At 70.7% G+C, this 55560-nt stretch carries 58 protein-coding genes and 1 tRNA gene (1 of these 59 only partly in view); 41 read left to right on the top strand and 18 right to left on the bottom strand.

Going from position 1 to position 55560, the window contains the following annotated elements; all coding sequences use genetic code 11:
- Positions 1-546, top strand: the 3' portion of a protein-coding gene (locus tag A4X16_RS02840) for a sulfurtransferase (RefSeq protein WP_067116019.1). It extends 291 nt beyond the left edge of the window; the window shows 546 of its 837 coding nt (coding positions 292-837); its start codon lies beyond the left edge, outside the window; it ends in the stop codon at positions 544-546.
- A 27-nt stretch (positions 547-573) separates the two neighbouring features.
- On the opposite strand, the gene A4X16_RS02835 is transcribed toward A4X16_RS02840, so the two are convergent.
- The gene (locus tag A4X16_RS02835; protein ID WP_067116016.1) at positions 574-1482 is read right to left on the bottom strand and encodes a hypothetical protein; all 909 of its coding nucleotides are present in this window, start codon (positions 1480-1482) and stop codon (positions 574-576) included.
- A 304-nt stretch (positions 1483-1786) separates the two neighbouring features.
- On the opposite strand from A4X16_RS02835, the gene A4X16_RS02830 reads away from it, so the two are divergent.
- From A4X16_RS02830 to A4X16_RS02820, 3 genes are read left to right on the top strand one after another with little or no spacing between them, the layout of a single operon-like run.
- On the top strand, positions 1787-2428 hold the full coding sequence (locus A4X16_RS02830) for an acyl-CoA synthetase (protein WP_067116013.1): 642 nt from the start codon (positions 1787-1789) through the stop codon (positions 2426-2428).
- Positions 2425-2781 carry a hypothetical protein gene (locus tag A4X16_RS02825; RefSeq protein WP_067116009.1) on the top strand — a complete coding sequence of 119 codons (357 nt, stop codon included), beginning with the start codon at positions 2425-2427 and terminating at the stop codon, positions 2779-2781. The genes A4X16_RS02830 and A4X16_RS02825 overlap by 4 nt, the downstream gene beginning before the upstream one ends.
- 60 nt (positions 2782-2841) lie before the next feature.
- Positions 2842-4278, top strand: coding sequence for an MFS transporter (locus tag A4X16_RS02820; protein ID WP_067116006.1), 1437 nt, complete (start codon positions 2842-2844; stop codon positions 4276-4278).
- Positions 4279-4330: 52 nt separating this feature from the next.
- On the opposite strand, the gene purB is transcribed toward A4X16_RS02820, so the two are convergent.
- Positions 4331-5713, bottom strand: coding sequence for an adenylosuccinate lyase (purB, locus tag A4X16_RS02815; RefSeq protein ID WP_067116001.1), 1383 nt, complete (start codon positions 5711-5713; stop codon positions 4331-4333).
- Between the two features lie 14 nt (positions 5714-5727).
- Complete coding sequence (locus A4X16_RS02810) at positions 5728-6249, bottom strand: low molecular weight protein-tyrosine-phosphatase (RefSeq protein WP_197491751.1); 522 nt, start codon at positions 6247-6249, stop codon at positions 5728-5730.
- Between the two features lie 164 nt (positions 6250-6413).
- Here A4X16_RS02810 and A4X16_RS02805 point away from each other — a divergent pair, with 164 nt between their 5' ends.
- Together A4X16_RS02805 and A4X16_RS02800 are read left to right on the top strand one after the other, a co-directional pair.
- Complete coding sequence (locus tag A4X16_RS02805; protein WP_157559927.1) at positions 6414-6677, top strand: hypothetical protein; 264 nt, start codon at positions 6414-6416, stop codon at positions 6675-6677.
- Positions 6674-7957: a hypothetical protein gene (locus A4X16_RS02800; protein WP_067115994.1), complete on the top strand. Its 1284-nt coding sequence runs from the start codon at positions 6674-6676 to the stop codon at positions 7955-7957. The genes A4X16_RS02805 and A4X16_RS02800 overlap by 4 nt, the downstream gene beginning before the upstream one ends.
- 6 nt (positions 7958-7963) lie before the next feature.
- Here A4X16_RS02800 and A4X16_RS02795 read toward each other — a convergent pair whose 3' ends face one another.
- Positions 7964-8368: a phage holin family protein gene (locus A4X16_RS02795; protein WP_067115991.1), complete on the bottom strand. Its 405-nt coding sequence runs from the start codon at positions 8366-8368 to the stop codon at positions 7964-7966.
- A gap of 113 nt (positions 8369-8481) precedes the next feature.
- Between A4X16_RS02795 and A4X16_RS02790 the strand changes: the two genes are divergently transcribed.
- From A4X16_RS02790 to A4X16_RS02775, 4 genes are all read left to right on the top strand, one after another.
- A complete protein-coding gene (locus tag A4X16_RS02790) occupies positions 8482-9549 on the top strand; it encodes a histidinol-phosphate transaminase (RefSeq protein ID WP_067115988.1) in 1068 nt (355 codons plus the stop codon).
- A 106-nt stretch (positions 9550-9655) separates the two neighbouring features.
- Complete coding sequence (locus A4X16_RS02785; protein ID WP_067115985.1) at positions 9656-10783, top strand: thiamine pyrophosphate-dependent dehydrogenase E1 component subunit alpha; 1128 nt, start codon at positions 9656-9658, stop codon at positions 10781-10783.
- A gap of 11 nt (positions 10784-10794) precedes the next feature.
- Positions 10795-11760: an alpha-ketoacid dehydrogenase subunit beta gene (locus A4X16_RS02780; RefSeq protein WP_067116161.1), complete on the top strand. Its 966-nt coding sequence runs from the start codon at positions 10795-10797 to the stop codon at positions 11758-11760.
- A gap of 43 nt (positions 11761-11803) precedes the next feature.
- Positions 11804-13168, top strand: coding sequence for a dihydrolipoamide acetyltransferase family protein (locus A4X16_RS02775; protein ID WP_067115982.1), 1365 nt, complete (start codon positions 11804-11806; stop codon positions 13166-13168).
- A gap of 74 nt (positions 13169-13242) precedes the next feature.
- On the opposite strand, the gene A4X16_RS02770 is transcribed toward A4X16_RS02775, so the two are convergent.
- Together A4X16_RS02770 and A4X16_RS02765 are read right to left on the bottom strand one after the other, a co-directional pair.
- Positions 13243-13779, bottom strand: a complete 537-nt coding sequence (locus A4X16_RS02770; protein WP_067115979.1) for a 2'-5' RNA ligase family protein — start codon at positions 13777-13779, stop codon at positions 13243-13245.
- A 102-nt stretch (positions 13780-13881) separates the two neighbouring features.
- The gene (locus A4X16_RS02765) at positions 13882-15102 is read right to left on the bottom strand and encodes an ROK family protein (RefSeq protein ID WP_067115976.1); all 1221 of its coding nucleotides are present in this window, start codon (positions 15100-15102) and stop codon (positions 13882-13884) included.
- A gap of 98 nt (positions 15103-15200) precedes the next feature.
- On the opposite strand from A4X16_RS02765, the gene A4X16_RS02760 reads away from it, so the two are divergent.
- From A4X16_RS02760 to A4X16_RS02705, 12 genes are all read left to right on the top strand, one after another.
- The gene (locus tag A4X16_RS02760) at positions 15201-16529 is read left to right on the top strand and encodes an ABC transporter substrate-binding protein (protein WP_157559926.1); all 1329 of its coding nucleotides are present in this window, start codon (positions 15201-15203) and stop codon (positions 16527-16529) included.
- Positions 16526-17482 (top strand): carbohydrate ABC transporter permease, encoded by a 957-nt coding sequence (locus A4X16_RS02755; RefSeq protein WP_082914233.1) that lies wholly within the window; start codon positions 16526-16528, stop codon positions 17480-17482. Before A4X16_RS02760 ends, A4X16_RS02755 begins: the two co-directional genes overlap by 4 nt.
- Positions 17482-18360 carry a carbohydrate ABC transporter permease gene (locus A4X16_RS02750; RefSeq protein ID WP_067115973.1) on the top strand — a complete coding sequence of 293 codons (879 nt, stop codon included), beginning with the start codon at positions 17482-17484 and terminating at the stop codon, positions 18358-18360. Before A4X16_RS02755 ends, A4X16_RS02750 begins: the two co-directional genes overlap by 1 nt.
- A gap of 80 nt (positions 18361-18440) precedes the next feature.
- Positions 18441-20123, top strand: coding sequence for a glycoside hydrolase family 13 protein (locus A4X16_RS02745; RefSeq protein WP_067115970.1), 1683 nt, complete (start codon positions 18441-18443; stop codon positions 20121-20123).
- Between the two features lie 225 nt (positions 20124-20348).
- The gene (locus tag A4X16_RS02740) at positions 20349-21347 is read left to right on the top strand and encodes a metal ABC transporter solute-binding protein, Zn/Mn family (RefSeq protein WP_067115967.1); all 999 of its coding nucleotides are present in this window, start codon (positions 20349-20351) and stop codon (positions 21345-21347) included.
- Positions 21344-22192 carry a metal ABC transporter ATP-binding protein gene (locus tag A4X16_RS02735; RefSeq protein WP_067115964.1) on the top strand — a complete coding sequence of 283 codons (849 nt, stop codon included), beginning with the start codon at positions 21344-21346 and terminating at the stop codon, positions 22190-22192. Before A4X16_RS02740 ends, A4X16_RS02735 begins: the two co-directional genes overlap by 4 nt.
- Entirely contained in the window at positions 22189-23067 is an 879-nt protein-coding gene (locus tag A4X16_RS02730) for a metal ABC transporter permease (RefSeq protein ID WP_231880243.1), read from the top strand. Before A4X16_RS02735 ends, A4X16_RS02730 begins: the two co-directional genes overlap by 4 nt.
- Before the next feature lie 42 nt (positions 23068-23109).
- A complete protein-coding gene (locus A4X16_RS02725) occupies positions 23110-23526 on the top strand; it encodes a Fur family transcriptional regulator (RefSeq protein WP_067115961.1) in 417 nt (138 codons plus the stop codon).
- The gene (locus A4X16_RS02720; protein ID WP_067115958.1) at positions 23523-24557 is read left to right on the top strand and encodes a permease; all 1035 of its coding nucleotides are present in this window, start codon (positions 23523-23525) and stop codon (positions 24555-24557) included. Before A4X16_RS02725 ends, A4X16_RS02720 begins: the two co-directional genes overlap by 4 nt.
- Complete coding sequence (locus tag A4X16_RS02715; protein ID WP_082914232.1) at positions 24550-25368, top strand: TIGR03943 family putative permease subunit; 819 nt, start codon at positions 24550-24552, stop codon at positions 25366-25368. Before A4X16_RS02720 ends, A4X16_RS02715 begins: the two co-directional genes overlap by 8 nt.
- The gene (locus A4X16_RS02710; protein ID WP_231880242.1) at positions 25358-26950 is read left to right on the top strand and encodes an Ig-like domain-containing protein; all 1593 of its coding nucleotides are present in this window, start codon (positions 25358-25360) and stop codon (positions 26948-26950) included. Before A4X16_RS02715 ends, A4X16_RS02710 begins: the two co-directional genes overlap by 11 nt.
- 6 nt (positions 26951-26956) lie before the next feature.
- Entirely contained in the window at positions 26957-27673 is a 717-nt protein-coding gene (locus A4X16_RS02705; RefSeq protein ID WP_067115955.1) for a DNA-3-methyladenine glycosylase, read from the top strand.
- A 9-nt stretch (positions 27674-27682) separates the two neighbouring features.
- Here the strand turns inward: A4X16_RS02705 and A4X16_RS02700 are convergent, their stop codons facing one another.
- The gene (locus A4X16_RS02700; protein WP_067115952.1) at positions 27683-28693 is read right to left on the bottom strand and encodes a LacI family DNA-binding transcriptional regulator; all 1011 of its coding nucleotides are present in this window, start codon (positions 28691-28693) and stop codon (positions 27683-27685) included.
- 140 nt (positions 28694-28833) lie between these two features.
- On the opposite strand from A4X16_RS02700, the gene A4X16_RS02695 reads away from it, so the two are divergent.
- The 8 genes from A4X16_RS02695 (at position 28834) to A4X16_RS17995 (ending at position 36210) form a co-directional block, all read left to right on the top strand.
- Positions 28834-30849, top strand: coding sequence for a beta-galactosidase (locus A4X16_RS02695; protein ID WP_067115949.1), 2016 nt, complete (start codon positions 28834-28836; stop codon positions 30847-30849).
- Entirely contained in the window at positions 30846-31775 is a 930-nt protein-coding gene (locus tag A4X16_RS02690; RefSeq protein WP_067115947.1) for a carbohydrate ABC transporter permease, read from the top strand. Before A4X16_RS02695 ends, A4X16_RS02690 begins: the two co-directional genes overlap by 4 nt.
- Entirely contained in the window at positions 31772-32677 is a 906-nt protein-coding gene (locus A4X16_RS02685; protein ID WP_197491750.1) for a carbohydrate ABC transporter permease, read from the top strand. Before A4X16_RS02690 ends, A4X16_RS02685 begins: the two co-directional genes overlap by 4 nt.
- A gap of 90 nt (positions 32678-32767) precedes the next feature.
- The gene (locus tag A4X16_RS02680; RefSeq protein ID WP_067115944.1) at positions 32768-34102 is read left to right on the top strand and encodes an ABC transporter substrate-binding protein; all 1335 of its coding nucleotides are present in this window, start codon (positions 32768-32770) and stop codon (positions 34100-34102) included.
- Positions 34103-34320: 218 nt separating this feature from the next.
- Positions 34321-34557, top strand: a complete 237-nt coding sequence (gene rpmB, locus A4X16_RS02675) for a 50S ribosomal protein L28 (protein WP_025102729.1) — start codon at positions 34321-34323, stop codon at positions 34555-34557.
- A complete protein-coding gene (gene rpmG, locus A4X16_RS02670) occupies positions 34557-34727 on the top strand; it encodes a 50S ribosomal protein L33 (protein ID WP_017203558.1) in 171 nt (56 codons plus the stop codon). Before rpmB ends, rpmG begins: the two co-directional genes overlap by 1 nt.
- Before the next feature lie 3 nt (positions 34728-34730).
- Positions 34731-35036, top strand: a complete 306-nt coding sequence (gene rpsN, locus A4X16_RS02665) for a 30S ribosomal protein S14 (protein WP_017829734.1) — start codon at positions 34731-34733, stop codon at positions 35034-35036.
- A gap of 349 nt (positions 35037-35385) precedes the next feature.
- The gene (locus tag A4X16_RS17995) at positions 35386-36210 is read left to right on the top strand and encodes a type IV toxin-antitoxin system AbiEi family antitoxin domain-containing protein (RefSeq protein ID WP_067115941.1); all 825 of its coding nucleotides are present in this window, start codon (positions 35386-35388) and stop codon (positions 36208-36210) included.
- A gap of 51 nt (positions 36211-36261) precedes the next feature.
- On the opposite strand, the gene A4X16_RS02655 is transcribed toward A4X16_RS17995, so the two are convergent.
- The gene (locus tag A4X16_RS02655) at positions 36262-36516 is read right to left on the bottom strand and encodes an esterase/lipase family protein (RefSeq protein ID WP_067115938.1); all 255 of its coding nucleotides are present in this window, start codon (positions 36514-36516) and stop codon (positions 36262-36264) included.
- A gap of 150 nt (positions 36517-36666) precedes the next feature.
- Here A4X16_RS02655 and A4X16_RS02650 point away from each other — a divergent pair, with 150 nt between their 5' ends.
- The 3 genes from A4X16_RS02650 (at position 36667) to A4X16_RS02640 (ending at position 39930) form a co-directional block, all read left to right on the top strand.
- Positions 36667-37260: a TetR/AcrR family transcriptional regulator gene (locus A4X16_RS02650; protein ID WP_067115933.1), complete on the top strand. Its 594-nt coding sequence runs from the start codon at positions 36667-36669 to the stop codon at positions 37258-37260.
- A gap of 235 nt (positions 37261-37495) precedes the next feature.
- Positions 37496-37783, top strand: a complete 288-nt coding sequence (locus tag A4X16_RS02645) for an HU family DNA-binding protein (protein WP_050724056.1) — start codon at positions 37496-37498, stop codon at positions 37781-37783.
- A gap of 125 nt (positions 37784-37908) precedes the next feature.
- Positions 37909-39930 carry a cytochrome c oxidase assembly protein gene (locus tag A4X16_RS02640; RefSeq protein WP_082914231.1) on the top strand — a complete coding sequence of 674 codons (2022 nt, stop codon included), beginning with the start codon at positions 37909-37911 and terminating at the stop codon, positions 39928-39930.
- A 25-nt stretch (positions 39931-39955) separates the two neighbouring features.
- Here the strand turns inward: A4X16_RS02640 and A4X16_RS02635 are convergent, their stop codons facing one another.
- On the bottom strand, positions 39956-41026 hold the full coding sequence (locus A4X16_RS02635; protein ID WP_067115930.1) for a hypothetical protein: 1071 nt from the start codon (positions 41024-41026) through the stop codon (positions 39956-39958).
- Between the two features lie 181 nt (positions 41027-41207).
- Here A4X16_RS02635 and A4X16_RS02630 point away from each other — a divergent pair, with 181 nt between their 5' ends.
- Positions 41208-42602, top strand: coding sequence for an ATP-dependent DNA helicase (locus A4X16_RS02630; RefSeq protein WP_067115927.1), 1395 nt, complete (start codon positions 41208-41210; stop codon positions 42600-42602).
- Positions 42603-42623: 21 nt separating this feature from the next.
- Here the strand turns inward: A4X16_RS02630 and A4X16_RS02625 are convergent, their stop codons facing one another.
- Complete coding sequence (locus A4X16_RS02625; RefSeq protein WP_067115924.1) at positions 42624-43271, bottom strand: biliverdin-producing heme oxygenase; 648 nt, start codon at positions 43269-43271, stop codon at positions 42624-42626.
- Between the two features lie 81 nt (positions 43272-43352).
- The gene (locus A4X16_RS02620; RefSeq protein ID WP_067116136.1) at positions 43353-43676 is read right to left on the bottom strand and encodes a DUF2470 domain-containing protein; all 324 of its coding nucleotides are present in this window, start codon (positions 43674-43676) and stop codon (positions 43353-43355) included.
- Between the two features lie 88 nt (positions 43677-43764).
- On the opposite strand from A4X16_RS02620, the gene A4X16_RS02615 reads away from it, so the two are divergent.
- Positions 43765-45045 (top strand): serine hydrolase domain-containing protein, encoded by a 1281-nt coding sequence (locus A4X16_RS02615; RefSeq protein WP_067115922.1) that lies wholly within the window; start codon positions 43765-43767, stop codon positions 45043-45045.
- A gap of 51 nt (positions 45046-45096) precedes the next feature.
- Positions 45097-46113: a magnesium/cobalt transporter CorA gene (corA, locus tag A4X16_RS02610; RefSeq protein WP_067115920.1), complete on the top strand. Its 1017-nt coding sequence runs from the start codon at positions 45097-45099 to the stop codon at positions 46111-46113.
- 27 nt (positions 46114-46140) lie between these two features.
- On the opposite strand, the gene A4X16_RS02605 is transcribed toward corA, so the two are convergent.
- Entirely contained in the window at positions 46141-46359 is a 219-nt protein-coding gene (locus A4X16_RS02605) for a multidrug transporter (RefSeq protein ID WP_067115917.1), read from the bottom strand.
- Positions 46346-47719 (bottom strand): APC family permease, encoded by a 1374-nt coding sequence (locus A4X16_RS02600; RefSeq protein WP_067115914.1) that lies wholly within the window; start codon positions 47717-47719, stop codon positions 46346-46348. The genes A4X16_RS02605 and A4X16_RS02600 overlap by 14 nt, the downstream gene beginning before the upstream one ends.
- A 135-nt stretch (positions 47720-47854) precedes the next feature.
- Here A4X16_RS02600 and A4X16_RS02595 point away from each other — a divergent pair, with 135 nt between their 5' ends.
- Positions 47855-48526, top strand: a complete 672-nt coding sequence (locus A4X16_RS02595) for a GOLPH3/VPS74 family protein (protein ID WP_067115909.1) — start codon at positions 47855-47857, stop codon at positions 48524-48526.
- A gap of 27 nt (positions 48527-48553) precedes the next feature.
- On the opposite strand, the gene A4X16_RS02590 is transcribed toward A4X16_RS02595, so the two are convergent.
- Entirely contained in the window at positions 48554-49303 is a 750-nt protein-coding gene (locus A4X16_RS02590) for a DeoR/GlpR family DNA-binding transcription regulator (protein WP_067115906.1), read from the bottom strand.
- A gap of 65 nt (positions 49304-49368) precedes the next feature.
- On the opposite strand from A4X16_RS02590, the gene A4X16_RS02585 reads away from it, so the two are divergent.
- On the top strand, positions 49369-49722 hold the full coding sequence (locus tag A4X16_RS02585) for a DUF4406 domain-containing protein (RefSeq protein WP_067115904.1): 354 nt from the start codon (positions 49369-49371) through the stop codon (positions 49720-49722).
- Positions 49723-49725: 3 nt separating this feature from the next.
- On the opposite strand, the gene A4X16_RS02580 is transcribed toward A4X16_RS02585, so the two are convergent.
- A complete protein-coding gene (locus A4X16_RS02580) occupies positions 49726-50628 on the bottom strand; it encodes an SDR family NAD(P)-dependent oxidoreductase (protein WP_082914229.1) in 903 nt (300 codons plus the stop codon).
- 96 nt (positions 50629-50724) lie between these two features.
- Between A4X16_RS02580 and A4X16_RS02575 the strand changes: the two genes are divergently transcribed.
- Complete coding sequence (locus tag A4X16_RS02575; protein WP_067115898.1) at positions 50725-52053, top strand: flavin monoamine oxidase family protein; 1329 nt, start codon at positions 50725-50727, stop codon at positions 52051-52053.
- A gap of 10 nt (positions 52054-52063) precedes the next feature.
- Here A4X16_RS02575 and A4X16_RS02570 read toward each other — a convergent pair whose 3' ends face one another.
- Both A4X16_RS02570 and A4X16_RS02565 read right to left on the bottom strand, forming a co-directional pair.
- Positions 52064-52672, bottom strand: coding sequence for an HD domain-containing protein (locus A4X16_RS02570; protein WP_067115895.1), 609 nt, complete (start codon positions 52670-52672; stop codon positions 52064-52066).
- Positions 52659-53618, bottom strand: coding sequence for a LysR family transcriptional regulator (locus A4X16_RS02565; protein WP_067115893.1), 960 nt, complete (start codon positions 53616-53618; stop codon positions 52659-52661). Before A4X16_RS02565 ends, A4X16_RS02570 begins: the two co-directional genes overlap by 14 nt.
- Before the next feature lie 71 nt (positions 53619-53689).
- Between A4X16_RS02565 and A4X16_RS02560 the strand changes: the two genes are divergently transcribed.
- Positions 53690-54619, top strand: coding sequence for a DMT family transporter (locus tag A4X16_RS02560; protein WP_082914228.1), 930 nt, complete (start codon positions 53690-53692; stop codon positions 54617-54619).
- A 2-nt stretch (positions 54620-54621) separates the two neighbouring features.
- Here the strand turns inward: A4X16_RS02560 and A4X16_RS02555 are convergent.
- Positions 54622-54695 (bottom strand) — tRNA-Gly (locus A4X16_RS02555).
- 93 nt (positions 54696-54788) lie between these two features.
- Here A4X16_RS02555 and dcd point away from each other — a divergent pair.
- The gene (dcd, locus tag A4X16_RS02550; RefSeq protein ID WP_067115890.1) at positions 54789-55394 is read left to right on the top strand and encodes a dCTP deaminase; all 606 of its coding nucleotides are present in this window, start codon (positions 54789-54791) and stop codon (positions 55392-55394) included.
- Positions 55395-55560 lie beyond the last annotated feature (166 nt).

Below are 55560 nucleotides of genomic sequence, written 5' to 3'. Positions count from 1 at the left end.
CTCGGCGCATCGCGGGCGTGGTGGCTGCTGCGGCAGGGCGGCGTGGACGTCCGGGTGCTCGACGGCGGCATCCGCGCCTGGACCGCCGCGGGCCTGCCGGTGGCGACCGACGACGTGCGCCCGGACGAGGGCGACGTCGTGCTCGAGGAGATCGGCGCGGACGCGATCACGATCGACGAGGCGGCGGCGTTCCCCGACGCGGGGGTGCTGCTCGACGTGCGTGCACCCGAGAGGTACCGCGGCGATCACGAACCGCTCGATCCGATCGCCGGGCACATCCCCGGCGCCGTGAACCTGCCGATGGCCGCGCACCTGGACCCCGAGGGCAGGATCCTCGACATGCACACCCTGCAGGCGGGCTTCGCCGCCGTCGGCGTGACGGCGGGGACACCGGTGGCCGCGTACTGCGGTTCCGGGATCACGGCGGCCCATACGGCGCTGGTGCTCGACGAGGCGGGCATCACGGCGAAGGTCTTCCCCGGCTCATGGAGTCAGTGGTCGAACACGCCGGGCCGACCCGTCGCGCGCGGCGAGCAGCCCGGCTGACCGGAGGCCGTCGCGGGCGGCGCCGGGTCAGCGTCCGTCGTCGAAGCTCCAGCTGAGACCGAGAGCGCCGGGGCCGAACGCCCGTCGCACCTGGTGCACCGACGTCCGCCCCTCGAGGAACAGCTCGGTCGTCGTCAGCCCCCTCGGCGTCTCGACGCGCTCCTCGAGTCGGTCCGGCAGGGCGTCGGGGTGGAAGCGCGTCCACACGAGCAGCTCCCGGCACTGCCGGGCGAGGGCATGGCCGGTCTCCCGCTGCGGCGGGAACCCGGTCGGATACTCGACCGACCACTCCACGATCGAGGTCTCGGGGGCCGTGAGCGGCACGTCGAGTTCGAACAGCACGCCGTGCACCTCCCCGTTCGGATGCGAGTAGTGGGCGGCGATCCGTCCGCCGGACACGGCCGTGAAGACCGGAGGCGGGGTGCTCATGCCGGGGTTGAGCTCCAGGAGGGGGAGCGACGAGACGGTCCCCACGGTGGACTGCAGGATGCTGCGGGTCATCGAGAAGGCGATGTTGCCGTCGGCACCCACGTCGGTGACCGAGTGGGTGGTGAGCTCGCGCGAGGTGTCGGGGTACTCGGCGCCGAGGGCCGCGAACGCGTCCTTCACCGCCTCCTCGAGCTCCCGCTCGTCGAGGGGGAACTGGTTGGGCCCGAGCGGCCCTGTGCGGTTGGTCGTGCCGAGCAGGGCGGTGAGCGCGCCCGGCTCGAGGTTGAGCAGCTCCTCGATGTCGCCGAGCGCCGCCATCGACTGCGCTCCCTCGGGGCGCCGTGCGCCCGACCGCCAGTAGCTGAGGGTCGCCATCGACACCCGATTGCCGCGGACCTTGAGCTGCTCATGCAGGCGGGCGAGAGTGAGGCCGCGCTCGTTGATCGCGTCGCGGAAGGAACCGGCGAACCCCTCGGCCGCCTTCCGGATCCCGCTTTCCATACTCATCACAGCACCCCTCCGGTATGTGAAGACCCGCGCCCTAGAGTGAGCTTACGACCACTCAGGCATCGCGTAGGGGACGAGGTGCTGTTTCTGGGGTCACAAGGCTGTTCCGTCGCAAGCAGGGTGCCCGACCTTGCGAGGGGGAGCCTGACGCAGTGTCGCCCCCGTCGCTGCGTGTTGTCGCGGGGTCTGACGTCCGATCTGGGGAGGTCCGTCGGACCCCGCGAACATCCTCGCCCGGGGCGTCCGCACCCCTCCGCGCCCCCGCGTAGACTGGGGGGAACACCCCGGAGGACCCTGGATCGTCATGTCTGCCCCTGCTCGCGCGTTCACCGTGCGCCATGTCCACCTGCTGCGCGCGCTCTTCGCCGCCGCCGCCGCCGTGATGATCACGTTCTCGCCCGACCACTCCGCGGCCGTCGGCCTCTCGGTCTTCAGCGGCTTCGTGCTGACGACCGGCCTGGTGCTGATCCTCGCCGCGTGGCTCGTCTTCCCGGCGGGTCAGCGCTGGTCGTCGATCGTGCTCGCCCTGCTCGGCTTCGTCGCGGGGATGACCGCGGGAGTGCCGGCCTGGCGCACGGACGACCTGTTCTTCATCGTGCTGATCGGGTGGTCCGCGGCCACGGGCCTCGTCGAGCTGATCGTCGGTCTCCGCGGACGCCGCTCCGGTGACGCCACCGCCCGCGACTCCCTCACCGTCGGCGCCTTCGGCCTGCTTCTCGCGGTCGTGCTGATCGCCATCCCGGCCGGCTTCGTGCAGCCCTACGCCATCGAGGGTGCGGGCGAGTTCGTGCTGACGGGCATCATCCTCGGCGTGGGCATGTTCGGCGGCTACGCCGCGATCGTCGCGGTCTTCCTCGCGATCGCCGGCCTCACCCCGAAGCGGGCGGATGCCGTCGAGGTCGCCGCCGACGAGCCGGCTCCCATCGATCACGGAGGAGAACGATGAGCGACGAGAAGCCCACCCGGCGCGACATCCTGCGCCCGCTGCATCTGCTCGGCATCGCGCTCGCGTGCGGCGTGTTCGCCGCCGTCGTGACGCTCGTCTCGACCGGAGCGTTCACCGCCCGCGTCAACACGGCCATCGCCAACGGCAGCTACGAGGGACTGACCCCGATCGGACTCGGTCTGGTCGTCGGGGGTGCGGCGTTCATCGTCACGCTGCTCATCCTCGCGATGCTGATCCTCGTCGTCGACCCCGCCGACGTCACCAAGACGGTCGATCGTCCCGTCCTGTACGACGACGCGGCCGCCGACGAGCCCGACGCCGACGCCCCGGGACGCTCCGCCTCCTCCTCGTGACCACGCCGGCATCCGGCATCCGCTCGGAATAGTCGCGATGCGCGACGGCTTGTCCTCAGAGTGACTGCCTCCATCGACCGCGCCTCCATCGGACTCCGGTCGGAACGAGGACCCGTGCTCGGGGCGCTCATGCTCGCCACCGGACTCATCGCCATCGACGCGACCATCCTCGCCACGGCCGTCCCGAGCATCGTGCGCGATCTGGGCAGCTACCAGCAGTTCCCGTGGCTCTTCTCCGTCTACCTGCTGGCCCAGGCGGTGAGCGTGCCGATCTACTCGAAGTTCGCCGACACCGTGGGTCGCAAGCCGATCATCCTCCTCGGGATCGGCCTGTTCCTGCTCGGCTCCCTGCTCTCGGGCTTCGCCTGGAGCATGACCGCGCTCATCGTGTTCCGCATCGTGCAGGGGCTCGGCGCCGGTGCCGTCGCCCCGATGTCCATGACGATCGTCGGCGACATCTACACCGTCGCCGAGCGCGCCAAGGTGCAGGGGTACATCGCCTCGGTGTGGGCCGTGTCGTCGGTGGTCGGCCCCGCGCTCGGCGGCATCTTCGCCCAGCTCGACGCCTGGCGCTGGATCTTCTGGGTGAACATCCCGCTGTGCCTGATCGCCGGGTGGATGCTGCTGAGGAAGTACGTCGAGGAGAAGCAGACCCAACGGCACCGCATCGACTTCGCGGGCGCGGTGCTGCTGACGGTGGGGCTCACCGGCCTGATCCTCGGGATGCTCGAGGGCGGCAACGCGTGGGACTGGATCTCGGTTCCGAGCGCGGTGTGCTTCGGTCTCGGCGTCGCGGCGCTGGTGGTGTTCGGCGTCGTCGAACGGCGCGCGGCCGAGCCCATCGTCGATCTGCGCCTGGCCGCACGGCCGCTCATCCTCACCACGACCATCGTGTCGCTCGGCATCGGCGCCCTGATGACGGGTGTCACGAGCTTCGCGCCCGCGTATCTCGAAGGATCCATCGGCATCGCCCCGCTGCTGTCGGGTCTCGCCGTCGCCGCGCTCACCCTGGGCTGGCCGCTCGCGGCGGCCAACGCGGGTCGGCTGTACCTGCGCATCGGCTTCCGTCGCACGGCGCTCACCGGCATGGCGATCACCACGGTCGCGGCCATCGCGCTCGCCGTCGTGTCACCCTGGCCGAATCCGTTCTCCGTGGCGGCGGTCGCCTTCGTCCTGGGCTTCGGTCTCGGGTGGAGCGCCGCGCCGACCCTGATCGCCGCCCAGGCATCCGTCGGCTGGGGAGAGCGCGGCGCCGTGACCGGCATGAACGCCTTCGCCCGGTCGGCGGGCAGCGCGCTCGGCGTCGCCGTGTTCGGGGCGATCTCGAACGCGGTGATCGCGCAGGGCGCGGGCCCCGACGATCCGGACACCATCGTCTCGGCATCCGTGTGGATCTTCATCGCCGCCGCGGTCGTGGCCGTGCTGACCCTCGTCGCGGCCGCGTTCATGCCCCGCGACTCCGCGGGTGCGCACTCCGGCGAGCCCGGCGCGGCCTAGCCGGTCCTCCCCGCACGGCGCACGGCGGACGGGGAGAGGCCAGGTGCCCGGATCACTTCGCGAGCTGCTCCGCGATGCCGGTGTAGGTCGCGGGCGTGAGCGCGAGGAGGCGCTGCTTGGCGGCATCCCCGATCTCGAGGCCCTCGACGAACGCGGCGAGGTCCTCGGCGCCGACGCGGTGACCGCGGGTCAGCTCCTTGAGCAGCGCGTACGGGTCGCTGATCGACGAGCGGCCGGCGACGACCTCGGCGCGGATGACCGTCTGGATCGCCTCGGCGAGCACCTCCCAGTTCACGTCGAGGTCGGCGAGCAGCACGTCGCGCGACAGCGAGATCGCGTTCAGGCCGCGACGCAGGTTGTCGAGCGCGAGCAGCGAGTGCCCGAACGCGACGCCGATGTTGCGCTGCGTGGTCGAGTCGGTGAGGTCGCGCTGGAGGCGGCTCGTGACCAGCGTCTGCCCGAGCGAGGCGAGCAGGGCGCCCGAGATCTCGAGGTTCGCCTCGGCGTTCTCGAAGCGGATCGGGTTGATCTTGTGCGGCATCGTCGACGACCCGGTCGCGCCGGCGACGGGGATCTGCGCGAAGTACCCGAGCGAGATGTACGTCCAGATGTCGGTCGCGAGGTTGTGCAGGATGCCGCCCGCGTGACGCACGCGGTCGTAGAGCTCGACCTGCCAGTCGTGCGACTCGATCTGGGTCGTCAGCAGGTTGAAGCCCAGGCCCAGGCGCTCGATGTACTCGCGGGCGATGGTCGGCCAGTCGGCGTCGGGGTCGGCCGCGAGATGCGCCGACCAGGTGCCGGTCGCGCCCGAGAACTTGGCGAGGTAGTCGGATGCCGCGATCTGCCCTCGCACGCGCTCGAGACGCCACGCGAAGACGGCGATCTCCTTGCCCATGGTCGACGGCGTGGCCGGCTGCCCGTGCGTGCGCGAGAGCATCGGCGCGTCGGCGTGCTCGGCGGCCAGCTCGCGCAGCTTCGCGATCACGGTGTCGAGCGCGGGGAGCCAGACCTCTTCGACGGCGCGCTTGACGGTCAGCGCGTAGGAGGCGGAGTTGATGTCCTCGCTGGTGCAGGCGAAGTGCGTCAGCTCGGCGATGGCGTCGAGGCCCAGGCTGCTGAGGCGGTCGCGCACGAGGTACTCGATGGCCTTCACGTCGTGCTGCGTGACGGCCTCCTTCTCGGCGAGCCAGTCGATCTCGGCCTGCCCGAAGTCGCGGTAGAGGGCGCGGAGGCGCTCCTTGTCGGCATCCGACAGCGGCGACGTCTCGAACAGCGAGCGGTCGGTGAGGGCGATCAGCCACTCGACCTCGACCTCGACCCGCGCGCGGTTGAGGCCGGCCTCGGAGAGGAAGTCGGCGAGTCCGGTGACGGCGGCGCGGTACCGACCGTCGAGGGGGCTCAGGGGCTGCGGCGGGAGCGAGGGCTGGAAAGTCAGGGGAGTCCTCCTGATCAGGCCCCGAGGGTGCGGGGCGTGTGGGGCTGGCGGAGAGCCGGCTCGAGCTGGCGGAACAGCCCGCGCGTCGCCGCCTCAATCATACCGAGCACCGAATCGAACATCTCGGGGCCGGCGTAGTAGGGGTCCGGCACGTCCTGCGACGTCGCGCCGGGGTCGAAGGCGAGCAGCAGCGTGACCTTGCCCTCCTCGTCCTCGTCTCTGGCCCACTCCCGCAGGATGCGCTCGTGGGTGCGGTCGAGCGCGACGACGAGGTCGTGCTCGGCGAACGACGCGAAGGTGAACTGCTTCGCGCGGTGCTGGGATCCGTCGTATCCGCGGCGGGCGAGGGCGTCGATCGTGCGGTGGTCGGCGCGCTCGCCGAGGTGCCAGTCGCCGGTGCCGGCGCTGCGCGAGACGATGCGCGAGCCGAGTCCCTGGCGGTCCGCGAGATCGCGGAAGACGACCTCCGCCATCGGAGAGCGGCAGATGTTCCCCGTGCACACGAAGATCACGCGGAAGGGATCCGGGGATGTCACCGCTCCATTCTGCCGGTCGGGGGCGGATCGCGCGACGTCGGGTATCGCCGGTCGGTCCCGACCTCTCCTGCACGGATGCCGCGCACCGGCGACCTGCTCACCACGACCGGTCGGGAGCGATGCCCGGCGCGCGCGGGGACGGCCGCATCGCGGAGGGTGGGCGCATGCACTCCATAGCACCCTGGGAAACAGAGACCGTGGTCACCGCGTGGGCGAAGTCCGCCGCCCGCCGGCATCTGCGCGAGGCGATCGACGCGCTCGACGACGCACGTGTGAGGCTGATCGGCCTCGCCGAGGACACCGAATGGCACTCCGACGGAGTGCGGGCGATGCACGAGAAGCTGTCGGATCTGCAGCGCCGCACGGCGGCCGTCGCCGGCTCCGTGCGCTTCCGGCAGAGCGAGATCGAGGGGGTGCCGATCCCATGAGCGGGCTGTCCATCGACCATGGCGGCGCGATCTCCGTCGACCCCGACGCGCTGCGTGTGGCCGCCCGGCGGATGGATGCCGTGGCCTCGCGCCTCGACGAGGCGGCGGCGGCCGTGAGGGAGGCCCATCGCGTCGTCGTCGACACTCCCGGCTTCAGCGCGTACGTCGACACCGTCGCGCTGTGGACCGCCGGGGACGGCGTGACGCGACTGCTCGACGAATGCCGTGAGACGGCGGAGAGCACGATGCTCATGGCCGACGCGTACGAGTACGTGGAGCTCGCGACGCGGGCGGAGGCGCTGGCCCTCACCGACGAGGCCGCCGCGCAGGAGCTGCGTCGGCGCATGGAGAGCATGGTCCTCGCCGATCCCCGCGTGGCGGAGACGGCGGCGGAGCTCCTGCGGACGTGGAGGGCGCACCGATTCGACGGGCTCGAGCCCGCGTACCCCGCGGACCTCGTGTTCGGACCGCTCGTCTGGGCAGCGGCCGGGCTGGGGCTGACCGCCCTGGGCACCGTCCGCCCCGGCGCCGCGCTGTCGGGCGCGAGCGATCCCGTGCGCGTCGCGCCCGTCGCGACGTCGACGCCGACGGCCCCGCCGACGAGCATCGCGACGTCGCTCACCCGCATGCCGACCGCGCCCGGCGCGCAGGTCGCGGTGGAGAAGTACTCCTTCGCCGACGGGAGGACGAAGTTCGTCGCGTATCTCGCCGGCACCCGCAGCATCGCGGTCGGCGGTTCCGAGCCGTGGGACATGAAGTCCAACGTCGAGATGTACTCGGGCTCGATGTCGGCCTCCTACCAGGCCACGGTCGACGCGCTCACCGCGGCGGGCGCCGAACCGGGCGACGAGGTCGACGTCGTCGCCTACTCCCAGGCCGGGATGATCTCGTCGTACCTGTCCACCGGGAGCGAGTTCGACGTGCAGATGCAGATCACCGCCGGGAGTCCCACCCAGGCCATGCCCGATGAGGACCAGACGGTGATCCGTCTCGCGCACACCGACGACCCGGTCGCCGGGCTGTCCGGGGGTGGCACGGCCGGGGGCGTCGGATCGTCCCTGAGCTTCAGCGCCACTCGCGAGGGCGACGCGGGTCCCGGCGGCGGCCTCTGGCCCCTCGGTGCTCACTCCCTCGAGAGCTACATCGAGACCGCCGAGATGCTCGAGGCGTCCGGCGATCCCCGCGTCGAGGCGGTCGGGACGTTCTGGGACGACCTCGCCCGCGCCGAGACGATCGAGCGGACGGAGTACCGCGCGGAGCGGATCGAGGATCCGCGGTGACCGCGGTCAGTCGCGGCGCGACCTCTTGCGCTGCGGTCGCAGGATGAAGCCGAAGACGCCGTTGATCAGCGAGATGATGAGCGCCGCGAGCACACCCCACCAGAAGTCGCCGACGGTCAGCCCCCAGCCGAAGCCGCTCGTGATCCACGCGGTCAGCCACAGCAGGAAGCCGTTGATCACGAAGCCGATGAGACCGAGGGTCAGGATGTACAGGGGGAAGGCGACGATCTTCACGACCGTGCCGATGATCGTGTTCACGAGGGCGAAGATGGCGGCCACCGCGAGCAGGGTCAGCACGAGCTGGAGCGTCTCGCCCGGAGCGAACGCGACGATCTGCACCTGCAGAGCGGGGATCAGCGTGACGACCCACAGGGCGAACGCGTTGACGACGACTCGGATGATGAAGCGCATGGTGAGGCCAGTCTCCCATGAGCGGATGAGGATGTCAGCGCGATCCTGCGGTCGCGCCGGGCGATGGTCGGCCGCCTTCGTCGAACCGGATCCCGGTATCTAGACTCATGTCTGTGACCGACCCGATCCTCCCGCGCATCCGTCCCGCCATCGCCGCTCTCGCGCCGTACCGCCAGGGGAAGCAGGCGGGTCCCGACGCCTTCAAGCTCTCCAGCAACGAGAACCCGTTCGAGCCGCTGCCGTCCGTGGTCGCCGCGCTGCAGGACATCACGCCGGTCAACCGCTATCCCGACGCGACCGCGGGCCGGCTGCGCGCCCGTCTCGGAGAGCGGTTCGGGGTCGAGCCCGACCAGGTGCACGTCGCCGCGGGCAGCGTCTCGATCCTCCACCAGCTGGTCCTCGCCGTGGCATCCGTGGGCGACGAGGTCGTCTACGCGTGGCGCTCGTTCGAGGCGTACCCCAGCCTCCCGCTCGTCGCCGGCGCGACCGGTGTCCAGGTGCCGCTGACCGCCGATTCACGCCACGACCTCGACGCGATGGCCGCCGCCGTGACCGACCGCACCCGCGCGATCATCCTGTGCACGCCGAACAACCCGACCGGCCCGATCATCACGAGCGACGAGTTCGCGACGTTCATCGAGCGGGTCCCTGCCGACGTGCTCGTCATCCTCGACGAGGCCTACGCCGAGTTCGTGACCGCGCCGACCGCCGTGAACGGTCTCGACGAGCGCGTGTACGAGCGGCATCCGAACGTCGTCGTGCTGCGCACCTTCTCGAAGGCCTACGGTCTCGCGGGCCTCCGCGTCGGCTATGCGATCGGCAATGAGAAGGTCCTCGACGCCGCGCGCACCACCGGCATCCCGCTCTCCGTGACGTCCGCCGCCGAGAACGCCGCCATCGCGAGCCTCGACGCCGAAGCCGAGCTCATGCAGCGCGTCGCCTCGATCGTCGAGCGGCGCACCCGACTGCTCGAGGGGCTCCGTGCGCAGGGGTGGGACGTGCCGGACAGCCAGGCGAACTTCATCTGGCTGCCGACCGGCGAGCGCACCGACGAGGCGGCGGCCGTGTTCGCGCGCGAGGACCTCGTGGTCCGCCCGTTCTCCGGCGACGGCATCCGCATCTCGGTGGGCGAGGAGGAGTCGATCGGCCGCGTCCTCGACGTCGCCGCGACCCTGCTCTGACGCGCTTCCGCGCCGCTCGGTGCGGCCCGTCGTCGCCCTTCCCGGCAGTTATGAGGACGTCCTAGGTATACGCGACCGCGCATGCGCACGGCGGTAGCGTGGCACCGTGACCTCGTCAGAGACTGAACTCGTCCGCGTCCTGGAGAAGGACGGCCGCTTCGCGCCGAGTCCGGCTGCCGAGCAGTATCTGCCTTTGATCGAGGCGATCAGCGATGCCGAGCTCGAGCAGTTCTACCGCGACATGGTGATCATCCGCGCGATCGACACCCAGGCGACGAACCTGCAGCGACAGGGCCAGCTCGCGCTGTGGCCGCCGAGCCGCGGGCAGGAGGCGGCGCAGGTCGGCTCCGCGCGCGCGGCCCGTCCGCAGGACACGATCTTCCCGTCCTACCGCGAGCACGCCGTCACCCGCATCCGCGGCGTCGACCCGCTCGACATCATCAAGCTCATGCGCGGCGTCTCGCACGGCGGCTGGGACCCGACCGACCCGAAGAACGGCAACACCCGGCTCTACACCCTCGTGCTCGGCTCGCAGACGCTGCATGCCGCGGGCTACGCCATGGGGCTGACCTTCGACGGCCGCACCGGCACCGGCGATCCCGACCGCGACGAGGCCGTCGTCGTCTACTACGGCGACGGGGCTTCCAGCCAGGGCGACGTGCACGAGGCGATGGTGTTCGCGGCGAGCTACCAGGCGCCGACCGTGTTCTTCCTGCAGAACAACCACTGGGCGATCTCCGTGCCGGTGACGACGCAGTCGCGCGTCCCGCTCGTCGAGCGCAGCGCGGGCTACGGCATCCCCAGCACCCGGGTCGACGGCAACGACGTCCTCGCCAGCTACGCGGTGTCGCGGGTGGCGCTCGACGAAGCCCGCGCCGGCGGGGGGCCGCGGGCGATCGAGGCCGTCACCTATCGGCTCGGAGCGCACACGACGAGCGACGACCCCACCAAGTACCGCGGCTCCGACGAGGAGCTGTCGTGGGCCGAGCGCGACCCGATCGTTCGCATGCGCGCGTTCCTCGAGAACAGGGGAGCAGGCGAGCGGTTCTTCACCGAGACGGATGCCGAGGCGGCGGAGGCCGCCGAGGACCTGCGCTCGCGATCGGTCGAGCTCGGGCCTCCGCCCGCCGACCGGATGTTCGACCACGTCTACAGCGAGCCCCACCCCGTGATCGCCGAGCAGAAGGCGTGGCGCGACCGGTACGAGGCGTCGTTCGAAGGAGAAGGCCAGTGACCCTGGAGACGATGCCGCTCAGCAAGGCGCTCAACGCCGGACTCCGTGCCGCCATGGAGGCCGACGCCAAGGTCCTCCTCATGGGTGAGGACATCGGCAAGCTCGGCGGCGTCTTCCGCGTGACCGAGCACCTGCAGCGCGACTTCGGCGATCGACGCGTGCTCGACACCCCGCTCGCGGAGTCCGGGATCGTCGGCACCGCGATCGGACTCGCCATGACCGGGTTCCGTCCGGTCATCGAGATCCAGTTCGACGGGTTCGTCTTCCCCGCGTTCGACCAGATCACCACGCAGCTCGCGAAGCTCACCAACCGGCACGAGGGAGCGCTCAGCCTTCCGATCGTGATCCGCATCCCGTACGGCGGCCACATCGGCGCCGTCGAGCACCACCAGGAGAGCCCGGAGGCGTACTTCGCGCACACCCCCGGTCTGCGCGTGGTCTCGCCGTCGACGCCGAACGACGCGTACTGGATGATCCAGGAGGCCATCGCGTCGAACGATCCCGTGATCTTCATGGAGCCCAAGAGCCGGTACTGGGTCAAGGGCGAGGTCGAGCTCGACGCCTCGGCCGCGCCGCTGCACTCCTCGCGGGTCGTGCGCACGGGTTCGGATGTGACCCTCGTCGGCCACGGCGCCATGGTGACGACGCTGCTGCAGGCAGCGGCGCTCGCCGAGGCCGAGGGCACGAGTTGCGAGGTCGTCGACGTGCGGTCGCTGTCGCCCATCGACTACGAGCCGATCCTCGGGTCGGTGCGCAAGACCGGTCGCATGGTCTACGCGCAGGAGGCGCAGGGCTTCACGAGCGTCGGCAGCGAGGTCGCGGCCACCGTCATGGAGCGCGCGTTCTACGCCCTCGAGGCGCCGGTGCTGCGCGTCTCGGGGTACGACACTCCGTTCCCGCCCGCGAAGCTCGAGGGCGCGTACCTGCCGGATGCCGACCGCATCCTCGAGGCCGTCGACCGCTCGCTGGCCTACTGAATCTCCGGAGTTATCACCACGGCATCCGCCGAAAGGACTCGACATGAGCACGCAGAACTTCAACCTCCCCGACGTGGGCGAGGGCCTGACCGAGGCCGAGATCGTCGCCTGGAAGGTCGCTCCCGGTGACACGGTCGCCATCAACGACGTCATCTGCGAGATCGAGACGGCCAAGTCGCTCGTCGAGCTGCCGTCGCCGCACGCCGGAGTCGTCGGCGAGCTGCTCGCGGCCGAGGGCACGACCGTCGAGGTCGGCTCGCCGATCATCACGTTCGTGACGGATGCCCGCGACGACGCCGGACCCGGAGTGATCGCGACCGCCGAGGCGCCCGCTCCCGAGGAGGGCGGCGGCTCCGTGCTCGTCGGCTACGGCTCGGGCGGCGGAGCGACGTCGCGGCGCAAGCGTCCCGCGGAGCGTCCGGTGCGGTCGTCTGTGGGAGTCATCGCGAAGCCGCCCATCCGCAAGCTCGCGCGCGACCTGGGCGTCGACCTGACCGCCGTCACCCCGTCGGGCGCCGACGGCGAGGTCACGCGCGACGACGTGGTGACCCACGCGCAGCAGGCCAGCGTCTTCCGCAACATCGAGACGCCCGAGTGGGGCCAGGTGCGCGAGGAGACCGTGCCCGCCCCGCAGACGGCGCAGGTCGGCCTCGCCCGGGGCCTGTCTCCCGCACCGGCATCCGCCTCTCGCGCCGGCGACGACGCCGGTCGCACGGAGTCCATCCCGGTCAAGGGCGTGCGCAAGGCGACGTCGTCGGCCATGGTGCAGAGTGCGTACTCCGCTCCTCACGTGACCGTGTGGAAGGAGATCGACGCGAGCCGCACGATGGAGCTGGTCAAGCGGCTCAAGGCGTCGCCGGACTACGCCGACATCCGCGTCTCGCCGCTGCTGATCATGGCACGGGCCGTGATCTGGGCCGCTCGCCGCACCCCGATGGTCAACGCGGCCTGGATCGAGACCGAGAGCGGCGCCGAGATCGCCGTGCGCCACTACGTGAACCTGGGCATCGCCGCAGCCACCCCGCGCGGCCTCCTCGTGCCGAACATCAAGGACGCGCAGGACCTGAGCATGAAGGATCTGGCCCGCGCGCTGAACCGTCTGACCCTGACGGCGCGGGAGGGCAAGACCAGCCCCGCCGATCAGCAGGGCGGCACGATCACGATCACCAACATCGGCGTGTTCGGGATGGATGCCGGCACTCCGATCATCAATCCGGGCGAGGCCGGGATAGTGGCCATGGGCACGATCAGCCAGAAGCCCTGGGTCGTCGACGGCGAGGTGCGCCCGCGCTGGGTCACCACCGTCGCCGGATCCTTCGACCACCGTGTGATCGACGGCGACGGCATGAGCCGCTTCATCGCCGACGTCGCCTCGGTGCTGGAGGAGCCCGCACTGCTCGTCGAGTGAGCAGGCAGATGCGCGAGGACAGGCATCCCGGGCGGCAGGATGCCTGTCGTCGCGCGATCGCCTGTTCTCGGTGACTACGTCCGCAGGACCGCGAGAGTGGTGGTGACGGCGGCATCGGCATCCCAGTGCCGCACGCTCGCCGCGTGACCGCGGATGTCGCCGCCGAGGAGATCGAGCGCCGCTGCGATATCGGCGACCCGCAGGCGACGGGCGAGGGCGACGTGCGGCATCCACTCGCCCGGCGCGGTGTGAGGCGCATCCTCGCCCGGGCCGGCAGCGGCGCGCACGGACGCGCGGAGCTCGAGCAGCTCTGCGGAGGGCAGGATGCTGCGCGCCAGCACGCGGCGCTCGCCGGCGCCGAACAGCAGCGGAGCGCCCAGGGTGATCGGGAACGAGGATGCTCCGGCGAGAGCGTCCGCGTCGAGCAGGGGCAGCCCGATGCGCGCCATCAGCGTGATGTGGGGGCGGTTGCTCGCCGATGTGTGCCCGGCCAGGCTCGACATGCCGCGGGCGGCGAGAGCATCCCACTCGGCGCGGATCGCCGCATCGGCGACCGGGTCGACGAGCAGCTCGATCGCTGAAGGGGAGCGCTGCGGCTCTGCGTCTCGCACGGATCGATTATCCCGCCGCACCGGACCAGGCGTTCACGCGAGGACAGGCCTTTTCCGATCGGGTTTGCCTGTTCTGGCGCGATCGCCTGTTCCGGCGATGATCTAGCCGGCCGCGCTGAGCCGGCGCTCGGCGAGCATCGGCACTGCGCGCTCGCGCGCCGCGCGCCGGGCGGTCGTCACCGCTCCCACCGACACGACCTCGGCACCCAGCGTCGAGGCGAGGATCTGCGGAGCGGGGAGGTGCAGCTGCTCGGGCAGGACCTTCCGCGCTGCGGCGAGCACCGGCTCGATGCTCTCGGCGACGGCGCCGCACACGATGACCCGCGCGGGGTCGTACATGCTGCCGAGGACGCCCACGATCCGCGCGAGCGTCTCTCCGACGCGCGCGCTCACGAGCAGAGCATCCGCGTCGCCCGCGGCGGCGGCGGTCAGGACGGTGCGCGGGTCGATGTGCGCCGAGCGGGCGAGTCGCCCCATGGCGCTCTCCGGGTCGATCTCCCCGGCATCCGCGGCCGAGCGCACCTGCTCGGGCAGCGCGTAGGTGAGGCCGAACGCCGATCCGACGCCGATGATGTGGTCGAAGACGATGCCCTCGCCGACGCCGCCGTGGGCGCCGTGGAGCACGTGGCCGTCCACGACGACCCCACCGCCGAAGCGCTCGCCGGAGACCAGGGCGACGTAGTCGCGGCATCCGATCGCGGCGCCGTGCGATCCTTCGGCGACGGCGGCGAGCTGCGCGTCGTTCTTGACCTCGACGATCGGCGCCCAGCCGTGCAGAGCCTCGGCGAGATCGGGGTTCGTGCGCTCCCAGAACCCGTCGGGATGCGGAGGCGAGATGCCGTCCCGGTTCACGGGGGCGGCGACCCCGGCGCATACCGCGAGCACGTCCTCGGGGGCGACCTCCGCCTCTCGGAGGGCGGCGGTCATCCGCTCGAGGATGGTGGCCCGGCGCGCGCTCGCGGACTGCGTGGGGTCGAGGTCGGTGCGATGGTGCACGAGCACGCGATCGATCGGGTCGGCGACCGTCACCGCGACGTGCATGTCGCCGGCGTCCACGCCGATCACGACGCCGAGATCGGCGGACAGCACGAAGCGCCGAGCCGGGCGTCCGGATCGGTAGCTGCCGGCGGCGCGGGCGTTGGCGAGCTCGCGCAGCACCTGGGCGCTCACGAGCGTGTCGATCGCATCGATCGCGGTGGACCGGGTGAGGGAGGTGCTCGCCATGACCTCGGATGCCGTGAACTCGCCGGCGGTCCAGGCGAAGTCGAGCACGGCGCCCACGCTCGCGCGCCCGGTGCCGAGACCTGCGGATGCCTCTGTCACGGGTCTTGACCTCCCTCTCGCTCAGATGGGATAGTACCGTTCATCGAAGTTGATTTGCTCACTAGATTTAGTCTGCAGATCTACAGGACGAAAGGACGATGGTGTCTCTGAAACTCCCACGACCGGCGCGGCTCGCCGCGGCTGCAGCCGCGCTCGCCCTGGTCGGAGCAGGTCTCGCCGCATGCTCGCCGTCCGGCGGCGCGGAGACGATCCGCTTCACGTTCAACAAGCGCGAGGCGATCGGCTTCATGACCGATCTCGTCGCGACGTACAACTCCTCGCAGAGCGACGTGCGCGTCGAGATCGACACCTCGGGGCCCGACGTCATCTCCGCGAGCTTCGTGCGGGGCAACCCGCCCGACCTCATCCTCGGCAACTACAACTACGAGATCGCGCGATTCGTGCAGCGCTGCACCCTGAGCGATCTGTCCGACACGGATGCCGCGGCGTCGGTGCGCGACGACCTGCAGCCGCTCATGGACCAGTACGGCTCGTGCGAGGGCCGCACGAGTGCCCTGCCCTACTCGGTGATGGCGGCATCCGTCATCTACAACAAGGAGATCTTCGACGCCCAGGGGCTCGAGGTGCCGCAGACGTGGGACGAGCTGCTCGCGGTGTGCGAGCAGCTGAAGCAGGCGGGGATCGACCCGTTCTACGCGACCTTCAAGGACGACTGGACCGTCGGTCAGGGCTGGTACGACTACTCCGTCGGCGGCACTGTCGACACGATCGACTTCTTCGACGCGATGGCCGAGGAGGGCGCCGAGGTCGGACCCGACTCCGAGGTCTCGTTCGAGAAGGATTTCGCGCAGCCCATGGAGCAGATGATGCAGCTCGCGAACGAGTACACGAACGAGGATGCCGCGAGCCGCGGATACGGCGACGGCAACCTCGCGTTCTCCAAGGGCGAGGCCGCGATGTACCTGCAGGGTCCCTGGGCCTTCAGCGAGATCGCCAAGACCGCCCCCGACCTCGAGCTCGGCACCTTCCCGCTGCCCATGACGAACGACCCCGCCGACCTGGGCGTGCGCGTGAACATGGACCTCGGCGCGATGATCCCGGAGGGGTCGCAGCACCAGGAGGCCGCCCGCGACTTCCTCGAGTACCTGTACCTGCCCGAGAACATCGAGGCGTACAACGCCTCGCAGCTCGGGTTCACCCCGACGAAGGATGCCGCGGCTCCCGACGACCCGCGCATCGAGGGGATGATCGAGTACTACGAGAACGGCCAGATCTACCAGGGCCCCTCCGTGCTCGTGCCCCGCACCATCCCGGTGATGAACTACGCGCAGGCGATGGCGCTCGGCGCCTCGACGACGTCGACGCTGCGCACCATGGACGCGGACTGGGCTCGCATCGCCTTCCGCGCACCCATCCCGAAGACCGACGATGCGGCATCCGGCGAGACAGAGGAGTCCGCACCGTGAGCACCACCGCGACCTCGAACACCACGAGACCGAACAGCCCCACGACCGACACGACGTCGATCGTCACGGGGCAGGGGCGCAGGCTCCGCAAGCGCGGCCACCGGGTCGAGCCGATCTACTACTTCTTCCTCGTGCCGACGCTCATCATCTTCACGCTGGCGATCACCGTGCCCGCCGTGATGGGCATCTTCTTCAGCTTCACCGACTCGATCGGCATCGGCGAGTGGAGCTTCAACGGGCTCACCAACTACATCGCGATGTTCAGCGACCCGGCGATCCTGCAGAGCTACCTCTTCACGTTCGGCTTCTCGATCGCCACGGTGATCGTGGTCAACGTGATCGCCTTCCTGCTGGCGGTGGGGCTGACCTCCCGCATCCGCTTCAAGACCGGCCTGCGCACGATCTTCGTGATCCCGATGGTCATCTCGGGCATCATCATCGCCTACGTCTTCAACTTCCTGTTCTCGAACTCGGTCCCCGCGGCCGGCGCCGCGACCGGCATCCCGTGGCTCGAGACCAGCCTGCTCGCGAACCCGGACCTCGCTTGGATCGCGATCGTGATCGTGACCGCGTGGCAGGCGGTCCCCGGTGCGCTGCTCATCTACATCGCCGGCCTCCTGTCGGTGCCCGGCGAGGTGTACGAGGCGGCGAGCATCGACGGGGCGAGCAAGACCCAGCAGCTGACGCGCATCACGATCCCGCTGGTCGCCGGCTACGTGGTGATCAACGTGATCCTCGGGTTCAAGGGCTTCCTGAACGCCTACGACATCATCGTCGGCCTCACCAACGGCGGACCCGGCACGTCGACCCGCAGCGTCGCGATGACGATCATCGCGGGCTTCAACGCCGGCGACTACGCCTACCAGATGGCCAACGCGACGATCTTCTTCATCGTCGCGGTGCTCATCTCCCTGCTGCAGCTCTCGCTGACCCGCGGAAGGAACGCACTCTGATGTCGACGGAGACACTCACCACGATGTCCGCCTCGGGCAGGAAGCCCCGCGTCCGCATGGAGCGGGTCAACTGGTCGGGCACGATCATCCTCATCCTCTGCGCGGTGACCGTGCTGCTGCCGCTGTACGTCACCCTCTCGATGGCGTTCAAGACCACGGGGCAGGCCGTCGACGGCAACGCGTTCTCGCTGCCGGCCCCGTTCAGCATCGACGGCTTCGTCGAGGCCTGGAACCTCACGAAGTTCCCCGTCGGCGCCGCGATCTCCCTGTTCGTCACGGCCGGCACGGTGATCGCGACGATAGTGCTCGCCGCGTTCGCGTCGTATGCGATCGTCCGCAACTGGGATCACCGCCTGTTCCGCTGGTCGTTCTTCTACCTGCTGGCGGCGATGTTCATCCCGTTCCCCGTGGTGGCGCTGCCGCAGATCCAGCTCACCGGATACGTCAAGCTGGACAACCCGTTCGGCGTCATCATCCTCGCGACGATGTTCCAGCTCAGCTTCAGCGTGCTGCTGTTCACGGCGTTCCTGCGGTCCATCCCGCTCGAGCTCGAGGAGAGCGCCCGCATCGACGGGGCATCCACCTGGCAGACGTTCTGGCAGCTGATCTTCCCGCTGCTCGCGCCGATGAGCGCCACGGTCGGCATCTTCGCGTTCCTCTACGCATGGAACGACTTCATGATGCCGTCGCTGATCATCTCGGACCCCGCGATGCAGACGCTGCCGGTGCGGCAGAACCTCTTCCAGACGCAGTTCAGCAACAACTACAACGTGTCGTTCGCGTCGTACCTGATGGCGATGGCCCCGGCGATCCTGGCGTACCTGTTCACGCAGCGCTTCGTCATGGAGGGCGTCACGCAGGGAGCCGTGAAGGGCTGACCCCCGGACCGCGACGACCCGCACGACCCGCACGACCGCACGACCCGCACGACCGCAACGAAGAAGGAGCAACACCCCTCATGACCGATGCGCTTCTCACCGAGACCCGCGACGACACGACGGCGGCATGGTGGCGGCAGGCCGCCGTCTACCAGATCTATCCGCGCAGCTTCGCGGACGCGAACGGCGACGGCCTGGGTGACATCCCCGGCATCGTCTCGCGCGCCGACTACCTGCAGGAGCTCGGGATCGACGCCGTCTGGCTGAGCCCCTTCTACCCGTCGGCCCTGGCCGACGGCGGATACGACGTGGCCGACTACCGGGACGTCGATCCGCGGCTGGGCACGCTCGACGACTTCGACGACATGGTCGCGGCCCTGCACGAGCGCGGCATCCGCGTCGTGGTCGACATCGTGCCGAACCACTCGTCGGATCTCCACGAGTGGTTCCAGGAGGCGCTCGCCGCAGGGCGGGGGTCGGCCGCCCGCGAGCGGTACATCTTCCGCGAGGGGTCGGGCCCCGACGGCTCCGAGCCGCCCACCGACTGGACCGCCGCCTTCGGCGGTTCGGCGTGGGAGCGCGTGGAGGACGGCCAGTGGTACCTGCACAGCTTCGCGCCCGAGCAGCCGGACTTCAACTGGGACCACCCGGAGGTGCGCGAGGACTTCCTCACGACACTGCGCTTCTGGTCGGACCGCGGCGTCGACGGGTTCCGCATCGACGTCGCGCACATGCTCACGAAGGACCTCAGCGAGCCGCTGCCCAGCAGCGCGGAGCTCGAGGGGATGCCGCATGACGGCACTCACCCGCTGCACGATCGCGACGACGTGCACGAGATCTACGCCGAGTGGCGGCGCGTGTTCGACGAGTACGACCCGCCGCGCACGGCCGTCGCCGAGGCGTGGGTGTCGACGCCCGAGCGCCGCGCCCGCTATGCCTCGGCCGAGGGCCTCGGGCAGGCGTTCAACTTCGATCTGCTGGTCGCGGACTTCGACGCCGCGCAGTTCCGCACGATCATCGCCGACAACCTGGCGCAGGCGGATGCCACGGGGTCGTCCACCACCTGGGTGCTCTCGAACCACGACGTCACTCGGCACGCGACGCGCTACGGACTCGCGCCGCTGAACGGACGCGAGGGCGTCAAGCAGGGCGTCGAGTGGGTCGCGGCGGGCGGTCCCGCCGACCAGCTCGATCGCGAGACGGGGCTGCGCCGTGCGCACGCCGCGACTCTGCTGCTGCTGGGGCTCCCGGGCAGCACCTACCTCTACCAGGGAGAGGAGCTCGGGCTGCAGGAGGTCGCCGAGATCGCGCCGGAGCAGCGTCAGGACCCGTCGTTCTTCCGCGGCGCGGTGTTCGACGGGCTCGGACGCGACGGATGCCGGGTGCCGCTGCCGTGGACGGCATCCGGTCCCTCGTTCGGATTCGGCGGCATCGAGGCGCACCTCCCGCAGCCGGCGTGGTTCGCCGAGCACGCCGTCGAGGTCGAGGAGGCCGACCCGCAGTCGACGCTCTCGCTGTACCGCGAGGCTCTGCGCCTGCGCCGCCTGCTGCAGACCGACGAGAGCCTCGAGTGGATCGAGACCGGCCGCGCCGACGTGCTGCGCTTCGCCCGTCCGAACGGCTGGCAGATCGTCACGAACTTCGGGTCCGAGCCCTTCGACCTGGGCGCGGATGCCGCGGAGGTCGTGCTCGGTGCAGTGGTCGACGGCGCGGTGCCGGCGGACTCGACGGTCTGGATCGCACCGGCCGGCCTGGTCGGCTGACGCGGCCGGCCGGGTCGGCTGACGCGGTCGGCCGGCGGCCGGCGGCCGGCATCCGACATCCGGTGTCCCGGTCTGCAGGTCGGATGCTCGTGTGCAGGGCGAGAACGCGGTTCTCGCCCTGCACACCGACATCCGGCCTGCACACCGACCTGGGGGAGGGGGTCGGCGACGACAGGGTGCGGCGACGACGTGATAATGGTTCTCATTAGCACGTAGAGTGGAACCATGAAGAAGCCGGTCGCCTCCCTCGCCCTCGCATCCGTCGCCGCGCTCGCGCTCGCCGGATGCTCGTCTCCCGCCGCGGGAGAGGGCGGCGACGGCACGATCCAGGTCGTGGCGAGCACGAACGTGTACGGCTCGCTGGCGGCGCAGATCGGCGGCGATCGCGTCGACGTCACGTCGATCATCACCTCCGCGTCGCAGGACCCGCACTCCTACGAGGCCTCCGCCCGTGATCGGCTCACGCTGCAGAAGGCCGACCTCGTGATCGAGAACGGCGGCGGATACGACGCCTTCATCGACACGCTCCTCGAGGATGCGCAGGACCCGCACGTGATCACGGCGGTCGAGTTCTCGCACGACCACCCCGGCAACGAGGGGCATGCGGACGAGGGCGCCGCCGCCGAAGAAGAGCACGATCACGCCGAGGAGGAGCACGCCGACGGCGAGGACGGGCACGAGGGCCACGACCACATCGAGGGCTTCAACGAGCACGTCTGGTTCGACGTGCACACGATGATCCACGTCGTCGAGGCCGTCGCCGAGGAGCTCACCGAGCTCGACCCCGAGGGCGAGGCGGACTTCACGGCCAACGCGGATGCGATCGTCTCCGACCTCGAGGGCTTCGAGAGCGAGCTGGAGGCGCTGAAGACGGATGCCGCCGGCGCGAACGTGATCATCACCGAGCCGATCCCCGGCTACCTCGCCGCCGCCGCCGGACTCACCGACGTCACTCCCGAGGGCTTCGCCGAAGCGGTGGAGGAGGGCACCGACGTCGCCCCCGCCACCCTGCTCGCCGCGCTGCAGGTCGTCGACGGCGGCGATGTGCGCGCGGTGCTCACCAACGCCCAGACCGGCGGCGCGGAGACGCAGCGCGTCGAGGATGCCGCGGCGGAGGCCGGGATCCCGGTCGTGGCCTTCACGGAGCTGCTCCCCGACGGATCGTCGTACTCTGAGTGGATGAGCGACGCGATCCAGAACCTCGCTGACGCACTCCAGTCGTGACCGGAGCCCGTCGGCCGTCTCAGGGATCTCCGGGAGGAGCCGGCACGCCCGTCCTGGACGTGCACGGGGCGGCCCTCCAGCGCGGAGACCGGGAACTGTGGTCGGGACTCGACCTCACGGTGCAGCCGGGGGAGTTCATCGCCGTCCTCGGTCCGTCCGGATCGGGCAAGACCACTCTGCTGCGCAGCATCCTGGGCCTGCAGCCGCTCTCGGCCGGAGAGATCTCCGTCGCGGGCGAGCCCGTGCGCAAGGGCAACCGCCGCATCGGGTACATCCCGCAGCAGCGTTCGCTCGCCCCCGACACGAGCATGCGCGCCCGCGACCTCGTCGCGCTCGGCGTGCAGGGCAGCCGCTTCGGCCTGCCGGTCCCGCACCGGGGCGACCGCGCGAAGGTCGACCGCCTGCTCGCGGCCGTCGGCGCCGCGCACTACGCCGACCGTCGGGTCGGCCTGCTGTCGGGCGGCGAGCAACAGCGTCTGCGCGTCGGCCAGGCACTCGCCGACGAGCCCTCCCTGCTGCTCTGCGACGAGCCCCTGTCGAACCTCGATCTCGCCAATCAGGTCGCGGTGACCGACATCATCGACCGTCAGCGCCGCGAGCGCGAGGCCGCGGTGCTGTTCGTGACGCACGACATCAACCCGATCCTCGGCCGCGTCGACCGCATCCTCTACATCGCCGGCGGGCGGTTCGTGCTCGGCGCACCCGAAGAGGTGCTCCAGTCCCGGGTGCTCACCGAGCTGTACGGCACCCCCGTGTTCGTGCTGCGCGCGGGCGACCGACTCGTCGTCGTGGGCGTGCCTGACGCCGAGCCGCACCACGAGCACGACCACGGAAGCGCCGCATGAGTGCCCTGACCGCCATCGTGCCCGCCGTCGACTGGAGCGACGTCTTCTCGTTCCAGGACTACGGCGAGCTCGTCGCCCTTCTCGCGAACTCGATCATCGCGGGCGCCGTGCTCGGCATCGTCGGCGGTCTGATCGGCGTGTTCGTCATGCAGCGCGACCTGGCGTTCGCCGTGCACGGCGTCAGCGAGCTGTCCTTCGCGGGTGCGGCGGCGGCGCTGCTGTTCGGCGGCAGCGTGGTCGCAGGCTCCCTCGGCGGAGCGCTCGTCGCGGCGATCCTCATCGGCGTCCTCGGCGCGAAGGCCCGTGACCGCAACTCGATCGTCGGCGTGCTCATGCCGTTCGGGCTCGGCCTCGGCATCCTGTTCCTGTCGCTGTACGACGGCCGCAGCGCCAATCGCTTCAGCCTGCTCACGGGGCAGATCGTCTCGGTGTCGAGCCCCGACCTGGGCTGGCTGCTCGGCATCAGCATCGTCGTGCTCATCGGCCTGCTGCTGATGTGGAACCCGCTGCGCTTCGACTCGCTCGACCCCGAGTCGGCGGCGGCCCGCGGCGTCCCCACCCGCGCGGTGAGTCTGATGTTCATGGTGCTGCTCGGACTCATCGTCGCGGTGAGCGTGCACATCATCGGGGCGCTGCTCGTCATGGCGCTGCTCGTGACGCCCGCGGCCGCCGCGATGCGCGTCACCGCGGGACCCGTGGCGGTCCCCCTGCTCGCGGCGCTGTTCGGCTTCGTGTCGGCCGTCGGCGGCATCCTGCTGGCGCTCGCGGGCACGCTGCCGGTGAGCCCGTACATCACGACCCTGTCGTTCACGATCTACGTCGTGTGCTGGGTGGTCCAGCGCGTGCGCGGCGGCGTGCGGCGGGTGCGCGCCTGACTCCCAGGCCGCCACAAGCGCGGCGCGCCTAGAATCGTCGGTATGGCTCAGCGGAACACCTGGCAGCGCGAACGCGTGCGCGAAGCGCTCGCCGACGCGCGCGGATTCGTGAGCGCTCAGAGCCTGCACGCCTCGCTGCGCGACGACAACACCGGCATCGGCCTCGCGACCGTGTACCGGGCGCTGTCGGGTCTCGCGGCATCCGGCGACGCCGACTCGCTGCAGAGCCCCGAGGGCGAGGCGCTCTACCGAGCGTGCACGACGCAGGGCCACCACCACCACCTGATCTGCCGCAACTGCGGTCTCACGGTCGAGATCGAGGCCAAGGACGTCGAGCAGTGGGCGCACCGCACCGCGGCTCTGCACGGCTTCACGGATGCCGCGCACGTGGTCGACATCTTCGGCCTGTGCGCCTCCTGCACCAACAAGCGCGCGGCCGACGAGGCCGCGACGGCGTGAGGACGACGACCGGTACCCGGCCGGCGCACACGCACCGTCCGACCAGCTCGCCGCGGTCCCCGTGGATCGGGGTGGGCCTGGGCGCCGCCATCATCGCGGCCCTGTTCCTGATCGACCGGTTCCTCCCCGACCTGTTCACCGCGAGCCTCCCCGACCGGGCGCAGGACGGACTCACCCTCGCGATGAGCGTGCTCATCGAGGCGCTGCCCTTCGTGATCCTCGGTGTGCTGCTCTCGATCGTCGTGCAGGTCTGGCTGCCCTCCGACGTCATCCACCGGTGGCTGCCGCAGCGCGCCTGGGCTCGCCGTGCCGTGCTGTCGCTGCTCGGGATGCTGATCCCGGTGTGCGAGTGCGGCAACGTGCCCTTCGCCCGTGGTCTGATGATGCGCGGTCTCGCGCCCGCCGAGGCCATGACCTTCCTCATCGCGGCGCCGATCGTGAACCCGATCGTGATCCTGACGACGCACGCGGCCTTCGGGTTCGACGACGGCATCCTCGTCGCGCGCCTCGTCGGCGGCTACCTCATCGCGAACCTCATCGGCTGGATCTACAGTCGTCACCCCTCGCCCGACGCGATGCTCACCCAGCGCTTCGTCGACACGTGCGAGCGCGTCACGCACGAGCCGGGCACTCCCGTGCGCCGCAGCCTGACGCAGTTCCTCGTCGAGCTGCGCGCCGTGATGCCCGCGCTCGTGATCGGGTCGGCGCTCGCCGGGGCCGTGCAGGTGCTGATCCCGCGCGACGTGCTGCTCGCGATCGGCTCGAACCCCGTGCTGTCGATCGTCGCGATGATGGCCCTCGCGATGACGGTCGCGATCTGCTCGAACGTCGACGCGTTCTTCGCGCTGTCGTTCGCCTCGACGTTCTCGTCGGGAGCGATCGTCGCGTTCCTGCTCGTCGGCCCGCTCGTCGACGTGAAGATGCTCGCGCTGATGCGCACGACCTTCACGACCCGCACGCTCGTCGGCATCGTCGCCGTCGTCGTGTCCGCCGCGTTCGCGATCGGGATCGGGGTGAACGTCTTTGTCTGATCACACCTCGGATGCCGGTGCACGGCGCCGCGCGCTGGGTAGCCGCTGGCTCGGCATCGGGCTCGCCACGGTCGTGGCCGTCGTCACGCTCGGCCTCGGGCTCACGGGTCGCCTCACGCTCTACATCAGCCCCGAATCGATCTGGTTCGCCTGCGCCGCAGCGGTCGTGACCATCGCCGGCGCGATCTGGTCGTGCGCCCTGCCGCTCGGCGCGGAGGGCGACCACGATCACGGGCACGACCACGGACACGCCTCCGCCGCCGACGACACGGCGGGCACGGGCGCGGAGGCCGCACCGTCGTCTCCCCGCCGCGCCCTGGCGACGGCGGGGACCGTGGCCGGCGGCGTGGTCGCCTCCGGCGTCGTCGTCGCGGCCCTGGTGCTGCCGCCCGCATCGCTGTCGGTCGAACTGGCGATGTCGCGCGTGGGAGAGCAGACCGCGCTGTTCGCCGGCGCCGACGACGTGACGCTCGGCGTCGCGGACACCGCCACGTTCGGCGTGGGGGACTGGGCGAGCGTGTTCGCCACCGCGACCAACACCGCCGCCTACGACGGAAAGACCGTGACCCTCACCGGCTTCGTCACCCCGACGGGCGACGACGAGGTGAGCCTCACCCGCCTCGTCATCACGCACTGCGTGATCGACGCGCAGCCCGCCACGGTTCCGGTCACGATCGACGCCGGCGAGTTCGAGACCGGCCAGTGGATCGAGGTCGAGGGCACGGTGAAGGCGGACGCCGACGGCGCGCTCCACGTCGAGCCGACCACCGTGACGGCGATCGACGAGCCCGGGGACCCGTATGAGTACTGACGACGAGCGCCCCGAGGCGCCCGCCGTTCCGCGCACGCGTGCGGAGATGCGCGCCGCCCGCGAGGCGGCGGAGCGCGAGGCGGCGGCACGCGAGGCGGCGGAACGCGAGGCGGCGGCATGCGAGGCCGCGAGCATCCCGGACCCGGTGCCCGCCGCCACCCCGCCGATCACGAAGCCCGCCTTCATCCCGGCTCCGGCCCCCAGGCCGATGCCGCGCAATCGTCGCTTCCTCGTGGCGCTGGGCGCCGTGCTCGGCATCCTGGTCCTGGTCGGCGCCGGCCTCGGGGTCGTGAGCCTGACGCAGGGACCGCGCATCACCGAGGTGCAGGTCGACCCCGCTCAGGCCATCGAGACCTCGGGCAGCCGCGTCATCCTGACGGCGAACCAGTCGCTCGCGGCCGTCGACGAGTCGCAGGTGACCGTCGAGCCGTCGGCGCCGTTCACGCTCGACGCGGCCGGTCGGGGCATCGGCATCCGGTTCACGGTCCCGCTCGACGACGACACGACGTACACGGTGAGCATCGCCGACGCGGTCGGCGCGGGCGGTGGACCGTCGGCCACGCTGACGACGAGTTTCACGACCCCCGCGTCGAGCATCTTCCTGCTGCGCCGCGCTGTCGACGGGAAGGACACGATCTTCCGCACCGACCTGACCGGCGAGAGCGCGGTACCGGTGTTCGAGGCCGAGAAGATCAACGACTTCCGCGCGACGAGCTCGCAGCTCGTGGTGTCTGTCGAGGAGAGCGACGGATCGAGGCTCCTCGTCATGGGCCGCGACGGCTCGGCGCAGCGCGAGCTCGAGCTGCCCGGCGAGGGATACGTCGGCGCCATCCAGGTGTCCGACCGCGGCGGCCTGGTCGGGTACAGGTACTCCGACAAGGAGCTCAGCGACACCGAGGGCCGCGCGAGCGTGCTGGTCACGCAGTCGCTGAGCGGCGACGACGATCCGGTCGTGACCGAGGTCGGCGGCGAAGAGGCGAACATCTTCGTCTGGCAGTTCGTGCCCGACAGCTCGGCCGTGCTGTTCATCGACTTCGACGGCGCGCTGTCGCTCGTCGACCGGTCGTCGGATGCCGGTGTGCAGTCGCTCGGGCTCGCGACGACGATCCAGGGCATCAGCCGCGGCACCTACACTGCGATCGTCGAACGGCTCGACGGCACGGTCGTCGAGCTGAACCTCGCAGACGGCTCGGAGCAGCCTCTCGCGGCATCCGAGCCCGACTACGGCACCGCGACGACGATCACCCCGTTCCCCGGCGGGACTCTCCGGCACGTCGTCGCGCGTGGGGAGACGGGGATCCCGAGCGGGCAGGCGATCGTCAAGGTGAACGACAAGGGCGCCGCCACCCCGCTCGTCGAGGTCGGCCCGACCGACTCGATCCTGCAGGCGTGCGCGTCGCCGAGCGGACAGTACGCCGCCGTCGTCATCGCGCCGGACCTCGCCGACAACCCCTACGACCAGATGCTGCTCCCGCTGCCCGAGACCATGGAGACGCACCTCATCGACCTGCGCTCGGGCGACGAGCTCGTGGCGCTCACCGGGTTCGACGCGTCGTGGTGCCAGACGGCGCCGCAGTTCTGAGGCCCCGTGTCGGACGCCCTCCATCGCGCGACCCGCGCCGAGCTGAGCGCGCTGCCGGTCGAGGTCGCCCCGCGGCTGCTCGGCGGCGAGCTGCGCACGGTGGTCGCGGGGTCCGAGGTGCGCCTGCGCCTCACCGAGGTCGAAGCGTACCACGGTCAGGGCACGGGAACTCTGCCCGACCCGGGGTCGCACGCGCGCATGGGTCCCACCGCCCGGAACGCCACCATGTGGGGCGAGCCCGGTCATCTCTACGTGTACCTGAGCCACGGGATCCACTCGTGCGTCAACGTCGTGTCCGGCCCCGAGGGTCAGGCGGGCGGGATCCTGCTGCGGGCCGGCGAGATCGTCTCCGGCGCGGATGCCGCTGCCGTGCGACGCCGAGCCGTTCCGCCGCTCACGGCGACGGCGCGGCGCGACCTCGCCAGGGGGCCCGGCCGGTTCGGTCAGGCGGCGGGTCTGCGGCACCCGATCCACGACGGCATCGACGCGATCACGGGCGTGGAGCGTGAGGGGGCCCGCGCCGAGCTATGGCTGCGCGACGAGCCGCTGCTCGCCGTGGCGACGGGTCCGCGGGTGGGGGTCGCCGGCATCGCCGGGACGGATGCCTTCCCGTGGCGCTTCTGGATCGCCGACGACCCGACGGTGTCGCCGTTCCGCTGGGGGAGGGGCGCCCGGGCGGCGTCGCTCGACCGCGGCACGGGCGACCCGGCCCCGCGGGCCTGACGCCGACCTTCAGGCGGAGTCGCGCCAGACGACCGGCGTCTCGAGGATGATGCCCTCGCGCGGGCGCTGATCGTCGCGCAGCTGCGCGAGGACGGATGCCGCCGCGGCCGCGCCGAGTCCCTGAGCCGGCTGATCGACGGTCGAGAGCTGCGGCGTCGTGCGCGTCGCCCACGAGCTGTTGTCGAAGCCGACCACCCCGACGTCCTCGGGCACTCGGCGTCCCGCCTCGCGCAGCGCCCACAGCGCGCCGGCCGCGACGGCATCCGACGCGGCGAACACACCGTCGATGTCGGGTGCCCGCTCGAGCAGTCGCGTCATGCCCGCCGCCCCGTCGGCGTAGGAGTACAGCGGCACCTCCTCGACGAGAGCGGGGTCGAACGCGTCGCCGAGAGCCTCGGTGAATCCGGCGAGGCGGTCGGTGCCGGAGTCGCGGTCGAGGGCGGCGGCGATCATGCCCACGCGACGACGACCGGTCTCGACGAGCCGGGACGTCACGGCGCGCGCAGCACCGCGGTTGTCGACGCCGACCCAGGCCGCGTCGACCTCGGGCGGATGCCCGACGTACGCGACGGGCAGATCGAGCCGCATCACGGCCTTGGTGATCGGGTCCTGCGCGCGCGCCGAGACGATGACGGCGCCGTCGACGAAGCCGCCGTTGAGGTACCGGGCGACGCGCTCGGTGTCGCGCACGGAATCCACGACGAGGCAGACCATCTGGTAGTCGGCTTCGGACAGGGTCTCGTTGGTCCCGAGCATGATCGCGCCGATGTTCGGATCCTCGAGGAACAGCGCGTGCGGCTCGTGCACGATGAAGGCCACGGCCTGCGTGCGCTGTCGCACGAGGTTCTGCGCGGCGGTGTTCGGCACGTAGCCGACCTCGCGGATCGCATCCTCGATCGCGGAGCGCGCGGCATCCGACACGTACCCGCCGTTGATCACACGGCTCACCGTGCCGCGTGAGACCCCGGCCACCCGGGCGACGTCGTGCACGGTGCTGCGACGGCGTGCCGGGATGGTCATGCTCCACAGCCTAGCGATCTCGACTTGACGGCTCGCGACGCGACATGCGACGATGTGTGCACGTTCACAGAAATCCGCCCCGCCCCTTCCGCGATTCGGGCTGTGCACGTGCACACACGATCCGCAAAGGAGCGCCTCGCATGGCCGCCGCAGTGTCCGACCGCATCGCCACCCTGTCCCAGGGCGACGGCCTCGTCTTCGGATGCGACTACAACCCCGAGCAGTGGGACCGCAGCGTCTGGCCCGACGACGTCCGGCTCATGCAGGAGGCGGGCATCGGCCTCGTCGCGATCAACATCTTCGGCTGGTCGTCGATCAATCCCGCCGAAGGGGTCTGGGACTTCACCGCGCTCGACGAGATCATCGAGCTTCTGCACGCCGGCGGCATCCGCATCAATCTCGGCACGGGCACCTCCTCGCCCGCGCCGTGGGTCACGGCCCGCCACCCCGAGATCCTGCCGGTCGGCGAGGACGGCACCGTCTTCCACCCGGGTGGCCGCCAGGCGTACTGCCCGAGCTCGCCCGTCTTCCGCGCCTACGCGGCCGAGGTCGTCACCCGCGTCGTCGAGCGCTACGGCGACCACCCGGCGGTGTCGCTGTGGCACGTGTCGAACGAGCTCGGCTGCCACAACGCCCTCTGCTACTGCGACGCGAGCGCCGAGGCGTTCCGGGGGTGGCTGCGTGCCCGGTACGACGACGACATCGCCGCGCTCAACCGGGCGTGGGGCACGACCTTCTGGAGTCAGCGGTACAGCTCGTTCGCCGACGTCCGCCCGCCCGCGCAGGTGCTCTCGCTGCGCAACCCGGGTCAGATCCTCGACTTCCAGCGCTTCTCGTCCGACGAGCAGCTCGCGCTCTACCGCGCGGAGGCCGCGATCCTCCGCGCGCACAGCGACGTCCCGGTCACGACCAACTTCATGGTGACGGCGCACATCCGCACCCTCGACTACTGGTCGTGGACCGGCGACATGGACGTCATCGCCAACGACCACTACCTCGACCGCCGACTGGACGACCCGCGCGGCGAGCTGTCGTTCGCGGCCGACCTCACCCGCGGCCTCGCACAGGGCGAGCCCTGGCTGCTCATGGAGACGTCGACCGGCGCCGTGAACTGGCAGCCGTACAACCTCGCCAAGGGGCCGGGGGAGATGCAGCGGAACATCGCCGCGCACGTCGCGCGCGGCGCCGACGGCATCTGCTTCTTCCAGTGGCGCGCCTCGACGCAGGGCGCCGAGAAGTACCACACCGCTCTCGTCCCCCACGCGGGAGAGGACTCCGACCAGTGGCGCGAGGTCGTCGAGCTCGGCGGACTGCTCGAGCGCCTCGGCGAGGTCGCGGGCACGCGGGTCGAGGCCGACGCCGCGCTGCTCTTCTCGTGGGAGAGCTGGTGGGCGATCGAGAACGAGGGGCGTCCGAGCGAGGGCGTCACGTATCTCGGCCAGGTGCACGCGGCGCACGCCGCTCTCGCCGACGCGGGGATCACCGCCGACGTCGTGCGCCCCGGATCCGATCTCTCCGGCTACCGGCTCCTGGTGATCCCCGCTCTGCACCTCATCCGCGACGACGACGCCGCGGCGATCGCGCGCGCCGTCGAGGAGGGCGGAGCCACGGCCCTCATCACGTTCCACAGCGGCATCGTCGACGAGGAGGATCGCGTGCGCACGGGCGGGTACCCCGGCGCGTTCCGCGATCTGCTCGGCATCCGCTCGGAGGAGTTCGCACCGCTGCTCCCGGGGGAGAGCGTGTTCCTCACCGACGGCACCACCGGCTCGGTGTGGAGCGAACGGCTGAAGGCGACGGATGCCGAGGTCGTCGCGTCCTTCGCGGACGGCCCCGCCGCCGGCGGTCCGGCGCTCACCCGCCGCTCGGCGGGGGAGGGGGCCGCCTGGTTCGTCGCCACCCAGCCCGACCGCATCGCGTACCGCGACCTGGTCGCCCGGCTCGCGGCGGATGCGGGCCTCTCGCCGATCGCGGGCGCGACCCGAGACGTCGAGATCGTCCGTCGCTCGGGCGAGAGCGGCAGCTACCTGTTCGTCATCAATCACGGCGACTCCGCCGTCGAGATCCCGGCCTCGGGGCACGACCTCGTGACCGACGCACCGGCCACCGGGTCCGTCCCGGCCGGGGCCGTCCGCATCATCAAGGAGGATGTATGACCACCACGCTCTCCGCTCCGGCGGTCGGCTCGGCGCAGGGCGCGCCCGGTCGTCGCCGCCGCATCCCGCACAAGGGCGCCATCGCGTTCCTGCTCGTGCCGTTCGGCGTCCTGTTCCTGCTGTTCTACGTCGTCCCGATCGCCTACGCCTTCTGGCAGTCGCTGCTCGTCGTCCGGCGCGACGGCACCTTCGGCAAGGCCGAGGAGGTGTTCGGCGGGTTCGCGCAGTACGCGCTCGTCTTCCAGAACGAGGCGTTCTGGAGCTCGATGGGGCGGATGCTGCTGTTCGGCGTCGTGCAGGTGCCGGTCATGCTCGGCCTGGCGCTCCTGTTCGCGCTGCTGCTGGACTCGCCGCTCGTGCGCGGAAAGCGGTTCTTCCGCCTCGCGTTCTTCGTGCCGTACGCGGTGCCCGGCGTGATCGCGGCCATCATGTGGGGCTCGCTGTTCTCGCCCAACCTCTCGCCGTTCACCGCCATCACGAAGAACATCGACTTCCTCGGGGCCGACCTGGTGCTGTGGTCGATCGCGAACGTCGTCACCTGGGTCTACGTCGGCTACAACATGCTGATCATCTACTCGGCGCTGCTGTCGATCCCGCAGGAGCTCTACGAGGCCGCACGCCTCGACGGCGCCGGGCAGTGGCGCATCGCCTGGTCGATCAAGATCCCGCTCGTCCGGCCCGCCATCGTGATGACGGCCATCTTCTCGATCATCGGCACACTGCAGCTGCTCGCCGAGCCGCAGGTGTTCCGCTCGTTCAGCTCGGCGGTCACCAGCACGTTCACCCCGAACATGACCGTGTTCGCCACCGCATCCATCCCGAACACCAATCTGGCCGCCGCGTTCTCGGTCGTTCTCGCGGTCACGACGTTCGTGCTGTCGTTCGGATTCATGAAGTACATGCAGCGCAAGGAGCAGAACGCATGAGCACCATGTCGATCGTCGCCCCCGGGCGCTCCGCCCGCGGCTCCGCGCCCCGGGGCTCCGCCGCCCGCGAGTCGGGTCTCTCGCGCGGCTCCGCCATGCTCATCATGGCCGGCTTCACGGTCTACTTCCTGCTGCCGTTGTGGTGGCTGCTCGTCGCCTCGAGCAAGGAGACCGGTGACATCCTCACCACCGCTCCGCTGTGGTTCGCCGACTTCCACCTGTTCGACAACATCGCCGACCTGTTCACCTACCGCGACGGCGTGTATCTGCGGTGGCTGCTGAACTCGGTGCTCTACGCCGCGCTCGGCGGAGCCATCGCGACGCTGCTGGCCGCGATGGCCGGATACGCGCTCGCGAAGTACCGCTTCCCCGGTCGCGACCTCATGTTCGACATCGTGCTCGGCGGCGTGCTCGTACCGGCGACGGCCCTCGCGCTTCCGCTGTTCCTGCTGTTCAGCCAGGCGCAGCTGACGAACACGTTCTGGTCGGTGTTCCTGCCGTCGATCGTGAGTCCGTTCGGCGTGTACCTCGCGCGCATCTTCGCGGCGTCGTCCGTGCCGGACGAGCTGCTCGAAGCCAGCCGGCTCGACGGAGCGGGCGAGATCAGGACGTTCTTCACGGTCAGCATCCGTCTGATGACGCCGGCGCTCGTGACGATGTTCCTCTTCCAGTTCGTCGCGATCTGGAACAACTTCTTCCTGCCGATGATCATGCTGCGCAGCGAAGAGCTCTTCCCCGTCGTCTTCGGTCTCTACAACTGGAACAACCAGCTGAACCAGCTCCCCGAACTCCGCGGTCTCGTGCTGATCGGCGCTCTGCTGTCGGTCATCCCGCTGATCGTGACCTTCCTCCTGCTCCAGCGCTTCTGGCGCAACGGACTGGGCGCCGGCGCCCTGAAGTGAGCAGGCGCCGCGCGGACGACCGCGCGGCACCGCACCACCCACCTGCACCACCCACCCGCACCATCCATCGCATCCACGAAAGGGATCGACATGCAGCATTCGAAGAAGAAGGCAGCGGCCGCCGTCATCGCCATCTCGGCGTTCGCGCTCGCCGGCTGCTCCGCCGGCGGCGGAGACAGCACCGGAGGCGGCGACGCGGCCGCATCCTGCTCCCCGGCGGACGGAGACGTGACGCTCGAGTTCACGTCCTGGATCCCCGGCATCGAGGACGTCGTGGAGATCTGGAACGAGGCGAACCCCGAGATCCAGGTCGACGTGCAGACCGGCCCCAACGGCAACGGCGGCACGTACCAGAACTTCTTCAACCAGATCAAGGCGGGCGACGCCCCCGACCTCGGCCAGATCGAGTACGACGCGCTGCCGAACTTCCTCGTGCAGGACGGCGTCGAGGACCTCAGCGCGTGCGAGGACGTCGTCGCCGCCGAGGACCAGTTCGTCGACTGGGCCTGGGGTCAGGTCACGCTCGGCACCGACAGCGTCTACGGCATCCCGCAGGACACCGGCCCCATGGCCCTGTTCTACCGCGCCGACCTGTTCGAGCAGAACGGCATCGCGATCCCCACGACCTGGGACGAGTACCGCGAGGCCGCCGTGAAGATCCGCGAGCTCGGCGGGTACATCACGAACTTCTCGCAGTCGGACATCAACCAGTTCGCCGGCTTCGCGTGGCAGGACGGCGCGCAGTGGTTCTCGAGCGACGACGCGGGGTGGACGGTCACCCTCGCCGACGACGCGACCACCACCGTCGCGGACTACTGGCAGAGCATGCTCGACGACGACCTCGTCGCGACGGTTCCGGCGTGGACCGACGAGTGGAACAACGCCTACAACTCGGGTGAGGTCTGGACCTGGAACTCCGCCGTCTGGGGTGCCAACTCGATCTCGAGCGGCGCTCCGGACACGGCGGGCAGCTGGGCCGTCGCCCCGCTGCCGCAGTGGGAGGCCGGAGGGTCGGCTGCGGGCAACTGGGGAGGATCCTCGACCGCCGTCCTGAAGGGCAGCGAGCACGTGTACGAGGCGACGAAGTTCGCGCTGTGGCTCAACACCTCGGAGGAGGCGCTGACCGCGCTCGCCGAGGCGGCGAACCTCTACCCGGCGACCACCGAGGGTCTGACCCTCCCTGTCTACGCCGAGGGCGTGGAGTTCTACGGCGGGCAGAAGATCTACGACGTGTTCGCGGACGCCGCGACCCAGGTGTCGCCCGACTTCGCGTGGGGCCCGACCATGACGCAGACCTACGCCGACGTCTCCGACGGCTTCAAGGCCGCCGTCAGCGGCAGCGGCACCCTGCTCGACGCGATCGAGAAGGGCCAGTCGTCGACGATCGACGCCCTCAAGGCCGCGTCGATCCCCGTCACGGAGTAGCACCCTCTCGGAGGCCCGCCCGTGCACCGCGGGCGGGCCTCCGCCGTGTCGGGGCGAGGCGCCCGCCGTGCTAGACTGACTCTTTGTCTGCGCACACTCCTGTGCGTAGTTCGTGTGCTCCCCCTCCTCCAGCCGAGTGATCGGCCGTGTGGGGTGGCGCGCAGACAAGGGATCTTGGGTGGGGCCGTCCGGCCTCACGGTATAGAAGGAGTCACATCATGGCAGCAGTGTGCCAGGTGACCGGAGCTGTTCCCGGCTTCGGTCACAACGTCTCGCACTCGCACCGCCGGACGAAGCGCCGCTTCGACCCGAACGTGCAGAAGAAGACCTATTTCGTTCCGTCGCTCGGTCGTAAGATCACGCTCAACGTGTCGGCCAAGGGCATCAAGGTGATCGACGCCCGCGGCATCGAGAACGTGGTCAAGGACCTCCAGGCGAAGGGTGTGAAGCTCTAATGGCCAAGAAGGCACAGGACGTACGTCCGATCATCAAGCTGCGGTCGACGGCAGGTACGGGTTACACGTACGTGACGAAGAAGAACCGCCGCAACACCCCCGACCGTCTGGTGCTCAAGAAGTACGACCCGGTCATCCGTCAGCACGTCGAATTCCGAGAGGAGCGTTGATCAATGGCTAAGAAGAGCAAGATCGCTCGCAACGAGCAGCGCAAGGTCATCGTCGAGCGTTACGCCGAGCGTCGCGCCGAGCTGAAGAAGACCCTGGTCGACCCGAACGCCACCGACGAGGCCCGCGAGGCCGCCCGCGTCGGCCTGCAGAAGCTGCCGCGCAACGCGTCGCCGGCTCGCGTGCGTTCGCGCGACGTCATCGACGGCCGCCCCCGCGGTGTCCTCACGAAGTTCGGCATCTCGCGTGTCCGCTTCCGTGACATGGCACACCGTGGCGAGCTGCCCGGCGTGACCAAGTCCAGCTGGTAAGTCTCAGCATCCGAGAGGGGCGAGGATCTTCGGATCCTCGCCCCTTTCGCGTGTCCGGGTGGTGGCTGGGGGGGTCGGGCGTTCGGGCGTCGCCGCGTCGGGCCTGGCAGGCCCCCGGCATGAAGGAGATCTCCTGACATGAAGGGGTGAATCCGGCATCCGCTCCTTCATCTCGCGGGAACTCCTGCATGAACGGGCGAGCAGGCGGGCGGGAGACAGGCGGGCTGGAGGCGGACGGACGACGGGCGGTGCGCGCGACCTGCCCTGCACAGCGGAGTGCGCGGCTGAGTAGTCCGCATCGACCGGGATGGCGGGAGACGGCGGCTCGCGTCGGGTGCACCATCGAGCGATGGATGCGATCGAGGAAGTGCGCCGCCGAGGCGGGATCGTCCGGGTGTCGGTGCTTCGCGCTGCCGGCGTGAGCGAGCATGCGCTCCGTCGCGCGAAGTCGAGTGGGGGGCTCATGACTCCGCGTCAGGGGTGGGTGGCACTGCCCGACGCGGATGCGGCTCGCCTCGGCGCGATCGAGCGAGGGGTCGTCCTCACGTGCGTCAGTGCCGCGCAGCACCACGGGCTGTGGATGCCGGAGAAGATGCCGTTGCATGTCGGCGCCCCTGCGCATGCTGCGCGGATACAGGTTCCCTCTCACGTGGTGGTGCACTGGTCCGTGCCGATCGTGCCGCGTGACCCCGACGAGGCCATCGACTCCCTGGTGAACGCGCTCGTGATCCTCGCTCGCTGTCAGCCATTCGAGACGGCGCTCGTCATCTGGGAGTCCGCACTCAACAGAAGGCTCATCGACGCCGAGTTCCTTCGTGGTCTGCATCTCCCTCCGCGCGCTCGCGAGCTGCTCGAGGCCGCACGTCCGTTCTCGGACTCCGGCCTGGAGACGATCTTCGTGCACCGGCTGCGGTGGCTGGGACTTCCGATGCTTCCGCAGGCCTGGATTCTCGACAGGCGAGTCGATCTGCTGATCGGCGAGCGGCTCGTGATCCAGATCGACGGGGCGACGCACACCGGCGCCCAACGGACGCGCGACATCGAACATGATGCCCAGTTGACGCTCCGCGGGTACCACGTGCTGCGGTTCAGCTATGAGCAGATCATGGATCGATGGCCCGAGGTGCAGAGTGTGATCATGTCGGCGATCGCCCAGGGGAAGCACCGCGCGTGAGCGACGAGTTCAGCCGAGGCCCGGCGCCGGAGCGGGCGCGAGGCCCGGGCATCAGGCGACGGATGCCGTGGCGTGCCCGACCGCCCAGGCGAGGGCGTGGTCGGCGATCTGCCTCAGGCCGATGCCCTTCAGGGCCGACGGGTCGCGTCGGATGTCGTCGACGGACCGGTCGTCGATGCCCGGCCATCCGGGCACGATCACCTCGTGGCCCTGCGCGCGGAAGCGGTCTGCCCACGTGTCCCAGCTCTTCGGCGTCATCCACAGTCCGTGGATCAGGACGATCGGGGTCTTCTCGGTGGTGCTCATCTGCTCTTCTCCTTGTCTCGGCCCCTGCCCGCTGCAGGTGCGCTACGCTGATAGTCGACCGAACGTTCTATCTACCGCAAGATATTCCCGACACCGGTCGCATCGCGGATCGGATGGAGGCGTTCGGGTGACACGATGAGAGGGATCACCATGGATGCCATCGACACGACCACGCCGCGCCGACCGAGTGCCGCCCGCGCCCGACTCCTCGACAGCGCGACCCGCCTGTTCTACGAGGAGGGGATCCATGCGGTCGGCGTCGACCGCATCATCGACGAGGCCGGAGTGACCAGGGCCACGCTCTACAAGCAGTTCGGCGGCAAGGAGAACCTCGTCCTCGCGTACCTCCGCACCGAGGACGAGATGCTGCGCGCCGTGTTCGCCGACGCGGGGGCGGAGGTGTCCGACCCCGCCGCTCTCCTGGGCGCGGTGATCGACGGCATCGCCGCCGACATCCGACTCCGGCACACGCGGGGATGCCCCTTCATCAATGCGGCCGCGGAGTATCCGGATGCCGACGGGGCCGTGCGGCAGCTGATCGACGAGCATCGGGAATGGTTCAGGGCGACGCTGCACGCCGTCGCCGAGGGCGCGGGTCTCGAGCGCCCGGACGACGTCGCGGCATCCCTCGTCCTGCTCCGGGATGCCGCGCTGGTGGGCGGATATCTCGACGGCGAGGACCGCGTGGGCCCGGCGTTCGAGCGCACCGCGCGCGCCGTCGTCGAGGCGCACCGACCCCGCTGACACCCGGGATCCCCGCGCCATTGCCCGCGGTCCTGCGGGGTGTCAAGAGGGGGTCACAGACGTCACATTGGTCACTTCTGCACCACGACACGCCAAAGAAAAGCCCAAAACCCGCGAAATGACGCGGAAATGTGGGCGCTGGTTGGTACATTCAAGGCGGTCACACGACCAACGGGCGGCAGTCGTCGCCCGCACCACAAACGATGCGACGGGATCCTCGTCGCTGGAGGATGACATGGCTGACAAGTCCATCACCAAGACCGAGCTCGTCGCGAGCATCGCTTCCGCCACCGGTCAGAGCCAGGCCACCGTCTCGGGTGTCCTCGACGCGCTGTTCTCCTCGGTCTCCGACGCTGTTGCCAAGGGCAGCAAGGTCTCGATCCCGGGCTGGATCTCGTTCGAGCAGGTCGCGACCGCTGCTCGCACGGGCCGCAACCCGCAGACCGGCGCCGAGATCAAGATCCCGGCCGGCAAGCGCGTCAAGGTGACCGCCGGCTCCAAGCTCAAGGCAGCCGTCAAGTAAGACCGCTTCCCGTCGAAGGCCGCTCCCGATCATCGGGGGCGGCCTTCGTGCGTCACGCCCGTGCGCCGGAGGCATCGGCTCCCCGCCCGGGCGATCGGACAGCCGCCGCGGCTTAGGCTTGTACGGTGAGTTCCCGCGCCGCGCAGACCTGGACGAGCCCCGCCTATCGTGCGGGCGGCCTCGTCGTGCTGCTCGGCGCCGGCATCATCGGCACGCTCATCGCCCTGCTGATCGGCGGCGGTGCCGCGCCGCCCCTCCTGCAGGACCCGGGACCCTTCGTGCGCTGGGCGATCCCGCTGGTCAAGCTCGTGATGAACGTCGCCGCCGCCGCGATGCTGGGCTCGCTCGTGCTGGCGCTGTTCGCGCTCCGCAGAGACGAGAAGGCGTTCGAGGTCGCGCTGAACACCGCATCCGTCGGCGCCGCGACCTTCACCCTGAGCGCGGGGGTCAGCGCCTTCCTCGCCTTCATGGCGGCGTTCAACCCGCAGCTCAGCGCCGAGCGCGAGTTCGGCACGCAGCTCGGACGCTTCCTTCTGGAGACCGCGCTCGGACAGTCCTGGCTGATCACCACGATCATGGGATCCGTCATCACGGTGCTGGTCTTCGCGTGGCGCACCTGGACGCCGACGCTCATCACGACCCTGCTCGCCGCGGCATCCTTCGTCCCGCTCGCCACCCAGGGGCACTCGGGCGAGCTCTCCGGGCACACGGTCGCGGTCAACTCGATCCTCCTGCACACGATCGGCGCCGCGGTCTGGCTCGGCGGCCTGCTGCTCGTCGTCGTGCTGCGCGGGCGCAGCGGCATCGGCACGCCTGCGCTGGTCGCCCGCTACTCGAGCCTCGCGATCGCGGCCTTCGCGGTCGTGGCGGTCTCGGGTCTCGCGCGGTCGGTCGTGGCTCTCGGCGACGTCGCGCAGCTCTGGACTCCCTACGGCGCCATCCTGCTCGCGAAGGTCGTGCTGCTGGTCGGGATGGGCCTGCTCGGCGCGTGGTACCGCATCCGGCTCATCCCCCGGCTCGCGGGCGCGAACGCGGCGCGCTGGTTCTGGATGCTGGTGCTGTGCGAGGTCGCCCTGATGGGCCTGGCGTCGGGAGCGGCCGCGGCGCTCGCGCGCACCCCTCCGCCGACCGGAGAGCAGGCGGCGTTCGTGCAGACGCCCGCCGAGAACCTCACCCGCTCACCGCTGCCGCCCGAGTTCACGCTCGACCGCTGGTTCACCGCCTGGGACATCGACATCCTCTGGCTCGTCGCCGCCGGCTTCGGACTCTTCTTCTATCTCGCGGGCGTGCGGCGCCTGCACAGCCGCGGCGACCGCTGGCCGATCCACCGCACCGTGTTCTGGGTGCTCGGCATGCTGATGCTCGTCTGGGTGACCTGCGGGCCGATCAACGCGTATCAGGAGTACCTGTTCAGCGTGCACATGCTCGGGCACATGATGCTGTCGATGGCGATCCCGCTGCTGCTCGTGTCGGGTGCGCCGATCACCCTCGCGCTGCGAGCGATCCACAAGCGCGACGACGGCACGCGCGGCGGACGCGAATGGATCATGTGGGCGGTGCACTCGCCGTTCGCGAAGGTCGTCACGCATCCCTTCGTCGCCGCGGGCATCTTCATCCTGTCGCTCTGGGCGTTCTACTTCACCGACCTCGTCCGCTGGTCGATGTACGAGCACCTCGGGCACGAGTGGATGATCGCGCACTTCCTCATCTCGGGGTACCTCTTCGTCATGAGCCTGATCGGCGCCGACCCCGTGCCGTATCGACTGCCGTACCCCGGCCGGCTCATCACGCTGATCGCGGTCATGGCGATGCACGCCTTCTTCGGCATGGCGATCATGATGCAGGAGGGACTGCTCGTCGCCGACTGGTTCGGGTCGATGGGCCGCGACTGGGGGCCGACGCCCATGGACGACCAGTACATCGGCGGCGGCATCGCCTGGTCGATCGGGGAGATCCCGACCCTGATCCTGGCGATCACGGTCGCGATCCAGTGGAGCCGCAGCGACACCAAGCTGCAGAGGCGCCGCGACCGGCACGCCGACCGCACCGGCGAGGCCGAGCTCGAGGAGTACAACGCCCAGCTCGCCGCCCTCGCGGAGCGGGATCGGCGGCAGGCCGAGCGCGAGGCCGAGCGTCAGACACGCTGAGCGTGGCGAGCCGCGCCGCGCGCGCTCAGTCGGCGGGCAGCTCGCCGGGAGAGCCGACCCGGATCGACGCGCTCCCGTCGGGCATGATCGTGATCGATCCGTCGATCTGGAACGGCACGTCCTCGGAGATCGCCTGCACCTTGCCGTCGAAGAGCGACTTGATCTCCACCTCGACGTGCGCCACGGCATCCGTCGTCGGGATCTGCCAGTGACCGTCCTCGGGCACGACCGTCACGGTCGGCTGCACCGCGATCGACCATTTCGGCAGCGAGGCGATGCGATTGGACACCTCGAGTCCGAACGGGCAGGCGGTGGGCTGCAGCACCTCCTGCGTCGTGCACTCGGTGAGGAACTCCTCCACCCGTTCCTGCACGACGGCGACGAACTCCTCCGTGGGCTCGGTCTGCACGTCGACCGGCGTCGTGGCCAGGGGGCTGTCGGCGAGGACCCCGACGCCCTCGGAGCGCGCGATGGGAGTGTCGACCGTGACCGAGTAGAGGCCGGGGGTGAAGACGAGCAGCGGCAGCGGGTCGAGGGGTGCGGCGCTCGCGCCGTCGATCGAGACCTGCCGGCGGTCGACCTCGAAGCCGTTGACGGCGAACCGGTCGGCGCCGCGGAGGGTCAGCTCGACGACCGCGAGGGGACTCGTGGTGAAGCGCCAGTTGGGCGTGACCCCGGCCCAGCCGTCCTGAGCGACCGAGAAGGTGGTGGTCCCCTCGTGGCCGCTGGCCGAGTACGACACGGTGACGGCGGTGGTGTCGCCGTCGGGCTTCTCCGACAGCACCTCGACGTCGGTCAGCGGCGCGAGAGCGGACTGCCGCAGCATGGCCTCGGAGGCCGAGGCGCCGATCCCCGCGAGCTCCAGCGTCTCGCGGTCGATCGCGACACCCGGCACCTGCAGGGCGTCCGCCGCGCGTCCCTGCGAGAGCAGGTCGAGATAGCGCACGACGAACGCCGACGGCCCGTAGAACTGCTGATACAGCGTGGCACCGCCCGCGGCCAGGGCCGCGACGAGCGCCAGACCGACCACCGAGAGCAGCGCCATGTCGGCAGCCAGACGAGAGCGCCGGGGCGCCGTCGACTCAGCCTGCTGCATGGCGTCAGTCTAGGAGCGCGGCCTGGGACGACGCCGAGCGCGCAGGCACGGGAGGACACAAGCGAAGGCGGATGCGCGGGCGACGGCTCGCCGTACCATGGAGAGGCGCGTCCGTCGCGTCGTCCCGCGGCTGCGGACCTCCCCGTCCCGCCCCGTCCCGTCCCGTCCCCGTGAGAGAACCGTGTCGATCCCCGCCCTGTCCGACGAGCAGCACGAGCTGTTCCGCCTCATCGAGGACACGAGCGAGCACGTCTTCATCACCGGTCGGGCCGGCACGGGCAAGTCGACGCTCCTGCAGTACTTCTCGTGGAACACGAAGAAGCAGATCGCGATCTGCGCGCCGACGGGCGTCGCGGCGCTGAACGTCGAGGGGCAGACCATCCACTCGCTGTTCCGGCTGCCGATCGGCCTGATCGGCGGGTCGGACATCGACCAGAACGACAACACGCGCCGCATCCTCAACGCGATCGAGACGCTCGTGATCGACGAGATCTCGATGGTGAACGCCGACCTGATGGATGCCATCGACCGCTCGCTCCGGCAGGCGCGCGGCAAGCGCGGCATTCCCTTCGGCGGCGTGCAGATCGTCATGTTCGGCGACCCCTACCAGCTCGCGCCCGTGCCGCCGCGCGGCGAGGAGCTGCGCTACGTGAAGGACCACTACCGCTCGTTCTGGTTCTTCGACGCCAAGGTGTGGGCGGGGTCGGGCGGCGGCGAGGGCGACGACGGCGACGGCGGGCTGTTCGCGGTCGACACCCGCGCAGAGCTGCACGTGCGCGAGCTGGTGCAGATCCACCGGCAGTCCGACGACGGGTTCAAGGCGATGCTCAACGCCGTGCGCTACGGCCGCGTCACCGCCGAGATCGCGGGCATCCTCAACACCCGGGGTGCGCGCACGCCGCCCGACCCCGAGCCGGGCGAGGTGCCGATGATCACGCTCGCGACCCGCAACGACATCGTCAACAGCATCAACAGCCGCCACCTCGCCGCCCTCCCTGGCAAGGAGCAGACCGCCAGGGCCGAGGTGAGCGGCGAGTTCGGACGCGGCGAGGCGTCGCTGCCGGCCGAGCCCGAGCTCAAGCTGAAGGTCGGCGCGCAGGTCATGTTCCTGCGCAACGACACCTCGATGTCCGGCGAGCCGCCGCGCTGGGTGAACGGCACGATCGGCACGGTCGTCCGCATCCTCGGAGAGACGGTGCGCGTCGAGATCGACGGCGAGGAGGTCGACGTCGAGCCCGCGGTCTGGGAGCGGTTCCGCTACTCCTACGAGCCGAGCACGAAGAAGCTGACCCGCGACGTGGTCGCCGAGTTCACGCAGTTCCCGCTGCGCCTGGCGTGGGCGGTGACGATCCACAAGTCCCAGGGCAAGACGTACGAGCGCGCGATCGTCGACCTGGGGTCGGGCGCATTCGCTCCGGGGCAGACCTACGTGGCGCTGTCGCGGCTCACCTCGCTCGACGGGCTGTACCTGTCGAGGGCGCTGCGCCCCAGTGACATCCGGGTCGACGAGGACGTGCGCCGCTTCATGCGCGACGCCTGGCTGGCGGCGTCCACGCCGGAGCTGCCGCGCGCGTGAGCGCGGGACGGGCGACCGCGGTCAGGCGACGAGTCGGGCGCGGTCGAGGTCCTCGAAGAGCTCGGTGTTGAAGCGGTACGCGAGCAGGACCTCGTCGATCACGCGCTCGCGCTCGGCCTGGTCCCACGGCGCCGCGTCGAGCTGCTCGCGGTAGACGTCCTTGAAGGCCGACGGGTCGGCGATGTCGTCGAACAGGTAGAAGCCGATGCCGTTGGTCTCGAAGCCGAAGCGTCGGGCCATCACGCGACCGATGAAGATGCCGCCCGACAGGTCGCCGAGGTAGCGCGTGTAGTGGTGCGCCACGAATCCGCCGGCCCAGGTCGCGCCGACCTGGCGGATGCGCTCGACGTAGCGCTGCGTGGTGGGCAGCGGCAGGATCTGCTCGCGCCAGTCGGCGCCGAGGAGGAACTCGAGGTCGGCCTCCAGCGCGGGCAGGCGGGTCAGCTTGTCGCTGAGGAAGACGGATGCCACGGGATCCTGGCGCATCCGGTCGCCGGCGCCCTCGAGCGCCTCGTAGATGAAGTAGTGCTGTGCCACGAGAGCGATGTAGTCCTCGCGGGAGCCCTCGCCCTTCAGGAGGTCGGACATGAATCCGGCGCCCTCGCTGCGGGAGTGCGAGCTGGACGAGCGCTCGCGGAGCGCGGCGGAGAAGGAGAGGATCTCGGACATGTCCTCAGTGTAAGGGCAGCCTTACCTTTGGCGAAACCCTCCGCGTGACTCTCGACGAAGCCCTCCGCGTGACTCTCGGCCTCAGGCGTGCGGGCGGGGCTCGACGCCGAGCCGCTCGCAGGCCAGGTCGTACAGCGCCACGACCTCGCGCCGCACGGCGGGACGGTCGGCGATCGGGCCGCCGGGCCACGGCACGCGCAGCTCGGTCGCCGCATCCTCGCGCGTGACCTCCCACGTGCCGCCGTCGCCGTCGAACCCGGTCATCACCGCACCGGTGATCCCGTCGGCCCCGCCCTCCGCCGCGGGCGAGAACGCGCGGGCGATGAGCAGGTTGTCGTCGGTGTGGTCGCCGTTCATGTGGCGGAGGATCGCGGCGACGACGTCGGATTCGAAGGTGTGGGGCATGCTCATCACCCTAAGGGCGGCTGGGCGATGCGGTCTTTCAGGATCCGCGTTCTAGACTCGGGAGACACATCTTCCGGGGGTCCCCTTCATGCAGCTTCTCTCGTCGCGCCGATTCCGCGCCGCAGCGGCCTCCATCGCCGTGCTCGGGCTCTTCCTCACGGGGTGCACCGCGGAGCGCGACTTCAGCTACACGCCGCCCGCCCAGGTCGACGCGGCCCTGCCCGACGACACGGTCGCCGCGATGCAGGATGCCGTGAACAACGCGCTCGTCGCCTCCGGCGCCACCGGCGCCGTCGTCGGCGTCTGGGTGCCGTGGAGCGGCACCTGGGTGAGCGGCGTCGGCACGCAGGACCCCGGCGCGGGCGCGGAGATCAGCACCGACATGGCGTTCCGCATCGGAGACGTCACCCGCCTGATGACCTGCGACGTGCTGTACGGCCTCGCCGACGACGGCATCGTCGAGCTCGACGCCCCGGTGCCCGACTACGTGTCGGGCGTGCCGGATCTGACGGAGGCCACCCTCGTCGACCTCTGCAACGCCACGACCGGCGTCGGCTCGTCCGAGGCGGCGGCCAAGCCGGCCTGGATGAGCACCCCCGAGAGGCGGTGGGCTCCGCTGGAGCTCGCGGCCTCGGGCCTGGGCGCGGCCCGTTCGGCTCCCGGCACGTACAACGGCGCCGACGTGAACTACCTCCTCCTGGGCCTCGCGCTGGAGCGGGCATCGGGCCGCACGGCATCCGAGCTCATCGCCGAGTACGTGACCGAGCCGCTCGGCCTCGCGAACACGTCGCTGCCGTCGCCCGCGGCGGCTCCGCCGTCGTCCGACGCCGTCATGGAGGGCCACTACCTCAGCCCCGTCGAAGGCGGCTACAACTGCGCCGCCCCCGTGGACATCACCACGATGTCCTCGAGCACCGGCTACACCGACTCCGGAGTGGTGTCGACCATCGAGGATCTGGGCCGCTACGCCCAGGCCGAAGCCGCCCAGGCGCTGCGCACCGAGGAGGAGCCCGATCGGTTCGCCGCTCCGCTCCCCGCGTTCGACGGCGCGCCGTCATGGCAGCAGGCGACGGGAGGCGCGAGCCTCGTGGGAAGCCTCGTCGGCCAGTACGGCTGGACCCCCGGCTACGCCACCGCCGCATACAGCGACCCCGCCACCGGGTTCACGGTCGCGGTGTCGCTGAACGACTCGACGCTCGGCGGCACGATCGCCTCGTACCTGTCGTGGGAGCTCGCCGCCATCGCCTCGAAGGCGCCCGCCGCCTCGGGCGAGACCGCGCCGGAGTTCGGCCTGCCGTTCACGGCGGAGCAGTACCACCAGGCGATCGCCGACACGGCCGTCGCCTGCGTCGCCCCGCCCGCGGGCTGATCACACCGTCGCGCCGCGGCCGCGGCCGACGAGAGCGCGGAGGGAGCGCCGATGGCGATCATCGACAACGCGATCTACGTCGACGGCGTGCGCACCGAGAACCCGCACAGCCTCAGCGAGACGTTCGAGGTGCTGCGCGAGCGCGGCGGGATGAGCTGGATCGGCCTGTACCGGCCGAGCGAGGCCGAGATCCGCGAGGTCGCCGACGAGTTCGGCATCCACGCCCTCGTGGTGGAGGACGCGCTCTCCGGCCACCAGCGGTCGAAGCTCGAGCGGTACGGCGACGTGCTGTTCATGGTGCTGCGCTCGGCGCGCTACCTCGACGCCGCCGAGGAGGTGGAGTTCGGCGAGATCCATGTGCTCGTGGGGCGCGACTTCGTCGTCACGATCCGGCACGCGGAGTCGCCCGACCTCGGACGGGTGCGTCGACGTCTGGAGGGCGACCCCGCTCTGCTCAGGCTCGGCCCCGAGGCCGTGCTCTACGCGATCCTCGACGAGGTCGTCGACGAGTACGCGCCGGTGCTCGCCGGCCTCGAGAACGACATCGACGAGATCGAGAGCCAGCTCTTCGAGGACGAGGTCGACGCGACGCAGCGCATCTACGAGCTCGGGCGCGAGGTGATCGACTTCCAGCGGGCGGTGCAGCCCCTGACCGGCATGCTCGAGGCCCTGCTGCGCGGGTCGGAGAAGTGCCGGGTCGATGAGGAGCTGCAGCGGTATCTCCGCGACGTGCTCGACCACACGCTGCGTGTCTCGGAGCGCGCGACGACCTTCCGCACGGTGCTCGACAACGCTCTCACCGTGGAGTCGACGATCGTCGCGCGCCGGCAGAACGAGGAGATGCGGCGGATGACCGAGCTCAGCATCCGTCAGAACGACGAGGTGAAGAAGATCTCGGGCTGGGCGGCGATCCTCTTCGCCCCCACGCTGGTCGGCACCGTCTACGGCATGAACTTCGACCACATGCCCGAGCTGCACTGGGTGCTCGGGTATCCGATGGCGCTCGGGCTGATGCTCGCGATGGGCATCGGCCTGTACGCCGTGTTCAAGCGCAAGGGCTGGCTCTAGCCTCCGACGCGCCGCGTGATCCGGAGATCAGGACTCGTCGTCGTCGACCTCGACGCCGGGGCCGGGGCCGGGGCGCACGGGCGCTCCGTCGGCGATGTCGATGCGGGTGTTGCCGTCGTGCTCCGAGACCTCGATGCGCGGAGCGGCGTCGGCCTCGGTCGCATCCGGAGCCGCGGTCAGCTGATCGTGCCGCTTCTCCTCGCTGGTCATCTCGTCGACGCTGCGGGTGTCGTCAGGCGTGCTCATGGGACTCCTTCGGGGTGTCGATGGACGGGTCGGTCGAGGCCGCGCGGCGGCGGCCCCAGCGGGCGAGCAGGTACAGGACGCCGCCCACGGCGAGCAGGATGCCGCCGAAGAGCCAGACGACCCCTCGCTGCTGCGTGAGCAGCAGGATGCACGAGGCGATGCCGAGCACGGGGACGAACGTCCAGATGCGGAAGTGGTCGTGCTCGACGCGATCGCGACGGAGCACGAGCACCGAGACGTTGACGCTGAGGAACACGAAGAGCAGCAGCAGCACCACGGTCTCGGCGAGGGTGGCGAGGTCGCCGACGAGCGTGAGCCCCATCGCGACCAGCGTCGTCGTGAGGATCGCGACCCAGGGGGTCTTGCGGTTCGGGAGGACGCGCCCGAGCACGCCGGGGAGCAGCTGCTGCTCGGCCATGCCGTAGGTGAGTCGGCTCACCATGATCATCGTGAGCAGCGCGCCGTTCGCGACGGCGATGAGGGCGATCAGGCTGAACAGCCACGACGGGATGCTGACGCCCGTGGCCTCGACCACCGCGAGCAGCGGGCCGCTGGACTCCTGGAGGTCGGATGCCGGCAGGGCGATCGAGCTCGCCACGCCGACGAGCACGTAGACCGCGCCGGCCGTGAACAGGGCGCCGAACAGCGCGCGCGGGTAGGTGCGGCGCGGGTTCTTCACCTCTTCGATCATGTTCGCCGAGGTCTCGAAGCCGACGAACGAGTAGTAGGCGATCACCGCTCCGGCGAGCACCGCCATCGCGGCGGGCGTGCCGTCGGGTGTCTGGGTGAGTCGCGAGGCGTCGCCGCCCCCGCCGGCGACGAAGACGCCGACCACGGCGATGACGATCACGAGCCCGCTCAGCTCGATCGCGGTCATCACGAGGTTCGCGCCCATCGACTCGCGGATGCCGCGGGCGTTCAGCGCCGCGACGACGGCGAGGAAGACGATGGCGACGGGTGTCGCCGGCACGTCGAAGAACGTGCCGAAGTAGTCGCCCGCGAACGCGATCGCGAGGCCCGCCGCGCTGGTGACGCCCGCGGCGAGCATGCTGAACCCGACCAGGAACGACACCAGGGGGCTGCGGAAGGCCCGCTCGGCGAAGACCGAGGCGCCGCCGGCGCGCGGGTACTTCGTCACGAGCTCCGCGTACGAGCCGGCGGTCAGCAGGGCGAGCAGGAGCGCGAGCAGCAGCGGCGCCCAGAGCATGCCGCCGACCTTCTCGGAGAGCACTCCCATGAGGGCGTAGATCCCGGCGCCGAGCACGTCGCCGAGGATGAAGGCGAAGAGCAGGGGGCCGGTGATGGCGCGGCGCAGGCGCGTGGGCTGCTCGCCCGCGGGAGCGGCGGTGTCCGTGGTCATGCTCGGAACATAGGGATCCGCCGGTCGCGGGGCGACGGGGTTGACAGGCCGATGGTCCGTGGCGCACCGGCATCCGCGAGAAGTCATCCGAACGGGGGATGCCGAGGCGCGACGCGGCGTCCTACCGTGGAGGACATGCTGATCGTGGAAGAACTGCACATGCTTCTGCTCCGGCCCGACGGCCGCATCGAGAGCGCCGTGAGCGTGAACCGCCTCTACGGCGAGGTCGCCGCCGTGATCGTCGACCTCGCACTGCACGGACGCATCCGTCTGACGGAGGAGAAGAACCCCGTCGTCGAGATCGTGTCGACGGAGCCGACCGGCAATCCCATCCTCGACAGCACGCTCGCGCGGCTGGTGCCGCTGCGGGGCAAGCGACTGCAGTCCCTGGTGATGCGCCCGAAGCTCGACCCCCTCGAGGTCGTCGTCGAGTCGCTGCTCGTGCAGGGCGTGCTCGTGCGGGGCGAGCGCGGGTTCTTCGGCTGGGGTTCCGCCCGCACGCCCGAGTCCGACCCGACCCCCGAGCAGCTCCTGCGATCGCGGCTCGCCGACGTGCTGGCCGGGCGGGCGGCGCCGTCGCAGGCCGACGCCGCGCTGCTCTCGATCCTGCAGAACCTGAACGCGGCGCACGCGATCCTGCGGGAGGAGTGCGGCGGTGCCTCGGCGCGTGAGCTGAAGCGGCGCATCGACGAGATCGCGGCGGGCTCGGCCGCCGGCAACGCGGTGGCGACGGCCGTCACCACCGCGATCTCCGCGGCGCTGATGGCGGCGATGACCCCCGTCATCGTGGCGGCGACGGTCAGCTGACCCCGGCCGCCGTCGGCGGCGCGGCCGTCAGCGGTGCAGCGGCACGACGGCCGCGAGCTGCTCGAGCACCGGATCGCGGTCGAGCGGATCGACCACGATCCCGGCGACGGCGTCGAGGGCGAGCACGGGGAATCGGGAGACGGCGCCGATCTTCTCCTCGCTGGCGAGCACGAGGGTCTCGGCGGACCTGGCCGCGATGGCGCGCTTGGTGGCGGCGTCCTCCAGGCTGCCGGTGGTGAGGCCCCGCGCCGGATCCACGCCGGTCGCACCGAGGAAGAAGAGGTCGGCCGCGAGGTGCTGCACGGCCTCCATGGCGAGGGCTCCGCCCGCGACCATCGAGAACCGGGAGAGCTCGCCGCCGATCATCACGACCCGCGCGTCGGACTGCTCGGCGGCGGCGACGGCGATCGCCGGGCTGGGGGTGATGACCGTGAGGTCGCCGCCGTGCGGCAGCATCCGCGCCATGGCGAGGGTCGTCGTGCCCGCGTCGAGCACGATGACGGATGCCGGGGCGATCAGCTCCACCGCGCGCCGCGCCACCCGCTCCTTGCTGTCGGTCGCCAGGGCGCGGCGCTGATCGACGGGGCGATCGGCGGGTGCGACCGGAAGCGCCCCGCCGTAGACGCGCACGAGCTCCCCGGCCTCGGCGAGCTCGCGCAGGTCGCGGCGGACGGAGTCCTCGGAGATGCCGAGCTCCCGCGCGACGTCCTTCGCCACCACGCGTCCGTCGCGTCGCAGGACGTCGCGGAGGTGAGCCTTGCGCTGCGCGCCGAGCATTCGTTCTCCTCACGTTCTTTCTTGAAGTTGCATGTTCTTGCACGGTTAACGTTACAGTGCTCGATATGAAAACACCACTCCTCATCCTCATCGCCGGTCCCTACCGCTCCGGGACGGACGGCGACCCCGAGCTCATCGCCCGGAACCTCGAGCGGCTCGAAGAGGCCGCCGCACCGATCCACCGTCGGGGACACGTTCCGATGATCGGCGAATGGGTCGCGCTTCCCGTGCTCCGCGGCATGGACGAGACCGATGACACAGAGGGCGACGTCATGTACGAGACCGCTCGGCGCCTGCTGCAGCACTGCGATGCCGTGCTGCGTCTGCCCGGCGAATCCGCGGGTGCCGACAAGGACGTCGAGATCGCACTCGAGCGCGGCCTGCCCGTGTACCGCTCGCTCGAGGAGATCCCCGTCTGACGTTCAGACCGCGAAGCGCACGCCGGTGAGCTCCTCCGCGATCGACCACAGCTCGGTCGCGATCGCGGAGGAGCGCACCTCTGCCGACGCCTGGACGCGCGCGGGCGCGCCGCGGAACTCGAGCAGACCTCCGGGGCCCCAGTACTCGCCGCCGGCGGCGTCCCGGGCGACGACCGCGTGCACGATCGGCTCCGCGCCGGCGTCCTTGCCCTGCACGAGGCCGCGCGAGAGCGCCGCGGCCGCGCGGACCGGACCAGAGACGGCGGCCAGGCCGTCGCGGTACGGGGTGAGCGGATCGACGGCGTACCCGGGATGCGCGCACAGCGCCGATCGCCCTGAGCCGCGCCAGCGCCGATCGAGCTCGAACGTCAGCGACATCAGCGCCGCCTTCGACCGGCCGTACCGGCGCAGCGACGGCCCGCTCCACGGCTGCGACAGCGTCGCCGGATCGATGCGCGCGAACCGATGCGCCAGCGAGCCGACGGCGACGACCCGCGCGTCAGGGGCGAGTGCGTGGCCGAGCCGGGCGAGCAGGGCGAAGTGACCGAGCGCGTTCGTCCCCACCATGAGGTCGAGCCCGTCCTCCGTGCGATCAGCGGGATCGGCGGCCTTCACCCCGGCATTGCAGATCACGGCGTCGAGCCGCTCGTCGACCCGCGCTGCGGCGTCGCGGATGACGGCGAGCGATCCGAGGTCGACCGGAAGGGTGCCGACATCGGCTCCGAGGACGCCCGCTCGCAGGGTCTTCGCGGCGACCTCCGCGCGGTGCGTCGAGCGGCATCCGAGCAGCACCCTGGCTCCGCGGGCGGCGAGGAGCTCGGCGCACCAGTAGCCGATTCCGGCGTTCGCGCCCGTGATCAGCACGGTGCGTCCGACGAGGTCGCGTCGGGCGGGGGAGGGGGTCACGGTCTCAATCTAGGGGAGACGGGGGTGCGTCACCGCCGCTGTCGCTATCGTCGGAGAAGGCCCGCAGCGGAGCGGGCGCGAGAGGACGGACGCATCATGGAGCACGTCGACACGGTCATCGTGGGAGCGGGCGTCGCGGGACTCAGCGCCGCGCGGCTGCTGCAGGACGCCGGGCAGCGGGTGATCGTGCTCGAGGCCAGGGATCGCGTGGGCGGTCGCGTGCACACCGACCGCGACCACGGAGCCCCCACCGACCTCGGGGCGTCGTGGATTCACGGCGTGGACGGGAGCCCGGTCGCCGCCGCGGTCGCGGCGTTCGGCATGCGCACGGTGGAGTTCACGGTCGGCGGCTACCAGCCCGACAGCAGGCCCATCGCGTACTACGGTCCCGACGGCGCGCGGCTCGACGACGAGGCGGCCAGGGCGTTCGCCGCGGACGTCCATGCGGTGGACGCGACGCTGACCGCGGTGATCGCCGAGTCCGCGGCGGACGCGTCGTACCGCGACGTCACCGAGGTCGCGCTCGCCCGTCAGGGCTGGGCGGAGCAGCGCGTCCAGCGCGTGCGCGAGTACCTGGAGCACCGCTCCGAGGAGCAGTACGGCGCCTGGATCGAGGACCTCGCCGCGCACGGCCTCGACGACGACTCGATCGACGGCGACGAGGTCGTGTTCCCCGACGGGTACGACGCCCTGCCGACGCGGCTCGCGGAGGGCCTCGACGTCCGCCTCGACCACGCCGTGACGCGCGTCGAGTGGTCGGACGGCGTCTCGGTGCGCACGGCGCACGGCGTGGTGAGCGCCGACGCCGCGATCGTCACGGTGCCCGTGGGGGTGCTGCGCTCCGGCGCCCTCGAGATCGTCCCCGCGCTGCCCGCCGTCAACGCGCAGGCGCTCGGTCGGCTGCGGATGAACGCGTTCGAGAAGGTCTTCCTGCGGTTCCCCTCGCGGTTCTGGGATGCCGACGTCTACGCCATCCGCCAGCAGGGGCCGCACGCCCGGTGGTGGCACTCCTGGTACGACCTCACGCCGCTGCACGGGGAGCCCACCCTGCTCACGTTCGCGGCGGGTCCCGCGGCCCTCGGCATCCGCGACTGGGCGGACGAGCAGGTCGCCGCCTCGGTGATGGAGCAGCTCGGGCGGCTCTTCGGCGACCGCGTCGAGCAGCCGCTGTCGGTGCGCCGCACGGCCTGGCAGGACGACCCCTGGTCGCACGGCTCCTACGCGTACATGACGCTCGGATCGACCACGGCCGATCACGACGACCTCGCCGCTCCCGTCGGAGGGGTGCTGCACATCGCGGGGGAGGCGACCTGGACGGACGATCCCGCGACGGTGCCCGCCGCGATGCTGTCCGGCCACCGTGCCGCCGAGCGCGTGCTCGGTCGCGACGTCGCGATCGACCGCCTGTGGGCGCACGCCGGCTGAGCGACGTCCGTCAGGCCCCCAAGGCCTCCAGCGGGTTGCGTCGCAGCTTGTCGACGACGCCGCCGTCGGCGAGCCGCTTCGCGGAGGTGTGCGGCTTGCGCCCCGCCTGCTCGACGACGTCGGACCCGAACTCGACGGCGAGATCGAGACGCGGGTGGGCCGCGAGCACCTCGCGCAGAAACTCGGTCGGCAGGGCCTCGGGGCGGGCGCCGGAGATGTCGAGGCCGGTCGCGATCTCCAGCAGGTAGCCCTCCTGGTCGAGCTCCGGATCGACGGAGGGCCAGTTGTGTCGGACGATCACGTCCAGCGCGCGCCCGCTCCGTGTCTCATCCCAGCCCCCGCCCGTCGTCAGCGCGGCCGCGACATGCCCTCCCGCCTCCTCGTACGAGAGCAGGACGTTGTCGAAGGCGGGCGCCAGGCCGATGTCGTGCAGCATGGCCGACACGTACAGGAGCTCGTGGTCGATCGCCGTGCGCCCCTCGATCTGGGCGAAGGCCTCCGCCCAGATCCACGAGCGGACGACGTGGTTCTGCATCGACGGCGACTGGTGGCGGGCCGCGAACGCGAGAGCGGCCCGCGCGACCGGAGTGTCCGGCGCCCGGAAGTCAGAGAGGTGCATGGATGTGGCCCTTCCCGTCGACGGTGTCTTCTCGTCCGAATCTATCCGCCGCCGAGGCCCGCGACGCCACCGTGCGCAGCGCCTCGAGCACCGCACGGACCGACGTGTGCGCCAGGGACTCCGGGCGGGCGAGGACGTCGACGTGGCGCACGACCGGCTGTCCGGCCAGCGGGCGCAACACCATGCCGTCGGTGGCGAGCGGCGCGGCGGTGAACCGCGGCATCACGGCGATCGCGGCTCCTGAGCGGACCACCTGCGCCGCGACCGAGAACTCGTTGATGCGATGGTCGATCCTCGGCGTCTGGCCGATGAGACCGCCGAGGTGGCGCAGCACCCCGGCCAGCGGGAAGCGCTCGTGCGTCGAGATCCAGCGCTGGTCCCGCAGGTCCTCCGGCGAGATGCGGTCGCGTCGGGCGAGGGGGTGGTCCTCGTGCAGGGCGATGTCGAGCGGCTCGACCAGCAGGGGGAAGACCCGGTGCCGCTCCCTCGGCCACTCCGGATCATGCGCGAGCCGGTGCGCGATCACGAGGTCGTGATCGGCGGTGAGTCCGGGGAACTCCTCCCGAGGGACGTCGGCGTCGACGAGCGCGAGGCGTGCGCGGTCGCCGATCTCCGCGACGAGGGGCCCGAACAGCGCGAGTCCGGCACTGTGGAAGGCCGCCACGCCGACCGGGCGCTCGGTCCGACCGTGGAACGAGTCGACGGTCGCCCGTGCCTCCGCCAGCGCCTGCTCCACCCGCGAGGCGGCGACGGCGAGCGCCTCTCCGGCCTCGGTGAGGACCAGGCGGCGTCCGCGCTTCGTCGTGAGCGGCACAGGCACGCTCGACTGCAGCGCGGAGAGCTGCTGGGACACGGCCGACGGGCTGACGCGCAGTGCCTCCGCCACCGCCGCGACGCTTCCTCGATCGCCGAGCTCGCGGAGGAGCGAGAGCCGCGCGGCATCCATCAGATCTCCTTACTCATCGGTGAAGATGAAGGCCATTGTTCTTATGTGTCTCGGACGACACACTAGCAACCGTGCCCGCGATCCTCCGCTCCGACCGTCTCGTCGACATCCTGCTCATCGGCGTCGCGATGGTGTGGGGCGCGAGCTTCGTCGCGGCCAAGGATCTCGCCGAGGAGGTCGGCGTCCCGTCCGCCGTCGCCCTCCGCTTCCTCGTCGCCGTGCTGGCGCTCGGGCTCCTCTGCCTCCTGCGTCGCGAACGGCTCCCTCGCGGACGGGGGCTGGGGATCGCTCTCCTGCTCGGATGCACCCAGGCCGCGATCATCGGACTGGAGACGGCCGGCGTCGTGCTCACCTCGGCGACGAACGCCGGGTTCCTCATCAGCCTCTCGCTGGTGATGACGCCGGTGCTCGAGGGGCTCGCGTCTCGGCGGTGGCTGCCGCGCGGATACTTCGTCGCGGCGGTCGCCGCGGTGGTCGGCGTCTGCCTGCTGGTCTCCGACGGCGGCCTCCGTTCGCCGACACTCGGCGATCTTCTCGTCATCCTCGCCGCCGTCGTCCGCGCCGTCCACGTCACGGCCAGCGGGCACCTCACCCGGGGCCGGACGGAGGGGTCGCTCGGCATGGTGCTGGTCCAGTTGGGAGTGTGCGCGGGGTTGTCGTCCCTCGTCGCCGGGGCGGCTCTGCCGGCATCCATCGGCCGTCTCAGCGTCGGCGGGTGGGTCGACGTGCTCTTCCTGGGTGTGCTCTGCTCCGTCTTCGCCTTCGTGGTGCAGCTGTGGGCGGTGCGCCGGACCTCGGCATCCCGGGCCAGCATCCTCATGGGCACCGAGCCGGTGTGGGCGCTCGCGGCGGGGTTCCTTCTGGCCGGGGAGCGGATCGGCATCGTCGGCGCCCTCGGGTCGCTCGTGATCCTCGTGTCGACGTACGCGGGGCAGGCGATCGAGCGTCGGGCGAGGCGGGCACCGGGATCGACAGTCCTGGTGGCGCCTGCGCCGAACTGATGTGGAGGGGCTGACGGGAATCGAACCCGCGCTGTCTGCTTGGGAAGCAGAAGTTCTACCATTGAACTACAGCCCCGAACCCGCATCCGGAGAGCGGGTGCTCGCAAGCCTACCGGGCGGATCCGTCACGACCAAAGTGCCACTCGCGGGCGATGACTAGGCTGGTGCCGTGCTTCTCAGCGACCGCGACATCAGGGCAGAACTCGCATCGGGCCGGATCGGCCTCACGCCGCACGAGCCGGAGATGATCCAGCCGTCGAGCATCGACGTGCGTCTGGACCGCTACTTCCGGCTCTTCGACAACCACAAGTACCCGTTCATCGATCCGTCCGTCGACCAGCCCGAGCTCACGCGGCTCATCGAGGTCGATCCCGAGGAGCCGTTCATCCTGCATCCGGGGGAGTTCGCGCTCGGGGCGACGTTCGAGCAGGTGACGCTGTCGGACGACATCGCCGCGAGGCTCGAGGGAAAGTCGTCCCTGGGTCGCCTCGGACTCATCACCCACTCGACGGCGGGGTTCATCGACCCCGGGTTCACCGGGCACGTCACGCTCGAGCTCGCGAACGTCGCGACGCTGCCGATCAAGCTGTGGCCGGGCATGAAGATCGGTCAGCTCTGCTTCTTCCGCCTCACGTCGCCGGCCGAGAACCCGTACGGCTCCGGCCCCTACGGCAACCGCTACCAGGGACAGCGCGGCCCCACGGCATCCCGGTCGTTCCAGAACTTCCATCGCACGAACGTCGGCACGACCGACGTCGGATCACTCGGAGGCTGACGATGACCGACGACAGCACGACCCCGCACGACTCCCCGGCGGATGCTGTCGTCCCGCCGCCTCCGCCCGAGACCCCCGTGCCCGATGACGTGATCCCGCCGGCTCCGCCGGAGACGCCGATCCCCGAGGGGCTCATCCCGCCTCCCGCCGACATCCCGCCGCCCTC

The organism is Microbacterium sp. H83, assembly GCF_001650405.1.
Taxonomy (GTDB): domain Bacteria; phylum Actinomycetota; class Actinomycetes; order Actinomycetales; family Microbacteriaceae; genus Microbacterium.
The sequence above is the reverse complement of the archived record's forward strand: the minus strand, read 5'-3'. Positions and strand labels throughout refer to the sequence as shown.

Coding starts and splice junctions, on each gene's coding strand:
- A4X16_RS02835 (WP_067116016.1), bottom strand. CDS start 1,482: ATGAGTATGGAAAGCGGGATCCGGAAGGCGGCCGAGGGGTTCGCCGGT.
- A4X16_RS02830 (WP_067116013.1), top strand. CDS start 1,787: ATGTCTGCCCCTGCTCGCGCGTTCACCGTGCGCCATGTCCACCTGCTG.
- A4X16_RS02825 (WP_067116009.1), top strand. CDS start 2,425: ATGAGCGACGAGAAGCCCACCCGGCGCGACATCCTGCGCCCGCTGCAT.
- A4X16_RS02805 (WP_157559927.1), top strand. CDS start 6,414: ATGCACTCCATAGCACCCTGGGAAACAGAGACCGTGGTCACCGCGTGG.
- A4X16_RS02800 (WP_067115994.1), top strand. CDS start 6,674: ATGAGCGGGCTGTCCATCGACCATGGCGGCGCGATCTCCGTCGACCCC.
- A4X16_RS02795 (WP_067115991.1), bottom strand. CDS start 8,368: ATGCGCTTCATCATCCGAGTCGTCGTCAACGCGTTCGCCCTGTGGGTC.
- A4X16_RS02780 (WP_067116161.1), top strand. CDS start 10,795: ATGCCGCTCAGCAAGGCGCTCAACGCCGGACTCCGTGCCGCCATGGAG.
- A4X16_RS02775 (WP_067115982.1), top strand. CDS start 11,804: ATGAGCACGCAGAACTTCAACCTCCCCGACGTGGGCGAGGGCCTGACC.
- A4X16_RS02760 (WP_157559926.1), top strand. CDS start 15,201: ATGGTGTCTCTGAAACTCCCACGACCGGCGCGGCTCGCCGCGGCTGCA.
- A4X16_RS02750 (WP_067115973.1), top strand. CDS start 17,482: ATGTCGACGGAGACACTCACCACGATGTCCGCCTCGGGCAGGAAGCCC.
- A4X16_RS02745 (WP_067115970.1), top strand. CDS start 18,441: ATGACCGATGCGCTTCTCACCGAGACCCGCGACGACACGACGGCGGCA.
- A4X16_RS02740 (WP_067115967.1), top strand. CDS start 20,349: ATGAAGAAGCCGGTCGCCTCCCTCGCCCTCGCATCCGTCGCCGCGCTC.
- A4X16_RS02730 (WP_231880243.1), top strand. CDS start 22,189: ATGAGTGCCCTGACCGCCATCGTGCCCGCCGTCGACTGGAGCGACGTC.
- A4X16_RS02725 (WP_067115961.1), top strand. CDS start 23,110: ATGGCTCAGCGGAACACCTGGCAGCGCGAACGCGTGCGCGAAGCGCTC.
- A4X16_RS02710 (WP_231880242.1), top strand. CDS start 25,358: ATGAGTACTGACGACGAGCGCCCCGAGGCGCCCGCCGTTCCGCGCACG.
- A4X16_RS02700 (WP_067115952.1), bottom strand. CDS start 28,693: ATGACCATCCCGGCACGCCGTCGCAGCACCGTGCACGACGTCGCCCGG.
- A4X16_RS02695 (WP_067115949.1), top strand. CDS start 28,834: ATGGCCGCCGCAGTGTCCGACCGCATCGCCACCCTGTCCCAGGGCGAC.
- A4X16_RS02690 (WP_067115947.1), top strand. CDS start 30,846: ATGACCACCACGCTCTCCGCTCCGGCGGTCGGCTCGGCGCAGGGCGCG.
- A4X16_RS02685 (WP_197491750.1), top strand. CDS start 31,772: ATGAGCACCATGTCGATCGTCGCCCCCGGGCGCTCCGCCCGCGGCTCC.
- A4X16_RS02680 (WP_067115944.1), top strand. CDS start 32,768: ATGCAGCATTCGAAGAAGAAGGCAGCGGCCGCCGTCATCGCCATCTCG.
- rpmB (WP_025102729.1), top strand. CDS start 34,321: ATGGCAGCAGTGTGCCAGGTGACCGGAGCTGTTCCCGGCTTCGGTCAC.
- rpmG (WP_017203558.1), top strand. CDS start 34,557: ATGGCCAAGAAGGCACAGGACGTACGTCCGATCATCAAGCTGCGGTCG.
- rpsN (WP_017829734.1), top strand. CDS start 34,731: ATGGCTAAGAAGAGCAAGATCGCTCGCAACGAGCAGCGCAAGGTCATC.
- A4X16_RS17995 (WP_067115941.1), top strand. CDS start 35,386: ATGGATGCGATCGAGGAAGTGCGCCGCCGAGGCGGGATCGTCCGGGTG.
- A4X16_RS02655 (WP_067115938.1), bottom strand. CDS start 36,516: ATGAGCACCACCGAGAAGACCCCGATCGTCCTGATCCACGGACTGTGG.
- A4X16_RS02650 (WP_067115933.1), top strand. CDS start 36,667: ATGGATGCCATCGACACGACCACGCCGCGCCGACCGAGTGCCGCCCGC.
- A4X16_RS02645 (WP_050724056.1), top strand. CDS start 37,496: ATGGCTGACAAGTCCATCACCAAGACCGAGCTCGTCGCGAGCATCGCT.
- A4X16_RS02635 (WP_067115930.1), bottom strand. CDS start 41,026: ATGCAGCAGGCTGAGTCGACGGCGCCCCGGCGCTCTCGTCTGGCTGCC.
- A4X16_RS02625 (WP_067115924.1), bottom strand. CDS start 43,271: ATGTCCGAGATCCTCTCCTTCTCCGCCGCGCTCCGCGAGCGCTCGTCC.
- A4X16_RS02620 (WP_067116136.1), bottom strand. CDS start 43,676: ATGCCCCACACCTTCGAATCCGACGTCGTCGCCGCGATCCTCCGCCAC.
- A4X16_RS02615 (WP_067115922.1), top strand. CDS start 43,765: ATGCAGCTTCTCTCGTCGCGCCGATTCCGCGCCGCAGCGGCCTCCATC.
- corA (WP_067115920.1), top strand. CDS start 45,097: ATGGCGATCATCGACAACGCGATCTACGTCGACGGCGTGCGCACCGAG.
- A4X16_RS02605 (WP_067115917.1), bottom strand. CDS start 46,359: ATGAGCACGCCTGACGACACCCGCAGCGTCGACGAGATGACCAGCGAG.
- A4X16_RS02600 (WP_067115914.1), bottom strand. CDS start 47,719: ATGACCACGGACACCGCCGCTCCCGCGGGCGAGCAGCCCACGCGCCTG.
- A4X16_RS02595 (WP_067115909.1), top strand. CDS start 47,855: ATGCTGATCGTGGAAGAACTGCACATGCTTCTGCTCCGGCCCGACGGC.
- A4X16_RS02590 (WP_067115906.1), bottom strand. CDS start 49,303: ATGCTCGGCGCGCAGCGCAAGGCTCACCTCCGCGACGTCCTGCGACGC.
- A4X16_RS02585 (WP_067115904.1), top strand. CDS start 49,369: ATGAAAACACCACTCCTCATCCTCATCGCCGGTCCCTACCGCTCCGGG.
- A4X16_RS02575 (WP_067115898.1), top strand. CDS start 50,725: ATGGAGCACGTCGACACGGTCATCGTGGGAGCGGGCGTCGCGGGACTC.
- A4X16_RS02570 (WP_067115895.1), bottom strand. CDS start 52,672: ATGCACCTCTCTGACTTCCGGGCGCCGGACACTCCGGTCGCGCGGGCC.
- A4X16_RS02565 (WP_067115893.1), bottom strand. CDS start 53,618: ATGGATGCCGCGCGGCTCTCGCTCCTCCGCGAGCTCGGCGATCGAGGA.